Source organism: Amycolatopsis sp. NPDC104819, assembly GCF_055583145.1.
Genome location: NZ_JBVJON010000006.1, coordinates 11055 through 65927 on the forward strand (window position 1 = coordinate 11055; position 54873 = coordinate 65927).

Below are 54873 nucleotides of genomic sequence, written 5' to 3' on the forward strand. Positions count from 1 at the left end.
GCCTCTTTTCGGATCTGGTTCGAGTGTTTCGTGGGCCGGTTCGTCGGCGTGGGGGCCGAAACGGGCGGGGGAGGGCGCCGCACCGTTCCACCACGGGGGGGGGGGGGGTTTCCCCCCCCCCCCCCCCGCGCCCCCGCGGCCGGCCGCGGTGAAGGCTTCGAGCGCGGCCCGCGCGTCTCCCTTGGCCAGGTGCGTGAAACCGCGTTGCACCAACAGGTATCCGGCCGCCGAGCCGTCGTCGGCGCCGGCCGGGAGCACCGCGCCCACCGCGCGTTCGGCTTCGTCGACGCGCATCGCGGCCAGCGCCACCTCCGCGCGCACGGCCAGCAGGCCCGGCAGCGCCCGCGGGTGCCAGGCCCGCTCCGGCAGCCGCGCCACGGCGGCGTCGAGGTCGGCTTCGGCCTGGCCGAGGTTGCCGCGCCGCACCTCGCAGCGCGCCCGCAGCAGCAGTGCGTTCGCCGCGGCCGCGCGCGCCCCGGCGTGGGTCGCGTCCTGGTGGACGTCGGTGAGGCTGAGCACGGCTTCGGAAAGCTCGTCGGCGCAGAGCAGCACCCACGCGGCCTGCAGGCGCAGCGTGTACGGGAGGCTCGCGCCCGGTTCGAGCGCCAGCCGGGCGAGCTCCCGCGCGCGGCCGGGCCGCCGCCCGCTGCGGGCGAGCCGCACCGCGTACGTCGCCGCGCGCACGGGATCGGTGTCGCCGGGTGCGGACTCCGGCGCGTCGAACCCGGGGACCGGGACGACCGGGCCCGCCGAGCAGTCGTCCTGCGCCAGCCGGCCGAGCGCGGCCAGCGCGGCCGTCCCGGCGGCGAACGCGCTGCGCCGGCGGCAGGTCGCGGCGATCACCCGGTGCGCGGTGCGGGTGTCCCCGCGGGCGAGCAGGTGGTCGGCGGCTTCGAGCAGGACCGCGCCGGAGACCTCGGGACCGGTGTCGAGCAGGACGCGCTGCAGGCGCTGGTCGCTCAGCTCCGGCTGGTCGGCGATCTCGGCCAGGGCCAGGCCCAGCATCAGCTTCCGGCGTTCGGCCGGGCTGACCGGCTCCCGCAGGGCCCGCCCGAGCAGCCGGGCCGCGCCGGCGTCGTCACCGAGGGCCCGGCGCTGCTCCGCGGCCCGGCGCAGGGTCGCGACGGCCCACGACGCGCCGACCGGGCGCACGGTGGCCAGCAGCTCGGCGAGCTGGTCGTCCGGCACGGCGGCGCGGTAGGCGAGCTCGACGCACCGGGTGGCGAGCTCACCGCGGTCGGCGGCGCTCAGCGAGCCGAGCGCCGCGTCGGCGGTGGCGTCGTCGGCGATGCGCGTCGGCGCGTCTTCACGCACCAGGCCGAAGCCGACCAGCTGGCGCAGGGCGTCGCCGACGCGGCCGGCGAGCGGGCCGGCCAGCGTCGTCACGAGGTCGAAGTCGAGCAGGCCGCGGCACACCGCGATGGCCCGGAGCAGGTTCAGGGCGTCGGCGGGCAGGGCCGCGATCGACACGGCGAGCTCCCCGGCGCGGACGTCGGCCAGGTGCGCGGTGACGGCGGGCAGGTGCGCGGCGACCGGGTCCTGCCCGGCCGCGGCGAGCCGTTCGAGCACCGGCGCGACCAGCGCGGGCCGGCCGCCGGTGGCCTCGTGCAGCCCGGCGGTGAACCGCGGGTCGGCGTGGCTGCCGGGGAAGCGGCCGGCGACCAGCTCCCGCAGGCCGTCTTCGGTGAGCAGCCGGACGACGGCGGTCTCGCCGCCGGGCGCGGCCGGGGGCTCACCGGTGGCCAGCACCGAGCGGACCAGCAGCATCGGCGCCTGCTGCAGCCGGTGTTCCATCGCTTCGAGCCAGGCCGTCGAGCCGGGGTCGGCCCACTGGACGTCGTCGACGGCGATCAGCAGCGGGCCCTGGCTCGCGACGCCCACGAAGTCGCCGCACAGGGTCGGGATCGAGCGGTCGGCCGAGGCGCGGCCGCAGGAGCGGGCCCCGCCGTCGAGGCGGCAGTCGGCGTCGGCGAGGTCGGCGAAGAGCCGGTTGATCACCCCGCGGTGCACGGCGGACTCCCCGGGCGAGCAGGACGCGAAGGCGGTGGTCACCCCCGCTGTCCTGGCCTCGCGCACGACGGCGTCGAGCAGCGCGCTGCGCCCGGTGCCACGCGGCCCGGCGACGGTCACCTGACCGGACCGCCCGGCCAGCAGCCCGCGGATGCCGCGGCGCAGCACACCGAGCTCGTCTTCCCGCTCGACGAGCTCGGTGTGCCGAGCAGCGGTGCGGCGCGAGCGGTCGTCCCGCTCCCCGAGCCACGGCACGGTCAGCACCGGCGCGGCGACCGGGAGGGCGGGCCGTCCGGAAGTGCGCAGGACAGGCGCGACCGGCAACGCCGATCCGGCTCTACCTGGTCCGGGCACCACCATCACCCTCCGCCCGCAGCGGTTTCTGGCCCGTCACCCGGAGTTCACGAACGAGTGACGTGGCTATGCAGCCTAAGACGATGAATGTTGGTTTAACAAGTCCGGCGCCTTCGTTTTGTCTGTACTTGACCCCCAGCGTCAACGCACTACCCACGTAGACCCAGAAACCCCTACATTCCGGACCGCGAGCTTGACACCCAGGCAGGGCGGTCGGTGAAGGTGACTCACCAGCCCTGTCGGATCCGTTTCGAGGCCGCGAACATGAAAAAGTCCCACGATCGCCGCGTCGCAACCAGCCCGGCGACGTCCCTGTCCTTCGGCGGCTGGGGCGACTACACGGTGTGGGCCGAACATGGATTCACACCCAAACCCAAGTCCAGCCCCACGCCGCAGGCGGATGGTGACGGTGCGCGACCGGAGGGTGACGGCCCGGCTCGGCCGGCCGAGCGGCGTGGTCGCGGCGAGGAAGCCGAGGCCGGGGTCACCGAGGGTGAGCCGGCCGCCCGAGGCGGGCACCGGCGGCCGCGCGGCGACGAACCGGCCCGGGCTCGCCGGCCCGGCGAGAGCGCCGGCTCCCGCGACGGTGACCGCACCCGGGGCCGGGGCAAAGCCGCCCTGCGCGCGGACGATGCCGCCGGTCCCCGAGTCGCGGCAAGGGCGGGCAAGGCCGCCGACGGCACTCCCCGAGGCAAGACGGCATCCGGCGAGATCGCCGGCCACACCCCAAGCCGCGGCACTCCAGCGCACGGAAACACCAGACCCGGCGATGCGGCCGACCGCGCCACCACTCCCCAAGGCAGAACAACGCCCGGCGAGACCGCAGACCGCACCGCCGCTCCCCGGAGCAAGACAGCACCCGGCCAAACCGCCGCCCACACCCCAAGCCGCGGCACCCCCACCCACCGCACCCCGGAACCCGCCGCCCCCAGCACCCCCACGCGCCGCATCCCCGGCCGCGCCGCATCCCCCGCCGAAACCCGCCCGCTCCCGCCCTACATCCGCGGCAGCATCCCCCCGCCTCCGCCGGCCCGGGACCTCCTCCCGCCCGAAGTCATCGTCAGCGCCACCGGGCGGCACCGGCGGGCCGGGGTGCTCGCGCCCGATCTCGCCGCCGTCTGCCGGATGTGCCAAATCCCGACCTCGATCGCCGAGGTCTCCGCCTACCTGCTGCGGTCGCTGGACGACACCCGCGCGCTCGTGCGGGAAGGCGTCGACGCCGGGCTGCTCGTCGCCGCGGCCGCCGAGCTCGGGGTTGCCGGGCGGCCGCCGCTCGCGCTGCTGCACCGCGTTCACCAGGGACTGCTCCGGCTGTGAACTAGACACTTCCAGGAACGGGCGAACCTACGCTTCGGAGCATGGCGACCCAACTACTGGCGTCCTCCGACGTACTGAGCTACGTCAGCGAGCATTCGCAAGCCGAGGACGAGATCCTGCGCGAACTGCGCGACGAGACGGCGGCGCTGCCCATGGGGGCGGCGATGCAGGTGTCCGCGGAAGAAGGCCGGCTGCTCGCGATGCTGGTCAAGCTCACCCGGGCGCAGCTGGTGGTGGAGGTCGGCACCTTCACCGGGTACAGCTCCCTCTGCCTGGCCCGGGCCCTGCCCGACAACGGCCTGCTCATCACCTGCGACGTCACCGACCGCTGGCCCGCCTTCGGCCGGCCCTACTGGCAGCGGGCCGGGGTCGAAGACAAGATCGACCTGCGGATCGCGCCCGCCATCACGGTGCTCGACACGCTCTTCTACGAGTACAGCCCGGGCACCGTCGACCTGGTCTTCATCGACGCCGACAAGGTCGGGTACGCCGCCTACTACGAGGCCGCGCTCGGCCTGCTCGCGCCGGACGGCCTCATCGTCGTCGACAACACGCTCTTCTTCGGCCGCGTCACCGATCCCGAAGCGCAGGACCCCGACACGGTCGCCATCCGCGAGTTCAACCGCTTCGTCCGCGACGACCCGCGCGTGGAGATCTCGCTGCTGCCGATGGCCGACGGCATCACGCTCATCCGCCGGGCGAACTGAACCCCCGCAAGCGAAAGAGGCCGCCACGCCCGACCCGTGGCGGTCTTTTTCCCTGCCCGCACAACGGAAACGCAGAAGCCCGCCTCGCGGGTCGCGAGACGGGCCTCTGCGGTGAAACGGCTCAACGCACCCCGGCGGGCTCGGTGAGGTCGGGCGCCACCAGGGTCACCGTCGTGGGCTCCTCCTGCGGCGCCGGCTCCAGGTGCAGGCGCTGCAGGCCGGGCGCCTCGCCGTCGGGCAGCACGGCCGCGCACGCGCACGCGTCGTCGGCGAACCCGGCGAAGCGGTAGGCGATCTCCATCATCCGGTTGCGGTCGGTCGGCCGGAAGTCGGCGACCAGGTGCGCGTCGGCGGTCGTGGCCTGGTTGGCCAGCCAGCGCAGGATGATCGAGCCCGCGCCGAACGACACGACCCGGCACGACGTCGCCAGCAGCTTCAGGTGCCAGAACTCGTCGAACGTCTCGAGCAGGATCACCCCGACCGCGCCGTGCGGGCCGAAGCGGTCCTGCATGCTGACCACCAGCACGCGGTGCGACGGGTCGTCGAGCAGGCTGCGCAGCTTCTCGTCGGAGTAGTGGATGCCGGTGGCGTTCATCTGGCTCGTGCGGCGCGTCAGCTCCTCGACGCGGGACAGCTCGGAGTCGGTCGCCGGCAGGATCGTCATGCGCAGGTCCAGCGAGCGCAGGAAGTCCTCGTCCGGGCCGGCGAACCCGGCCTGGGCCTCCTGCCGCCGGAAGGACGCCTGGTACATCTGGCGCCGCCGCCGCGAGTCGACGGTGACCGTGGCCGGGCTGAACTCCGGCAGGCCCGCCAGCTCCAGCACGTCTTCGGCGCGGTAGGTGCGCACCTGCGGGTGGTGATAGGTCACCTCGGCCCGCTCGCTGTCGCGGTCGTCGACGAACGCGATCGTCTCGAGGGCGAACTTGAGGTCGTCGGCGATTGCCTTGACCGACTGCGACTTCGGGTGCCAGCCGATCTGCGGGAGCACGAAGTACTCCGCCAGACCCAGCTCCTCCAGCCGCGCCCAGGCGTGCTCGTGGTCGTTCTTGCTCGCGACGGACTGGAGGATGCCGCGCGCGTCGAGGGTCTTCACCAGCTCGCGGACCGCGGGGGCCACCTCGACCGAGCCGTCCTCCAGCAGCGTGCCGTTCCACAGGGTGTCGTCGAGGTCCCACACCAGGCACTTGACCATGGTCGTGCTAGCCACCGGACTCCTCCTCAGTCGCCGGAATTCACGAGGACACGGGTGTGCCCCGCCAGGATGAGCTGGCAGATCTCGTTGCTGCCTTCGATGAGCTCCATCAGCTTCGCGTCGCGGTGCGCGCGGGCGACCACGTGGCCGTCCTGCGCCGCCGCCGAAGCCAGCACCTGCACCGCCGCGCCCGAGCCGCGGGCCGCCGCGGTCGAGCTGACGTACTTGGCCAGCACGGTCGCGACCACCATCTCGGGTGAGCGCTCGTCCCACGCGCGGCTGGCGTGCTCGCAGACGCGCGTCGCGGCCTGCTCGTCGGCGTACAGGTCGGCCAGGTGCCGGGCGACGAGCTGGCGGTCGGCCAGCGGCAGGCCGCCCTGGCGCCGCCGCGTGGCGTGCCCGCCGGCGGCGGCCAGGCAGGCCCGCAGGATGCCGACGCAGCCCCACGCCACCGAGATCCGGCCGTAGGCCAGCGCGGTCGTGACCAGCATGGACAGCTCGACCCCGCCGCCGCCGAGCACCGCCGAGCGGGGCAGCCGGACGTCGTGGAGCCGGACGGTCGAGTGGCCGGCGGCGCGGCACCCGCTGGGGTACGGGACGCGCTCGACGGTGACGCCCTCGGCGTCCGCCGGGACGACGACCGCCGTGCCGAGGCCGTCGAGCTCGCCGACGACCACGATCAGGTCCGCGTAGGCCGCGGCGGTGATCCAGACCTTCTCGCCGTTGACCACGACGTCGTCGCCGTCGGCGCGGACCGTCGTGGCCACTGTGGACAGATCACTGCCCGCGGCGGGTTCGCTGAACGCCACCGCGGCGAGGTCGCCCGAGGTGAGCCGGCCGAGGTAGCGGGCGCGCTGGGCCCGGTCGCCGAAGCGCTGGATCGTCCACGCCGCCATGCCCTGGGAGGTCATGACGCTGCGCAGCGAGCTGCACAGCGAGCCGGCGTGCGCGGTAAACTGTCCATTGTGGATACTGCTGGCGCCGACGCCGCCGAACATGGCGGGCACCTCGGCGCACAGCAGGCCACGGGCGCCCAGCGCGCGCAGCAGGTCCTCGGGCAGCAGGCCGTCGACGTCCCAGGCCGCCGCCCGGTCGCCGACCCGCGCAGTCAGCTCGGCGGCGGCCGCCTCGAGGGGGTTGTCACTCATCGAGCAGACGCCCCACGAGCGAGGTCATGCCCTCGACGGTGCGGAAGTTGTCCAGTTTCAGGTCCGGGCCGACGATCGCGATGCCGTAGGTCTGCTCGAGGAACACGACCAGCTCCATGGCGAACATCGACGAGACCAGCCCGGTGCGGAAGAGGTCCTGGTCGACCGGCACGTCCTGCTTGACGCGCCCGGTCAGGAACTCCCGGATCTCCCGCGTCACGGCCTCCGGCGTGCGTGCCGGGGTTGCGGTGGTGGAGACGTCGTTCACTCAGAACACCTTCCCGTACTCGTAAAAGCCCCGTCCGGTCTTCCGGCCGAGGTGGCCGTCGGCCACTTTGGACTGCAGCAGCGCGCACGGGGCGTGCCGCGGGTCGCCGGTGCGTTCGGCCAGCGCCCGCAGCGCGTCCGCGAGGTTGTCCAGGCCGATCAGGTCGGCGGTGCGCAGCGGGCCGGTCGGGTGACCGAGGCAGCCCTGCATGAGCTCGTCGACCGCCTCCACCGACGCGGTGCCCTCTTCGACCAGCCGCGCGGCGTCGTTGATCATGGGGTGCAGCAGCCTGCTGGTGACGAACCCGGGCGAGTCGCGCACGACGATCGGGCGGCGGCTCAGCCGTTCCAGCAGGCCCAGCACCGAGTCCAGAGTGGACTGCCCGGTGCGCGGGCCACGGACCACCTCGACGTTCGGGATGAGGTAGGCCGGGTTCATGAAGTGCGTCGCCAGCAGGTCCGCGGGCCGCTCGAGAGCGTCGGCCAGCTCGTCCACCGGGATGCCGGAAGTGTTGGTGATCAAGGGTGTCCCCGGGGCGACCAGCGCCGCCAGCTCGCCGAGCACGCTCGCCTTGACCTTGTCGTCTTCGATGACCGCTTCGATGACCGCCGTCGCGTCCTTCGCCGCGCCCAAGCCGGTCGTCGCGGTCAGCTCGCCTTCGGCGACGTCGGGGAACGCGCCCATCAGGCGGCCGTGCCGCAGTTGCTGCGCCACCCGCCGTTTCGCGGATTCCACCGCCTCGCCGTCGGTTTCGACGAGCGTGACCGGAACCCCGTGTCCCAGTGCCATCGCCGTGATGGCCGAGCCCATCACCCCGCCGCCGATCACGGCCGGCCGATCCTGCGCCTGCCCGCCCACCGCGCCTCCTGAGTCTCCGGGATTCTTCCCTGGTGCCAAGGAAGCGTCGGGCACGGCGGTGCCAGTGGTCAACGAACCGGCGGCAACTCTAGGGTTTTCCGTCCGGCCCGGCCGCGCCCGGATCGGCGCGCAGCACGCCCAGCGCCGCGAGGTCGCCCATCCACGCGCGCAGCGATCCCGTCAGCTCCGCCGGTTCGACGTCGCAGGTGGGCGCGAGGGCGCGCGCGGCGGCCGCGGGATCCCAGTCGTGCTGGGCCAGCGCGATCCACATCGCCGCGCCGAGCCCGCTGGCGAGCACGCGGTGCTCCCCGGTGGGCAGCACCATTTCGAGCACGCCGGTGTCGTCGACGACCACCGCTAGCCCGGGCACCGGACGCATGGCGCTCCCCCGGGTTCTCCGTGCGCCACCGGGCGCGTGCGGCCCCCGTGCGGCCGCATCCTCGTCACAGCGCCGGTTCCGGCGCGAGCAGGCCACCGGGGAACCGCTCCTGCAGCTGGGCGCGGCCGGTGACCCCCAGCTTGCGGTAGACGCTCGTCAGGTGGATCTCGACGGTCCGCACGGCCAGCTGCAGCGCGTCCGCGATGGTCCGGTTGGTGGCGCCGGTCGCGGCGAGCTCCCCGACCCGCCGTTCGCCCAGGGTCAGCACGTCGGTGACGCTGCCGGTGACCGCGTAGTTGCGCCCGCCGGCCGCCGTGACGCCCGCGCGGGCCTCCTCGGCCCGGCCCCAGAACCCGGACCGCACCGAACGGTCCACAGCGGACCGGAACCGCCGGCGCGCGCCCTGGTGGTCACCGGCGCGCAGGAGGGCCCGGCCCAGCGCCGTCTCCGCCTCGGCCAGGTGCCAGGACGCCGCGGTGCCGGCGAGCACCTCGGCCGCCGCGGTCAGCCCGTCGACGGCGGCGCCGCCTTCGGCCACCAGCCCGCGGCCCAGCAGCGCGAGGCCACGCGCGGACGCGGTTCCCCACGCCCGGGCCAGTTCTTCCCCGTGCGCCACGAGCCCGGCGGCCTCCTCGCGCCGGCCGAGCCGGACGAGCACGCGGGCGCCGTCGAGCCACCACGGGACGAACAGCGGGTTGGCCCCGCCTTCCGCCCGCAGCGCGTCGCCGCAGCGGCGGGCGTGGCCCAGCGCGCCTTCGAGGTCGCCGCGCGCCTCGGCCAGCCGCGCGCGGGCCAGCAGGTGGGCGGGAAAGCGCAGGACGGACCCGTCGAGGCCGAAGTGGTCGGCGCGGGCCAGCGCCGCGGCCGCGCCTTCGGTGTCGCCCTGCTGCAGCAGGGCGAGCGCCTGGGCGACCAGGGGCGCGGTCGCGAGCTCGGCGCGGTCGTCGCGCTCGGCCGCCCGCACGGCCGCCGAAGCGTCCGACAGGGCACGGGAAAGGTCGCCCGCGCCGCACGTCAGCCACGAATGCGCGGTCAGCGTCACGACTTCCGTCCAGCCGGTGTCGCCGCGCACGGGCCCGGGCGAGAGCCCGCCGAGGGCGGCCAGTGCCTCGTCGACTTCGTCCGCGGCGAACAGCACGAAGGCGGCCAGCGAGCAGGCCCACCGCACCGAGGGTTCCGGCCGTTCCAGGGCCCGGCGCGCGCAGGAGACCGCGAGGTCGCGGTCGGCGCCGCGGATCATGTGCGCCAGCGACGCCAGGGCCAGCACGCTCACCTCGGCCGACGTCTGGCCGGTCAGCCCGGACATCGACGGCAGGCGCGCGCCGACGAGCTCGAGGGTGCCGGGCTGTTCGAACGCGACCGCCAGCAGCGCGGCTTCCAGCTCCGTGCGCAGGACCCGGCCGGCGTCCCCGGCGGGGTCGGCGTCGAGCTGCTCGAGCGCGCCGGTCAGCAGGCTGGTCGCTTCGGCCGCTTCGCCGGCCGAAAGCGCGGCGATGGCCAGCTGCAGCGAGATGCGCGCGCGGCTGCCCGTGTCTTCGGCCAGCCCGGACATCCCGGCGAGCGTCGCGTAGGCGGCCAGCGGGTCGCGCACGCCGACGAGCCGGGCGAACTCGATGCGCACCGGCATGTCCTGCGGCCGGTCGGCGACGAGGACCCCGAGGTAGCGCGCGGCGTCGTGCGGCCGGCCCGCACGCTCGGCGGTGCGCGCGGCTTCGGCGAGCACGTCCCGCATCCAGCGCTCCGGCAGCCGGCGGCGCCCGACCAGGTGCCCGGCGACGTCTTCGGGGGCGCGGCCGCGGTCGTTGAGCAGCCGGGCCGCGGTCAGCCGCAGCGGGTCCAGCCGCCGCTCGGGTACGCCGGCCAGCACGGCGTCGCGGACCGCGGCGGAGGCGAGCTCGCGCCCGTCCGCGCGCAGCACGTGTTCGGCGGCCAGGACGCCGAGGGCGTCCGCGGCGAGTGGTTCGGGCACCCCGCCGAGCAGGCCGGCGAGCTCCACGTCGGGCCGGCCGAACACCGCCACGGCTTCGGCCACCCGCCGCACGTGCTCCGGACGGCCGGCCAGCACGCGCTCGACCAGCCGGGCGCGGGCGGCCGGCGCCAGCGCCCGGGCTCGCGCCAGAGCCGCTTCCCCCGGGGCGAAGCCGTCGAGGTGCAGCGCGGCGCAGATCTCCCCGAGCAGAGCCGGGTTGCCGCCGGTCAGCTCGGCCAGCTCGGCGGTGAAACCGGGCCCCGGCCGCTCGGGCCACCACGCGGCGACCGCCTCGGCGACGTCGGGCTCGCCGAAGGCGCCCAGGTCGACGGTCTCGACGTCACCGGGCGGCAGGGTCATCGGCGGCCACAGCGGCCGGTCGGCGGGCCGCTGCGCGACGACGACCAGCAGCGGCTGCTCGGCCCCCCGGTGCGCCTGGTGGGCCAGCACCCGCACGGAGGCCTCGTCGCAGTGGTGGAAGTCGTCGAGCAGGACGACGACCGGGCCGGTCGCGGTCAGCTCGGCCAGGCGGCGGCCGAGCCGCCGCGAAAGCACCGCCACCGGCATCCCGTAGCGGCCCCCGGCGTCCGGGAGCAGCCCTTCGACGGCGTTCCCGGCGCTGCCGCCGGGACGACGGCAGGTTTCCGACAGCACGGTCGCGCGGTCACCCGCGACCCGCGCGAACTCGGCCAGCAGCGCCGTCTTGCCGGTGCCGGTCGCCCCGCGCACCCGCACCAGGGTCGCCGAACCGGCCCGCGCGTTGGCGAACGCCGAACCGAGGACCTCCAGCTCCCGCCGCCGGCCCACCACGCGGCCGGCGACAGCCGTCACCTCCGCCATCCTCACCCCACTTTCACGGAAGGCGGCGGCCGCCCAGTCCTTCGTCGTCGGCGCCGTGCCACATTTCCCGCGCGTACGGCGCGTCGGGCACGGGAATCCGGTCGGTGGCCACGCCGAGCGGGACCACGGGCAGCTCCCCCAGCCCGGTTTCGATCCAGCCGAGGTCGCTCATCAGGCGCCGCATCGGCGGGGTGTCACCGTGGATCCGGTGCAGCGACTGGATGGCTCGGCGCAGTTCGGTCGCCTTGCGCCGGGCGGCGGTGAGCGCGTCGGCAGTCATCGGGGCTCCTCTCGGGCAGGGCAGAGCGGGTGGCCGTGGCCCGGCCGGACCGCGTGCCCCGCCGACGTTAGGGGCCTTCGCACCCGGAAAACCCCGGACCTCGCGGCGGTCCGGCGGGTGTGAGCGGCAACACTAGGGAATCCATGGCCGGGAGCGGCGTTGACTGGCTGATCTGAACCCGCGTCGAAGGGAAGAGCTCTCGTGAACATCGCGGACAACGCCACCACGTCGTGGATCCGCCGGTACCACCCCGCCCCCGGCGCGGGGACCCGGCTGGTCTGCTTCCCGCACGCCGGTGGCTCGGCGAGCTACTTCCACCCGGTCTCGGCCCGGTTCGCCCCGGCCGTCGACGTCGTCTCCCTGCAGTACCCGGGGCGCCAGGACCGGCGGCGGGAGCCGAACCTCGACTCCATCGCCGCGCTCGCGGACCTGGTCGCCGACGAACTGGCGGCCCTGTCGGACAAACCGGCTGTCTTCTTCGGACACAGCATGGGCGCGGTCCTCGCCTTCGAAACCGCGTGGCGGCTCGAACGGCGCGGGGTCCGGGCGCCCGGCGCGGTGATCGCGTCCGGCCGGCGCGGGCCGTCGACCTTCCGCGACGAGCGGGTCCACGAACGGGACGACGACGGGATCCTCGACGAGGTCCGCGAGCTCAACCGGCTGGACAAAACGGTCATCGGCGACGACGAGATCCTGCGGATGGCGCTGCCCGCCATCCGCGCCGACTATCGGGCGATCGAAACCTACAGCTGCCCGGCGGACCGGCGCGTCCGCTGCCCGGTCACCGTCCTCATCGGCGAGCGCGACCCGAAGGTGACCGCCGAGGAGGCCGGGAACTGGGGCGAGCACACCGAAGGCGGCTTCCGGCTGGAAGCGTTTCCCGGCGGGCACTTCTTCCTGGCCCGTCAGCAGAGCGCGGTGAACGCCGAGATCGAACGCGAGCTGCACGCCCTCACCGCTCCCGCCGCGGCATTGCACTCCGGGCGTGATTCAACATAAAGTAACATCACCAACCACACAGAACGACATGGCGGGGGTCGCGGGTGTACGCGGAAGAGCGTCAGCAGCTGATCCTCGAGCGAGCGCGCTCCAACGGCCGGGTCGACGTGGCCGAGCTGGCCGGCGAGTTCGCGGTGACGACGGAAACGATCCGCCGCGACCTCACCACCCTCGAGCGCCACGGGTCGCTGCGCCGCGTCCACGGCGGGGCGATCCCCATCGAGCGGCTCGGCTTCGAACCCGCGTTGAACACCCGCGAAAGCGTGATGACGGGGGAAAAGAAGCGGATCGGCAAGGCCGCGCTCGCCGAGCTCCCGGCGGAGGGCGCGATCCTGCTCGACGCGGGCACGACCACCGCGCACCTGGCCGAGGCGCTGCCGATCGACTGCAACCTCACCGTGGTCACCAACTCCGTGAACATCGCGCTGACGCTGTCCAAACGGCCCAACCTGACGGTGATGCTGGTCGGCGGCCGCCTGCGGGCGCGCACGCTGGCGTCGGTCGACTCGTGGGCCCTGCACTCGCTGAGCGAGACGTTCGTCGAAGTCGCCTTCATGGCCACCAACGGGTTGTCCGTCGAGCGCGGCCTGACCACCCCGGACCCGGCGGAAGCCATGGTGAAGCGCGCGTCGATCGCCGGCGCCCGCCGCGTGGTGCTGCTGGCCGACCACACCAAGGTCGGCAACGACCACTTCGCCCGCTTCGCCGAGCTGTCCGAAGTGGACACGTTCATCACCGACGGCGGCATCGACTCGACGGTGGCCGCCGAGATCGAGCGCGAAGGCGTGAACGTCCGGACCGCCTGAGCTACCAGCGCACCGGTAGTTCGTAGAGTCCGAAGAGGACTCCGTCGTGCTTGAACTCGAGCTCGTCGGACGGCACGGCCAGGCGCAGGCGCGGCACCCGCGCGAACAGCGTGTCCAGGGCGACCTCCATCTCCAGCCGCGCCAGGTTCTGCCCGATGCACTGGTGGATCCCGTACCCGAACGCCACGTGGTGGCGCGCCGAGCGGGCCGGGCAGAACTCACCGGCGTCTTCGAACACGGTGCCGTCGTGCCCGGCGGCCAGCCCGAGCGGCGCGACCCCTTCGCCGCGGCGGATGAGCTGGCCGGAGATCTCGAGGTCTTCGGTGGCGACGCGCAGGCTGACGACGTCGGAGATGGAGTAGAACCGCAGCAGCTCTTCGACGACGCCGTCATGACCGATCCACTGTGGATTGTTCAGCAGCGTGACCACGCCGAGGGAAAGCATGTTGGCGGTCGTCTCGTGCCCGGCGACCAGCAGCAGCATGGCGACCCCGAGCAGCTCGGCGTCGTCCAGCGCGCCGCCGGCGAGCAGCCGGCTGATGAGGTCGTCGGCGGGCTGCTCGCGCTTGGTCGCGATGAGCTCGGTGAGGTAGGTGTTGATCTCACCCAGCGCCACTTCCCGTTGCCGCGCGGTCGAAGCCAGGTTGACCAGGACCCGCGTGCGCGACTCGAAGTGCTCGTGGTCTTCGTAGGGCACGCCGAGCAGCTGGCAGATGACGAGCGAGGGCAGCACCAGGCAGAAGGCGGACACGAGGTCGGCGGAGTTCCCGGCGGCGAGCATGGCGTCGATCCGCTCGTCGACGACCCGCTGGATGCCCGGGCGCAGGTCCCGCACCTTCCGCACGGTGAACTCGGGGATGAGCAGCTTCCGGAACCGCGTGTGCTCGGGCGCGTCCATCGCGACGAACCACCCGGGCAGCGCCTCGGGAGCCCCGCCGGTGGCGGGAAAACCGGGCTTCGCCGGATCCGAGCTGAGCCGCGGATCGGTCAGCGCGGCCCGCACGTCCTCGTGCCGCGCGACCAGCCAGACGGGAGTTCCACCGGGCAGCATCGTGCGGCAGAGCCCGGGCCGGGCCCGCAGATCCGCGTAGCCATCGGGCGGCGTGACCTGGCCGGGCGCCCGCCGCGGGAAGTCGACGACGCCGGGTTCCGTACTCACCATGCACCGGTTCTACCGCGCCGCCCGCCCGGATCCCGCTTCGGCGGCGGAAGTCTGCAAAAACCCCTAGCCGGCCCACCCGGCCGGCGCAGCGTACCCCGGTCACGTTTCGCGCGCAGTCCGGCGGCAGTGTCCTCAGGGGAATGGGGCAGACCCGGAAGGTCCGGCGGGCAATGGTCGCGACGCTTCGTCCGCCTCGACGTACTTTCGAGGACGAAGATTCTTTTCCGATTCCGGAGAAAGGAACCACAATGGCGAACACCTGGGCCAGAAAAGCCATGACGGCCGCGGCGGCGGCATCGGCCGTTTCCCTGCTCGGCGCCGTTCCCGCCGCGGCCGCGGACGTCACCCGGCACTGCGTGCTGAACTCGGAAACCGGTGTGCAGCACTGTTCCACGGGAACGCAGCGCTCGGTGGCCGACGCGGAGGCGGACGGGCAGGTCGTGCAGGGCACCTTCTTCGACGGTCCCGACTACAGCGGGAACTCGCTCACCATCACCGGACCCGAACTGTGCAAGAAGGACGGCTGGGTCAACTGGCAGTTCGACCTGGGTGACGACTGGAAGAACAAGATTTCGTCCGTGCAGCCGTGGGGCGACTGCTGGATCTGGCTCTACCCGGAGCCCAATCTCGGCGGCGACCGCGACGGCCCGTTCAAGGAGAACACCGGCAACGTCGGGTCCTTCATGGACGACCGCACCCAGTCCATCGGTTTCAGCTGAGCGAAGGAGTGACCACCATGACCAGCAAGCGCACCGCATGGACGGCGGCGGGCCTCGGCCTGCTCACCGCGGCCGGGCTCGTGCTCACCGCACCCGGCGCGTCGGCCGACGGCCAGCCCACCGCGCGGGAACTGCTCGACAAGTGCGACAACGGCACGGACTCGTGCGTGTTCCACCCGGCGGGCCCGCCGGAGGAACACACCGGGGCCGGGCACCAGGTCGGCGAGGCGGCCTACAACTGCACCGGAGATCTGCAGCGCAGCACGGTGAACTGGTCCGACACCACCGGCGAGTCGAACAGCTTCGGCGTCTCCCTTTCGGCCGAATACGGGTTCTCGGAAGTGTTCAAGGTGTCCATCGAGACGTCTTACCAGCACACATGGGAGTCTTCGCACACCGAAGGACAGGCGACCAACGTCGACGTCCGGCCCGGGGAAAAGGGCTGGGTGGAGCGCGCGCCGAAGATGCAGAAGGTGCACGGCACCTACGAGATGCACTTCCCGGACCGGTTCTACGACCACTACATCTGGTACCAGGACTTCGACGCGGACGGCCCGGTCCCCGGCTCGACCGGCGACATCACCCAGCACACCGCCCCGATGACCGACCAGGAGCGCACGGAGCACTGCGGCTGAGCCGACGGCCGCCGCCGGCCGGGGTCCGGCGGCGGCCGCCGGGGAGGCGCCGGTCGCGCGGGCTTCCTCAGCGCGCGGCTACTACTCAGAGTGACGAACACCCGAAGGATCTTCATGATCACCAACCGGTGAAACCGAGTTGACTTCGGCAAATCCGATCGCGTAGCAGTCGGTGCGATCACTCTGTGTATCGGGGTGGCCCCAAGCGTCGCATGATCATCACGGTAGGTTTCTCGCCGTTCACCGGGGCCCGACGACGCGTCCCCGCCATCCCCCCGGCCAGCGCGCGCCCCGTGGTGCGGGCTGTTTTGCCGTGCCGAAAGGAAGTTGCTTGACCGCCACGACGTTGACACAGGTGCTCAGCGAGCCCGCCACCACCGGGTCCGCCCGGCTGGTCGTGCGGTGGGACCGGGAAACCGGCTGGGCGCACCTGGCCATCGCCGTTCCGGGCGCCGGTCCGGCCCGCTTCGCGGGTTTCCACCGGTTCGCCGCGGGAAGCCCCGGAGCCGTCGCCGCCGAGCTCGCCGCCGCCGGGTGCGTCTCCGCTCCCCCGCTCCACCTCGACGACACCCTGTCGGAGATCGAAGCCGCGCTGCCGGAGGTGGCCGCCGATGCGCGTTGACGACCTGCACCTCGCCGGGATCGGCGTCGAGGTCGGCGCGCTGACCCCGGTCGCCGTCTCCCTGGCGGCCGGCGAGTTCACCGCCGCCGACGCCGGCCGGACCGGCCAGCTCTCCACCGCCGTCGCCGGGCTGCCCGGCCCCGAGCTCGCCGTGCGCGCGGGGCGGGAAGCGTTGCGCCAGGCGGAAACCACGAGCGGCGAGCCGGTGTGGCCGACCCTGTGCCTGCACGCCGGGATCTACCACCCCGGCATCGACTTCTGGCACGCCGCGTCCTACGTGCGCGACCAGCTCGGCGTCGGCGCCGGTCCGGGCCTCACGCTCGAGCTCGGCGCGATGAGCAACAGCCTGGTCGCCGGTCTGGACGTCGCGGCGAGCGTGCTGCGCGGCCGCCCGGACCACGAGGCCGCGCTCATCACCGCGGGCGACCGGTTCGGCGGCCCCGGCTTCCCGCACTGGACCACCGACACGGGCATCGTCTACGGCGACGCCGGCAGCGCGGTCGTGCTGTCCCGCCGACCGGGCCTGGCACGAATCCGCGCGGTCGCCTCCTACACCGACCCGTCCCTGGAAGGCCTGCAACGCGGCGACGAACCGTTCCGCTCCGCCAGCATCACCGCCCACCGGTCCCTCGACATCCGCAGCCGCAAGCGCCAGTGGCTCGGCCGCCACGGCGGGCCGGCCCACGTCGACAGCCGCAACGCCGACGGCGTCACGGCGGTCGTGAAGACGGCCCTGGCCGACGCGGGTGTCGACCTGCCCGACATCACCCGGATCTGCGCCCCGCACTACGGCCGCCGCCTGGTGCACACGCAGATCCTGCGCCCGCTCGGCATCCCCGAGCACCGCACGATGACCGAGCTGGGCCTGCGGGTCGGCCACCTGGGCGCCAGCGACCAGATCGTGGCGCTCGAGCACCTGCTCCGCACGGGTGAGGCCGGTCCGGGTGACCACGTGCTGCTGCTGGGCATCGGCGTGGGCATGACGTGGACGGCGGTCGTGCTGCAGCTCGGCCCGGCGTCCGCGCGCCCGGCGGCGTGACCGTGATCGCCTGAATCCGTTCTGCCGGTTCGGCGGCGGGATGCCAGAGTGCAGGAGTGGCTCTGTCTCGTCCGGAGCAGGCTCCGGACCGGAAGCTTGCCGCACTCGACCTGAAGCAGGCCGGAACCGCCGCTTCGCTGCGCCGTCGTGTCCGCGACGCGTGCGGCGAAGCGGGGGTTCCGGTCGAAGACCGCGCCCGGCTGGTCCTGGCGGTCACCCTCGTCACCGAGCCGGCGCTCGGTGACGACGGCGTGGTCACCCTCACGACCGCCGTCACCGAGGACGTCCTCACCGTCGCCGTCCGGCTGCCGGAGACCGCGTCCCGGCCGGTCCTCGACGACCTGCCGTTGCCGGCGGTCGCCGGCGCCGACGGCACCGTCGGCTGGCAGGTCGCGACCGGACGACGACCGGTCCCCGCGCCCGCCGACGACGAACAGGCGACCCGGCAGGAGATGCTCGCGCTCGTCGCCGCCGCGGACGCGCAGGCCCGGGAGCAGCAGGACCTGCGCACCGAGCTGGCGGAAACCAACAGCGGCGTGCTGGCCATGTACGTCGAGCTCGAGCAACGCGACGAGCAGCTCCGCAACGCCCACGCCCGGATCTTCCAGGAGCTGGAAGACGCCCTGCGCCCGCCGCCGCCGGAGGTCCCGGGGCTGGAGCTCGGCGTCTGCTACTCCCCGACCGAACCGGACTCCCCCACCGGCGGCGACCTCTACGACTGGTTCGTCCTCCCCGACGGCCACCTGCACGTGACCCTGGTCGACGCGGTCGGCCACGGCGTCACCTCGACGAGGGACGCTCTCACCGTCACCCACGCGATCCGCACGCTGGCCCTGGAGGGCCGCCCCTTCGCCGACCTGATCGCGCACGCGTCCCGCGCCCTCGCCACGATCGCCCCCACGCTGATGGCGACGGTGCTGCTGGCCCGCATCGACCCCACGACCGGCCACACCCGGCTCGCCAACGGCGGCCACCCGGAGCCCGTCCTGGCCGACAGCGCGGGAACGACGAGGCTCCTCCGCCCGGCCCGTGTCGGCCGCGGCGTCGGCTTCCCGGACCCCGGCAGCCCCTGCCTGGTCGACGTCGACCTGGAGCCGGGCGCCACCCTGCTGCTGTACACCGACGGGCTGGTCGAATCCCGCAAGGACGTCGACGAAGGCCAGGCCCGCTTGCTGGAGGTGGCCGGCACGCACACGAGCTATCCGGCGACGCTGCTGCCCGGCGAGGTGGTCGCCCGGATGCACGACGTCGTCGTGTACGCGGACGACACGGTGCTGCTGGCGATCCGCCGGAACTCGTAGGCTGCCGCGCGCAACGGTCAGGAGCGGCGGCGGACGCAAGCGATCGTCACCGCCACGATGACGGCGAACACCGGGCCGGTCGCGATGTGCACCACCCCCAGGACCAGGGGCTGGTTGCCGCGGTAGTAGACCACCTGGAGCGCGCCGTTGACGACGTTGACCGCCGCGCAGGTGAGCGTCGAAACCGTATGGATCCGCCGCAGCCGGGGCACCGAGCGCCAGTTAGCGGGGCCGCCGGCCACCCGGTTGAGGAGGAGCCCGGTCAGCGGACGTCCGATGAGGACGGTCGTCACGCAGACGGCGATGACCGCGAACGGGATGAGCGCCGGGATGAGGAAGAACCCGCGCGCCTCACCGGTGACGGCGGCCACCACCGCGCACGCCGCGACCAGCAACAGGCCCAGCGCGGCCTGGCGCACCGGCTGACGCCGGCCCAGCCGCCAGCCGAACGCGGCGATCGCGGTCACCGCGGCGGCCACCAGGCCCGCGGTGAGGTCACCGGCGGCGTTGGCGGCCACGAAGGCCACCGTCGGCGCGGCGGTCACCGCGATGCCTTCCCAGCGGTTCTTCCGCGGCGAGGCCGCGTGTTCGGGCGGGGCGAGGACTTCCTGGTTCGTGTTCACACCGGAAACGTCTCACATGAAACGTTCTTGCGCAAGGTTGTATCGACTGATACGTTCTCGGTCATGACGATGCGGCTGGAGACAGCGAGAGCGACGGACCGGCCGGGCGACGAGTCCCCGTTCGCCCTCGGCCTGCTGCTGCGGCGCGCCCACGACCGCGTCGCGGCGGAGCTGCTGGCCGTCCTGCGGCCGCTGGGGCTGGAGTTCCGGCACTTCATCGTGCTCGTCGCGCTCCACACCGGCGGGCCGATGAGCCAGCAGGCGCTCGTCGGCGCCGTCGGCAGCGACAAGGCCACGATGGTCCGCGTCGTCGACGACCTCGAACGTGCCGGGCTCGTCACCCGCGATCCGCGGCCCGGCGACCGCCGCGTGCACACGATCACCCCGACCTCCGCCGGGACGGCCGTGTTCGACACCGCCCACCGGAACGCCGAGCCCGTCGCCGCGCGCCTGGGCGAAGGCCTCGGCGACGTCCGGCTCCTGCTGCACCTGCTGACTCAGCTCGCCTTTCCCGGCGAAGCCTGACACTGACAAGGGAGAACCTTCATGCGAGTCGTCATCGCCGGCGCCGGGCTCGGCGGCCTGTGCCTGGCTCACGGGCTGCGCCGGGCCGGCGTGGACGTCGTCGTCCTCGAACGCCACCCGTCCCCGCACGCCCGGCCCGCCAGCTACGGCATCCACCTCAACGCCGACGGCCTGCGCGCCCTGCACGCGTGCCTGCCCGAGGAGAACTGGGCGCGGCTGGTCGAGACGTCCACGCCCGCGCCGGACATCGTCCGCTTCCACGACCAGGACCTGCGGGTGCTCGCCGAACGCGACCACACCGGCACCCCGGCCAACACCGATCCCGTCACGCGCCGGCGGGCGGTGAGCCGCGACGCGCTGCGTGACGCCCTGCTCCTCGGCTGCGACGAGCTCATCCGATGGGGCACCGCCTTCGAGCGTTTCGAATACCTCGGCGACGGCGTCCGCGTGCACAGCGCCGACGGCCACTCGATCGACGCGGACCTGCTCGTCGGCGCCGACGGCGCGAACTCCCGCGTCCGCGAGCAGCGGCTGCCCGATCTCCGGCGTCAGGACCTCGGCATCGTCAACGTCGCCGGTCGCGTCCGGCTCACCCCCGAGCTCGCGAGCGCGCTACCGGCGACGCTCGTCGACGGCGCCGTCAACAACGTCGTGCCCGCCCGGCCCGGCTGGCTGTTCCTGTCTACATGGGACACCGGCGCCGAGGCACGGTACCTGGTGTGGGCGTGGGCCGCGGACCGCTCGACCTACCCGGACGACCTCGGCGCCACCGACCTGCTCGACCTGGTCCGTGACCGGACCGCCGCCTGGGCGTCCCCGCTCCGGCGGATCATCGCCGAGACCGATCCCGCGACCGTCGCGGCGATCCGGCTCAAGACGATGCCGCAGCTCCCGGACTGGGCGCCGACGGCCGTCACCCTGCTCGGCGACGCGATCCACACCATGACTCCGATGGCCGGGATCGGTGCCAACACGGCCCTGCGGGACGCCGACACGCTGTGCCGCCACCTGGCCGGCGACGGCGGCGTGCCGGGCTACGAAGCCGAAATGCGGGGCTACGCCAACGCGGCGCTGGCGCTGTCCACCCGCAACGCCCGCGGCGCGGCGACGACCTCCCGCCTGCCGCGGCACGCCTTCCGGACGGTCCTGCGCCTCGCCGAAGCCCTGCCGCCGGTCAAACAGCGCATGTTCCCGGTCCCCTGAGGAGGTGCTGCCCGACCGGCTTAAGCCTCGCCGCCGGGCGGATAGGTGAACCTGGTCAGCAGGTCCATCAGCTTCGCCGGTTCACCGGCGCGCAGGTGCGAAACCAGCTCTTCGGCCGGGGCGAGCGCGTCGTCGTGCGCGGCGTCGAAGACCTTCAGGCCGGCCGGCGTGATCTCGACCTCGCGCACCCGCCGGTCCCCCGGCACGGCGTTGCGGACCGCGAACCCCTTCGCCTCGAGGTCATCGACGACCCGCATGACCCCGGCCTTGTCCGAACCGGTCGCCTCGACCAGGTCCCGCTGCATCGTCGGCCCGCGGTCCACGAGGATGAGCAGCACGGCGAAGTGCCGCAGCTCCAGCCCGTGCGGCCGCATCGCGGCGGCCATCGCCCCGGCGGCGCGGGCGTGCGCCCGGCGCAGCAGCAACCCCAACGCGAACGGGGACGCGTCTCCCGGGCGGTCGGTGGCGCGGGTCCTGGGCTTGGCGGTCATGCGAGCACCCTACCCCCAGGGGCGTCGAGTGATACGGTTTCATTCGACACGGAACAGGGATGTCGCCGCCAGGAGCCGGCCGCTGGCGACCAGGGAACCCGCCTGCTTCACCGGCCGCACCCGGACACTGACCTCGTAGCCGTCGATCGCCCGGATCTTCGCGATGCGGGTCGTCAGGTAGCGGTAGAGCGCCTCGGGGTCCCGGCAGGCCACCACCGCCATCAGGTTGTCCGGCCCGCTGACCGCGAGCGTCACGGCGACCTCGTCGTGCCGTGCCAGCTCTTCGCCGACCTCTTCCAGGTGCCGTGGGGCGACCCGGATCCAGATGGTCGCGTGGGAGTGGTAGCCGAGCCGCTCGGGCAGCAGGTCGACGTCGTAGTAGAGCGCGCCGGACGTCTCCAGCGCGGCCAGCCGACGCGCCACCCGCGCCTTGGTCGAACCGGTCTCGCGGGCGAGCCGGGCGTGGGTCGCGCGGCCGTCCGACGCCAGCACGGCCAGCAGCCCGGCGTCCTCGGCGGAAGGTTCGACGGGCGGTCCGGCGACCGGGGGCAGCTCGTCCCGGAGCTCCCGTTCCTGGGCGGGACTCAGCCGGCCGTCGTACCCGGTCCAGTCCGACGCGCCGCGCGGCCCGAACCGGTGCAGCAGCAGGTCGATGCGCACGCCCAGCACGGAAACGGACTTCGGCAGCTGCCGCAGCAGCACGTCGTTGCCGTCCGAACCGCTGCCGGCACGCAGCAGGCACATGACCTCCGCGCCGCCCGAGGTGATGTGGGCGAACGAAACCTCCGGACGCCGGGCGAGCGCGTCGGCGACGGTGTCGACCCGGTCGGGCCGGCAGCGGATCCGCGCCACCCACTCGTCGTGCCGGCCCGCGGCGGGCGCGCTCCGCCCCAGCACCCGCAGCACTCCCTCGCTGCGGAGCGCCGCGTACCGGCGGGCGACCGTCTGCTCGGACACCCCGATCAGCTGCCCGATCCGCCGGAACGGCGCCCGGGGAGAGCATTGCAACGCGTGGAGGATTTGCAGGTCAACTGCGTCGAACATGCCGGAAGTGTCGCACGAAGGCCGATCAAACAGCATTAAGTGACGTCTTCCGGGTACTGAATGGTCCCGCATCGCGCCGGTCGGACATGCTCGGAGAAGAAGCCGAACAAGGAGGAAAACCGTGACGACGCTGGTGATCGGGGCCCGGGGCGGAGTCGGCCGCCATGTCCTGGCCGGGCTGACGGCCGCGGGCGAGGCCGTGCGCGCCTCGGTGCGCGACCCGGCGAAAGCCGGGCTGCCGCCGGACGTTCCGGTGGTCGCCGCCGACCTCGAGGCCCCGGAAACGCTGAAGGCCGCGTTGGCCGGCGTGCGCCGGGTGTTCCTGTACGCCACCGCGACGGGTACCGAGACCTTCGCCCGGGCGGCGCGTGACGCCTGGGTCGAGCACGTCGTGCTCATGTCCTCGGGCAGCGTGCTGCTCCCGGGTACCCGCGGGAACGTGATCACCGAGCACCACCGGGAGGTGGAGCGGATCCTCGCGGACTCCGGCGTGCCGTGGACGCCGGTCCGGCCTCTGGTGCTGGCGAACAACGCGCTCAACTGGGCGCACTCCGTTCGCGCGGAGGGAGTGGTCCGGCTGCTCCACCCGGAAGCCGCGACCGCGCCGATCCACGAACGCGACATCGCGGCCGTCGCGGTCGCGGCGCTGCGCGATCCCGGAAAGGAAGGCGTCTCGGAGCTGCTGACCGGCGGCGAGCTGCTGTCCCAACGACGTCAGGTCGAACTGCTCGCCGACGCCACCGGGCGGCCCATCCGGGTCGAAGAACTCTCGGTTTCCCAGGCACAGCAGCACTTCGAGCGGTTCGAAACACCCGAGGTCGCACAATCGATCATCGACTTCATCACCGGCTCGGCCGCCGGCGAGTCCCCGGCCACCACCACCGCCCGACGGGTGCTGGGCCGCGAACCGCTGCCGTTCGCCCGGTGGGCGGCCGAGCACGCGGCTTCGTTCGCCTGATTCCCTTGACGGAGGAAAAGACCATGGACGTCAGTGTCGGCAAGGTCCTGCTCACGCTCAGCTCGGTCTGGTCGGCGTGCGGGTCGTACCGCTTCGACTGGAACGAAACCCACATCCACAACCCGGATTGGCCGCCCCACGCGAAGTTCCACAATGCACAGACGATGAGCACGGGCGCCGTCCTGGGCGCCACGGCGACGTACCTGCTGTGGGGCCGGCGCGGCGCCTGGACGAAGGAACGCCTGCAGGTCACCACGGCGGCCGCGTCGGTCTACTGGGTGACGCAGCTTTCCGCCACGCTGTACCCGGGCACGGCGCTGTTCGACCGGGCCCGGCCGGGCACCGGACGCACGGCGCTGCCGCGGTGGCGCGGTCCCCAGACGGTCGTGGCCGGCACCGCGTTGCTGGTCAACGCGCTGTCCTATGCCCTTGAACGCCGCCGGCTCGGCTCGTGACGGCCCGGCGCGTATGGCAGGTCTCCGAGCAGCTCACCGGCACCGCCTTCGGCACCACCTGACCGGCGCCGTGCCCGCCCCGTGGGATGCGGCGAACGAGGCCACCGGTTTCCCTTGCCGGCACGGTTCACGACCGTCCGCAGAACTTTCGCTCCGCTTCGAAGGGATCCGGCGGGACGGTGACCCCGGTCCGGTGCCACGCGCCGGTCAGGTTGGTCCAGAACCGGGCGAACGTCAGCGGTTCCCGCGTCGACCGCTGGATCTCCGCGAGGTCACCGCAGGCGAGTGCGTGCCGGGCGGCCGCCACCTGCTCCGGCGTGACCTCCCCTTGGACGGCGAAGTTGCCCGCGGGTGAGACCGGTGCCTCCGGCTCCGCGTAGTCCGCGAGGAGCCAGGCGTTGCCCAGCGGTTTCGCATGCCCGGGCTTGCCGTCCGGGAAGGCGAACCGGGCGCCGATCGGGTTGCTCAGCCCCCAGAAGTCGACGATCCCGACGTCGACGGGCGCCAGGACGCCGACCGTGCCGAGGTACACGCCGACCACCGCCGCCCGGCCCGGCGCGTCCGCGCGCAACGGGGCCGTGACGATCTCGCCGCGCGGTCCCTGGTAGACCAGCACCCGGCCGCCGGAGTCCACCGCGTCCCGCAGGTTCCGCTGTCCCGGCGTGAAGTCCGCCGACTCCGTCGGGTGCTCGCGGCCGGTCCACGCCTGGTAGTAGGCGCGCTCGTCGTCGATCGAGTGCACCGCCGCCGGCGCCTCCCGGTAGCGGGCCGCCCCGGCGCACAGCGGCGCCCACACCGCGACGACCAGCGCGAGCACGCCCGTGGTCCGCGACCGCGGGAGCACCAGTACCGGCAGCAGCACGAGGAACAGCGACGGCAGCAGCATGCGCGCGTGCATGTAGTCGCCGCCGACCTTCAGCACGTACCCCAGCAGCAGCAGGCCCGCCGCCACCGGGGTCAGCGTCACCAGCAGGCCGGTCCGGTCCGCGCGCGACCGCCGCAGGAGCCACGCGAGCCCCACCGTCACCGGCACCAGCGGGATCCACAGCAGGTACGGGCCGGCGAAGTCGGTGACGTAGGCGAACCCGGCGGCCCACCTCGACGCGTCGGCGTTCTTCGTGATCGCGGGCATCGGGACGAGGACGCCGTAGTAGCCCACGCGGAAGATCTCGTAGCCCAGCGGCAGCGCGGCCGCCGCCGAGGCCGCCGCGAGCGTCACCCGGGGTCCCGGTCGCACCAGCAGCCACAGCGCGATCAGGAAGACCGCGGCGACCAGCGCCTGTTCCGGCCGGACGAGCGGGCCGAGCCCGATGACCGCCGCCGCGCCGGCGGTCGCCCGGGCCGACGTGGTTCCCCGCAGCCGCACCAGAAGCCACCAGCACGCCGCCATCCAGAAGGTGTTGAGCCCGGTCTCCAGGCCCGAAGTCGCGTACTGCCAGACCGGGTTCACCGCGAGCAGGACGAGCACGCCGGCGGGCAGCAGCCAGGTTCCGGGCCGGTCGTGCAGCCGCCGGGTCGCGGCCACCGCGAGAGCGAAGCCGGCCGCCGTCAGCGTCAGCCCGAGCACCCAGGAGATCGCCGACGTGTCGGTGTGCCCGGAGACGAAACCCGCGAGGGCGAGCAGCCATTGCCAGAGCGCACTCGTGGACGGTTCCGCGCGTTCTCCCGCGGAATAGACCGGGCCGTTCCCGGCCAGGATCTGCTCGACGATCCGGGTGAAGATCAGCGCGTCGTCGCAGATCCAGCGAGTCAGGTAGCCCAGCACCGCGATGAGCACCGCGGCGGCCGGTGCGAGCAGGCCGTTCCAGCGGGTTCTCGCCCGCGACGACGGCGCGTCGAGCGAGGGCAAAAGGGCGCGCGAGGGCGCGACGGGAATGGTGTCCATGAGAAAGAAAACCCTTTTCTTGACGGAGAAGAATCAGCGAGGCGCGACGGTGCGGCGGTAGTCGAGGATTCCGGCGACGGTCAGGGCCGCCACCACCAGCGCGGCCAGGCCGATCTGGACGACCACGAGCACGTCGAAAACGACGATCCCGCGCTTCACCACCAGCAGCTGCGCCACGGCCAGCGCGATGCACAGGGCCAGCGCCACCGCCCACGGCGCGGCGCGGCGCCCGATGCGGCGCCGCAGCAGCAGGAATCCGGCACCCGCGATCGTGCACAGCCAGACGAGCGGCGACAGCCCGGCGAGGCCGCTGAGGTCGCTCGCGAAGACGTACCCGGCCGTCACGGCGAAGACCAGGCTTCCGCCGACGGCCCACCACCACGGCCGCGCGGACGGCAGCGGGGCGGCGGCGTGGAAGGCCAGTGGCAGCAGCACCAGCGGAAGCCACTGCGGGGCGTAGTGCACGACCAGGTCCGGGAAGAGGTCGAGGGAGTACCTGGTCACCCCCCAGAGCGCCCCGGCGGCCAGCACCGCCCCCGCGGCGACCCGCGCCGCGCGGCGCCAGCCGTCCACCAGCAGCACGAGCGGGACCAGGGCCGCCGCCAGCAGGACGAGGTCCCTGACCAGCGCGGACCTCAGTGCGGTGTAGACGAACGGAGGCAGGTCTCCGCCCCGCCACGCGATCATCATCCAGAGTTTGTCGCCGGCGTGGGACGCGGATCTGAGCACGCCCCAGAGCAGGCCGAGCAGCACACCCATCCGCGCCAGGTCGCCGAGCGCGAGCGTGCGGGCGGGTGCCGCCCGGCCCGCGAGCCGCGTGTGCACACCCAGCGCCAGCAGGGCCCACAGTTCGGTCCGCAGTGCCGCCCGGGCGCGCGCACCGTGCAGGTCGAGCAGGATGCCGACGATCTCGTCGCCGCGTTCGGCGCGGTACCACGCCGGGAGCACCCGGACCAGCGCGCGGTAGTGCGTCCCGGGGTCGCTCACGCGCGCACCTCCGCCGCGCCGGGCCACTGGCCGCGGGCCCGCAGCACGGTGCTCGCGATGTCGACGTTCGCGGCCAGCCGCCGGGTCTGCTCGGCCAGTGCCGTGCTGCCCGCGCCGGTCAGCCGGTAGTAGCGCCGGAGCCTGCCCTGGTGGACCTCTTCCCGGTCGTGCTCGGCCCAGCCGTCGGCGACCAGCCGGTCCAGCACGCCGTAGAGGGTGCCGACCCGCAGCCGCACCCGTCCTTGGGACAGCTCTTCCACCCGCTGGACGACCCCGTAGCCGTGCCGCGGCTCGTCCGCGAGCGCGATCAGCACCAGGAACGTCTGCTCGGACATGCTTCGCTCCGCGATGGTCCACATATATCAGAAGACGATATATAGCGGGCGACGTTGCTTCGATCTTCGGAAATTTCCGACGGTGGGCACGGGCGCTTCGGCGAGGTCATACTGGAGATCGCCGGAACCGGGGGCAGGGTCCCGGCAAAGTCGGGCGAGCGTGACCGGCGAGCCGCTGCGATGTCATGAATGACTCATTCACCTCGTCAGAGGTCATGAATGAGTCATTCATGACCTTCTCAGGCCGCTACCGCGACCTCCGGTGTGGTGTACCTGGCCGTCCGCGCTGCGAGCCGACCGGCGAATCCGACTTGGCCGGAACCCTGGGGAGACGGATGCGAGCAGTGATCCTCATGATCGTGCCGACCGCCGTGGCATCGGCGGGCACGGCCACCCTCGCCGACTGGGGCCACCAGGTGTGCGCTGTGCACCTCGCGCTGACTCAGCGGTACCTCCACCACGCGGTCGCCGCCGGGCAGGCGCTGGAGGTGGACTACTCCCCCGTGGTGAAGAACCTGACCGGTGCCCGCGACGGCGCGGACCGGCTCCCACGCACCGGCGTGCCCGCCGCGGACGACATCAGCACCGCCTTGCGCACCTCGCTCGACACGCTGGTCCCGCAGGCCCTCGGCAAGCTCCACGGCACGCAGCGCTTCGGTCACGATCCGCTGGACGACGTCGAAGCGATAGTGGACGAAGGCCGCGTTCACGGCCGCCCACTGCCGGGACCTGCTCGACGGCTGATCACGCGAACCAGTCACAACGCGCGGTAGAAGTCTCGATGCGCCTCGGCCGCCGCAACCCACGTGAAGCGGCGGGCCAGCGCGCGCCCGGGCGCGGGGTCGGTGTCGTCGAGGGCGGCTCGCAGCTCCCGGGCGAAGCCGGGCGGGTCGGCCGCGAACCGGGCGGCGCCGCCGAAGACCTCGCGCAGCACGGGCAGGTCGCGGGTCACCACCGGCACCCCGGCGGCCAGGGCCTCCATCGCGGCCAGCCCGAAGCCCTCCTTGGCCGAGGGGAAGGCGAACACCGCCGCCGAAGCCATCAGCGACGGCAACTCGTCGTGGGCGACCGGGCCCAGCACGACCGGCGCGACGCCCAGCTCGGCCGCGCGTTTCTCCCAGCGCGTCCGGTAGTCGCGGTAGTCGAACAGCGTCTCGCCCCCCGCGATCAGCAGGCGGAGATCCGGCTCGGCCAGCAGCGCGTACGCCTCCAGCAGGTCCAGCGACCCCTTGCGCGGCTCGATGCCGCCCACCGCCAGCACGTACCGCCCGCGTTCCGGTGACCGGGCCGCGGTGGCGAAGCGGTCGTAGTCGACGCCGTTGGGGATCACCGTCGCCTCGATGCCCCAGCCGTCGCGGACCTCCGCCGCGACCGAGGCCGAAACGCAGACGTGCGCGTACGGCCGGACGATGGCGCGTTCGTGGCAGGCCGCCAGCTCCAGGGTCGTGAACGTGTCGAGGTGGTGGATCGTCCGGACGCACGCGTCGACGGCGTTGGCGCTGATGCAGTCCTGCGCGTGGACGACGTCGTAGTCGGCCGGGGTGAACGCGGACCGCAGCACCGCGATCGAGCGCAGGATCCGCGCGCCGACGGACTCGCCCGCGACGTCCGGGAACGGGACGATCGCCAGCCGCACCCGCGGGTCGACCGGCCGGAAGAACCCGGCGTCGCCGCCGCGGCCGAGCGTCCACACGGTGACGTCTTCGCCGAGCTCCGCCAGCGCCTCGGCCAGCGCGAGCGTGTGCACCACTCCCCCGCGCGGCTTGGTGGAGTAGCTCAGCAGGGCGATGCGCATCAAGCCTCCCGGTACACCGACGGTTTGCGTTCCCCCAGGTGGTGCAGCACGCGCCGGGCGTTCGCGATCTCCTGGCCGACGTCCAGTTCGGCGACCGCGATGCCGGCCTTGGACCAGGTGCGGGCGAGGATGTCACCGCCGGGCCCGACCACCTTGGCCTGGCCGAGGAACCGCATCCCGCCCATCGCGCCGGTCTGGTTGGACGAGACGAGCACCACCTGGTTCTCCGCCGCGCGCGCCTGGTCGTAGAGGTCGAACAGGCGCGACTGGCGGTCCTGTGCCATCCGCGGCGCGCGGTTGGTGATGCTGGTCGGCCACGCGCTGAGGCAGGCGAGCACCTCCGCGCCGTCGACCGCCAGCGTGCGCGCCGACTCGGGGAACGTCTTGTCGTAGTCGATCAGCATGCCCAGCCGCCCGACCGGGGTGTCGAACGCGGCGAAGGCGTCACCCGGCTCGTAGGCGACGCTCTCCCCCGGCGGCTGGTGCACCTTGCGGTGCCGGCCGAGCACACCGTCGCCGGTGACGCAGACCGCGGAGTTGTAGCGACGCGGCCCGTCCGCCTCGCAGTAGCCCACGCAGACGACCATCTCCGCGGCGAGCGCGGCGATCGTCTTCAGCTCCGCGCAGCCGGGGTCGAGTGCCGGGGGCAGGGCGTCCGGGTCCGGGTGGCGCAGGTCGGCGAGGTACCCGCCGAGGGCCGCGTCCGGCAGCACCAGCAGCGCGGCGCCCGACGAGCGCGCGTGGTCGATCAGCGTCGCGATGCGCTGCAGGTCGAAGTCGAGGTCGCGGCCGAAGTGCGCGGCCACGGCGGCGATGCGGATCTGCCCCATTCACGGGACACTAACCGGGTAGGCGTCGGGCCGTCTGTCCGCCAGGTGCCCCATCGACCGCCGCGCGGTCGCGAGCGCCGCCTGGACGTCGAGCTCGGCGACGGCCAGTCCTTCCGTGACGCCGGTGTCGGCGACGATCTCGCCGCCGGGGTCGACGACCTTGGCGCTCGCGACGAACCGGAGGTCACCGAAGGCGCCGGACTGGTTGGCCGAGAGCCAGACGATCTGGTTCTCCAGCGCCCGCGCCCGGTCGAAGAGGTCGAACCGCCGCTTCCAGCGGTCCTGCGCCAGGTCGGGAGCCGCGTTGGTCCGGCTGCCCGGCCACGCGCTCAGGCAGACGACGATCTCGGCGCCGTCGAGGGCCAGTGCCCGCGCCGACTCGGGGAAGGCCTTGTCGTAGCAGATCATCATGCCGAGGCGCCCGACCGGCGTGTCGAAGGCGGCGAACCCGCGCCCGGCCCCGTAGCTGGCGTTTTCGGCCAGCGGCTGGTGGACCTTGCGGTGGTTGCCGAGGACACCGTCGCCGGTGACGCAGACCGCGGAGTTGTAGCGGCGGCCACCGGCGAGTTCGCAGTACCCCGCCGTGAGGACGAGGTCACCGGCCAGGGCCGCCAGCCGCTTGATCTCCGGGCCGTCCACAGCCAGCGCGGGCGGGCCCTCGGCACCGCCGTCGAGGTTGGCGAGGTAACCGCCGAGCGCCGCCTCGGGCAGGGCCAGCAGCCGCACACCCTCGGCCCTCGCCTCGCCGACGAGCTTCTCGATGCGCGCGAAGTCGCCTTCGAGGTCGCGGTCGAACGGCGCAGCGGCCGCGGCCATCCTGAGTGTGGTCATGAGTTCCCCAATCCGGTGACGCCGCCGTCGATGGCGGGCGTCCGTTCGCCGTCGGGCCAGCGCAGCGTGACGCCGGCGCCCGCGACCAGCTCGCCGCAGTCCGCGGTCACCGCCGGGCCTGCGGGTGCGGGCGCTCCGGCGGTGAGCATCGCGAACCCCGGGAAGGAGGTCAGCCAGTCCCCTGTGGACGCTTCGCGCGGCCGTGGCACTTTGTCGACGTCCAAGACCGCGCCGCAGCCGGACGCCTCGGCGAGCATGCCGAGAGTGCCCGCGATCCCGGCCATCGAGACGTCCTTGGCCGCGCTCGGTCTCGCTTTCGCGACCGAACCGAGCAGTTCACGCAGCTCGGGGGTGCGGCGGAAGCTCGTCGAGTCCCATTGGCGTCCGGTGTAGCCGGGCCGCCAGCCGCCGCCGAGGTCGGCGGTGAGCCAGACGCGCTCACCCGGCTGGCCACCGCCGCCGGGCACCGGGTCTTCGGTGCGTCCCAACGCCGTCACCGACAGGGATGCCGGGACGCCGAACTGCGTGTGGCCGCCGAGTACCGGGACGCCGTAGGCCTCGCTCGCCTTCCGCAGTCCACTGAGGACTCGGGCGGCGAAGGACGCGTCCCGCGCGCCCAGTGCGTCGAGCAGGCCGGTCGGGGTGGCGCCCATCGCGGCCAGGTCGTTGAGGTTGACCAGGACCGAGCACCAGCCCGCCCATTCGGGGTCGCGCTCGACCATGGACGGGATGATCGCGTCGCAGGCCGCGACGACGTCGGTGCCGGGTAGCGGGACGCCGTCGTCGCCGACAAAGCCGGGCACGCCGGTCATGCCGCGCAGCAGCGGGCCGAGCGCGGCCTTGGTCGAGCGGGCCAGTGCGGCGATCCGGCCGATCGGCCACCGCATGAGCACGTGGTCGTGTCCGGCGACGGTCACCGGCCGGACGCGCTGCCAGCCGAGCCGGGTGAACAGCTTTTCGGTGCGGGTCTGCACGGTCGCTTCGAACCGCAGCGCGCCTTCGGCCTCGGCTCGTGCGCAGGCCGCGCGGACCAGGGCCGAGCCGATCCCGGGTGGCGAGCCGGGCGCGACGACCAACCGTCCGCCCTTCCACCAGCCGAGGTCCGGGCCGTCGGTCGCCGGGCCGAGGCGAACGCCGCCGAGCACTTCGCCTGCCGTGTCCCTGGCTACCAGGACCAGGGTGCGCGGGTCGGTGTCGTGGTCGTCGAGATCGTGCCCGGCGAAGAGTCCTTGCCGGGCCACAAAAGCTTCATGGCGCAAGGTGCGATAGGCGGTCAGTCCACTGTGGTCGGCTTCGCCGATGCCGAACGCCGGGCGCGCCGCGACGCTGCGGACGTCACCCAGCAACGCGAGGATGTCGTGGTCCACGTCAGCCTCCCGCCGCGCTGAGCAGGCCGCAGGCGCCGCACGCGGCACAGCCCGCGCCCTGGTCGGCCCCGGTCATCCCGGCCGCCCGCAGCAGCGCGGCGATCCGGCCGGTGACGTCGGCGACCAGCGCGGGTGACGGCGCGGTCGCCCCGTCCCGCCGGGCCAGCGTGCCGGCCATCGGCCGCATCGGCACGGCGAACGGGTAGACACCCAGGTCGATCAGCCGACCGGCACCGTCCACAAGGGAGTCCGGGTCCTCGCCGAGGCCGATCAGCAGGTACGTCGAGACGCGGTTACGGCCGAACACCCGGACCGCCTCCGCCCACGCGGCTTCGTACTCCGCCATCGGCACGGTCGACTTGCCGGGCATCCAGCGCCGCCGGACTTCGTCGTCCAGGGACTCGACGTGGATGCCGATCGACGTCGCCCCGGCGTCCCGCAGCTCCTGAAGGACGCCGAGGTCGCCCGGCGGCTCGATCTGCACCTGGATCGGCAGGCCCGGCACGGCGTCGAGCACCGCGCGGACGCAGCGCACGAGGTGCCGGGCGCCGCGGTCGGGCCCGGACGTCGTGCCGGTCGTCATCACCATCTGCCGGACGCCGTCGAGCCGCACCGCCGCTTCGGCGACCTCGGCGAGCTGCGCGGGTGTCTTCGCGGCCACAGTGGACCCCGCCCGCAGCGACTCCTCGATGGTGCAGAACCGGCAGCGCTGGTCCTCGGTGTACCGGATGCACGTCTGGACGACCGTTGTCGCGAGGACGTCCTGTCCGTGCAGCAGCGCGATCTTCCGGTACGGCACACCATCCGAAGTGGACAGGTCGTAGAACCGCGGCCGGCTGACCGGCGCGACGCTCAGGCCGAGGTCGACCCGGCCGCGGTGGATCCGGCCGTCGCGGACCTCGTAGGGGCTGTCGGGGTTCAGCGGCAGCGTGGCGTTGGCACCGTCGACCACCAGGTGGCCGTCGTCGCTCGGCCCGGCGCCCTTGCTGCGCTGCACAGGGGCGTCCACGCGCACCCCGCGGACGGCGATGTCGGCGCGGGTCTCCAAATCCTCTTCGATGCCAACGCGCACGGACCGCTCCTAGAACATGTAGGTGGAGTTGATGATCGCGCCCTTGCGCGCGTAGTGGATCAGCGCGTCCTGGACGTCCAGCGGGTGCGTCGGGATGACGCCCTCGATGAGGTCCTCCTCACGCGCGCCGTGCAGCGAGAGGCCGAAGCGGCAGCAGTAGGCCTTGCCGCCCTCGCTGATGAACGTCTTGAGCTGGTCGTTGATGTTCAGCTCACCCGGGAACGCGGCGTTGCCGGTGGTCGGGAAGCCGCGGGTGGCCAGGCAGTTCAGCGAACCCGGGCCGTAGAAGTAGATCGCGGCCTCGAAGCCCTTCCGCAGCGCGCGCGTCGCCTGCAGGATCGCGACGAAGCTCACCGATGACTCGTGCGCGATGCCGTGCACGAGCGTGAAGTAGCTCTGGCCGGGTTCGGCCTGGTAGTCGGGGAAGACCTTGGTCCCGCCGTACAGGTTGGACCCCTGCGGCAGCGACGGGTGCGGGATCTCGTCGAGGCTGGTCTTTTCGGTGTCGGTCAGCTCTGCCATCGGTCTATTTCCCTTTCTTCGGTCCGTACAGCACGTCGAACGTGCCGCGGAAAACCAGGTCGGCGAGCTCGCCGTCGCCGGCCGCGGCGGCCAGCTTGGCGAGCTCACCCTCGTGATCGCCCCACGGCTCGTCGGAGGCGAACAGCACGCGGTCGTGGCCGATACCACGGCGCGATATCTCCTCGACGAGCCAGCGGGGCGTGAAGCCGATCGCCCAGGACAGGTCCGTGTAGACCTGTTTCCCGGCGGCGATCCAGTCGAAGAAGCGGCCGCCGACGAGCTTGATGTGCCCGCTCATGCCGCCGCCGAAGTGGACGAGGTGCAGCTTGACGTCGTCGGCGTAGGTGTCGACGAGCTTGCCGACCTCGTCGACGTCCGACGCCGCGCCGGGCGAGGTGTGGACGTGCACGACGAGGTCGTGTTCCCTTGCCGTGGCGAAGATCTTGTCGAGCTGCGGCCGGCACGCGGGGTCGGAGGCCCTGCCGCCCAGCAGGAAGCTGAGCTTGAGCGCCCGGACGCCTGACTCGCCCGCCAGCTTCAGCGCGTCGTCGGTGCGGTCGGCGTCTTCGGCTCGTGGAGACACCCAGAGCGCGGAGCTGATCCGGTCGTCCTTCCCCGCCGCCTCGACACAGAGCTCGTTGAAGGAGAACGCGATCGCCGGGTCCGGGACGCCGTAGTTCGGGATCACCAAAGCACGTTCGGTGCCTTCGCGGTCCAAATCGGACAGGAGCTCGCCGATCGTCGCGCGGCTGCCGATCGCGGGCGCGACCAGCGGGCCGCCGTAGAACGGGAACGCCGGGAGGATGCCCAGGTGACGGTGGGCGTCGTTCGTCCACTTCATGCGACCGTCCTCGGTGCGACCCAGTCGTCGTCGGCCGGGTACGTGCTCACCGGCGTGCCGGAGAGCCATCGGACGTCACCCCGGCCGCCGCCGGTGATCCGCCGGGCCAGGTACTCGGCGTCCGCGGCGACCCCGCAGAACCGGCCCGAGCCCCAGGTGTGCTGCCACGGCAGGCCGAGGAAGTACAGGCCGGCACAGCTCGTGACCCCGCGGTGGTGCGTCGGGTACCCCTTGCCGTCGAAGACCGGGACGTCGATCCAGCGGTGGTCGCGGCCGAAGCCGGTGCTCCAGACGACCGAGGAAAGCGCTTCCGCGTCGAGGCCGCGCGGGCCGTCGACGGGCTCCCAGACCGGCTTGTACCGCTCCTCCCGGGGCGCGGGGATCCCCCGCTGGGTGATGAACCCGTCGATCGAGTCCTTGATGCCTTCGGAGACGGCGTCCGCGGCGTCGAGGTTGCGGCGCAGGTCGTCGGCGAACCCCAGCCGTCCGTTCCCGATGCCGGACAACCGGCCGTAGAGCTGCATGCCCTGGGCTGCGAACGCGCGCAGGTCGATGTCGTGGCCGCCGTCGCGGCCGGTGACGTAGTGGTTGGCCCGGAACCGCACGGCATCCGCGTCGGCGAACTCGTCGATTCCCCGGCCGTAGTACCCCATGTCGTCCAGCCACGCCACGACGTCCCGCCCGCGGTAGCGCCGGGCGACCCGCGGCGCCGACCCGACGGCGAGGTGCACCCGCCGTCCGGCGAGGTGCAGGTCCTCGGCGATCTGGCAGCCGGACTGCCCGGTGCCGACGACCAGGACGTCCCCGTCCGGAAGCTGCGCGGGGTTGCGGTACTCGGCCGAGTGCAGCTGGACGACGTGCTCGGGCAGCCGTTCGGCCAGCCGCGGCTTGAGCGGCACCTGGTACGGGCCGGTGGCCAGCACGACGTGGTCGGCGGTCAGCTCCCCGGCCGACGTCGTGAGCCGGAACCCGCCGCCGGGCAGCTGCCGCAGCCGCGTGGCTTCGACACCCTCGTGCAGCGGGACGTCGAAGTCCTTCACGTACGACTCGAGGTAGGCGACGATCTCGTCCCGGACCATGAACCCGTCCGGATCGTCACCCGCGTAGGGAAAACCGGGCAGCCGGCATTGCCAGTTCGGGGTGACCAGGCAGAAACTGTCCCAGCGGCGGGTCCGCCATTCGTGCCCCGCGCGCTCGCGTTCGAGCACTAGGTGCCCGACCCCGGCAGTGGTCAGGCAGTGGGACATCGAGAGTCCCGCCTGGCCGCCGCCGACCACGATCACCGGCCGGTGCAGGCCGTCGAGCTGGAGGTTCATGCCGATCAGTGCACCGGCAAACCATTTCCGGACGGTTTCCTCCGGAACATCGGCGTGTTACCGGAGCGCCGCCGCGTGACAACTTTCCCCGGCGCCGCTTAACATCCGCGTTCGGCGCTCCCGCGGACGAGGCGCACGATCGTTGCGCCGATCGGGTGAATGCCAGGAGGACCGTCAACCCGCGGCCGCAGCCGGCCGTTTCGCCTGTGCACTGTGACGGTGAGAGCCGAAAAGAGGAGCGACCATGACGATACGACCTGGCAAACGCGCCGCAACGCTGATCGGGATCATCGTCGCGGCGACCTCGGCTCTCGTCGGCCCGGCTGCCGCCGGCACCACGGACACGGAGGTCGTCTGCTACGCGAACGCATTGTGCAACCGGTCCACCGGCGGCGGCGCCAAGGTCGCGACCGTCTACGCCTGGCGACAGCTCAGCGAGACCGGGGCGACCGGATTCTTCGAGGTCTTCGGTCCCAACGGCTACAAGCTCACCGGTCCCACCGATCAGGAGGTCGACCACACCTTCACGGTGAACCGGAACTTCCCGAACGGCTCGCTGATCTGCGTGTCGTTCTGGCGGAAGAACGCCAACGGCTCCTTCACCAAGTGGAAGGACGTGAACGGCAACGCCTGCACCTCGGTCCCGATCTTCGGGGCCTAGCTGTCGGTGGAGCGAATCGCTCAGCCGGCGGTGACCACGGGCTCGCCCTGGCCGAGGGACTGCCCGGCCTCCTCGGCGATGCGCATGGCCTCTTCGATCAACGTCTCGACGATCGCGTGCTCCGGCACGGTCTTGATGACCTCACCCTTGACGAAGATCTGGCCCTTGCCGTTGCCGGAAGCGACGCCCAGGTCGGCCTCGCGGGCCTCGCCCGGGCCGTTCACAACGCAGCCCATGACAGCCACCCGCAGCGGGATCTCCATCCCCTCCAGCCCCGCGGTGACCTGCTCGGCGAGGGTGTAGACGTCGACCTGCGCGCGCCCGCAGGACGGGCACGACACGATCTCCAGCTTCCGCTGCTTCAAGTTCAACGACTGCAAAATCTGGATACCGACCTTCACCTCTTCGACCGGCGGCGCCGACAACGACACCCGGATCGTGTCCCCAATCCCCTGCCGCAGCAACGCCCCGAACGCCACCGCCGACTTGATCGTGCCCTGGAACGCCGGACCCGCCTCGGTCACCCCGAGGTGCAGCGGATAGTCGCACTGCTCCGCGAGGATCTCGTAGGCACGCACCATGACCACCGGGTCGTTGTGCTTCACCGAGATCTTGATGTCGTGGAAGTCATGCTCGGCGAACAACGACGCCTCCCACAACGCCGACTCCGCCAACGCCTCCGGCGTCGCCTTGCCGTACTTGTCCATGATCCGCTTGTCCAGCGAACCGGCGTTGACGCCGATCCGGATCGGCGTCCCGTGGTCCTTCGCCGCCTGCGCGATCTCCTTGACCTGGTCGTCGAACTTGCGGATGTTGCCCGGGTTCACCCGCACCGCGGCACAACCGGCCTCGATCGCGGCGAACACGTACTTCGGCTGGAAGTGGATGTCGGCGATCACCGGGATCTGCGACTTGCGCGCGATCGCGGGCAACGCCTCGGCGTCGTCGGCCGACGGGCACGCCACCCGCACGATGTCGCAGCCCGCCGCGGTCAGCTCCGCGATCTGCTGCAGCGTCGCGTTGACGTCGGAGGTGAGCGTCGTGGTCATCGACTGGACGGAGATCGGGTGCTCGCTGCCGACACCGACCGGGCCCACCTGGAGCTGGCGGGTCTTGCGGCGTTTGCCCAGCACCGTCGGGGCGAAACCGGGAGTTCCCAAGTCGATCTTCATGATGCGCTGTCGCTCATTTCCCAGCTCGTGCCGCCCCGCCAGGACAGCAGTTCCGACATGCGTTCACCCACGGCGCCGGCCATCTCCGCCGGGGTGAGGCCACACTCCGCCAAGACTTCGGCACGGCTGCCGTGGCCGAGGAACCGGCTCGGCACACCGAAGCGCAGCACGGGAGTGGCCACGTTCTCCTCGCCGAGCCGCGCCGCGACCGCCGAGCCGAAGCCGCCGGCGCGCAGGCCGTCTTCGACCGTCACGACCAGCCGGTACTCCGCCGCCATGGCGACGAGGCCCGAGTTGACCGGCTTGAGCCAGCGGGGGTCGACCACGTCGACACCGAGACCTTGGGCTTCGAGCCGGTCGGCGACGTCCAGGCACAGCCTGGTGAGCGCGCCCGCCGAGACGATCAGCACGTCCGCGGGGGCGCCGGCGCGCAGGACATCCATGCCTTCGTGTACGCCGATCGTCGCGATGTCCTCACCCAGGGCACCCTTCGGGAACCGGATCATGCACGGCGCCTCCGTCTCCGCCATCGCTTCGTCGAGCGCCCGCCGCAGTGTCGCGTGGTCGCGGGGCGCGGCGATCCGCAGGCCGGGTACGAGGTTCAGCAGGGAGAGGTCCCACATTCCGTTGTGCGACGCGCCGTCGTCACCGGTCAGGCCGGCCCGGTCCAGCACGAACACCACCGGGCAGTGGTGCAGCGACACGTCCATCAGCACCTGGTCGAAGGCCCGGTTGAGGAAGGTCGCGTACACCGCGACAACGGGTCGCATGCCCGCCATCGCCAGTCCCGCGGCCGAGGTGACCGCGTGCTGCTCGGCGATGCCGACGTCGAAGACACGCTCCGGGAACCGCTTCGCGAACGCGCTGAGCCCGGTCGGCCGCAGCATCGCCGCGGTGATCGCGACGACGTCCGTCCGCGTCTCCCCCAGCCTCACCAGTTCGGCACCGAACGCCGAGGTCCACGACGGCGGCGCGGCCACGAGCGGCCGGCCGGTCTCCGGATCCATCCCGCACACCGCGTGGAACCGGTCGGCCTCGTCGTTCTCCGCGAGGACGTAACCGTTCCCCTTGCTGGTCACGCAGTGCACGACCACCGGGCCGCCGAGCCGGGCCGCCTGGCGCAGCACCGCCTCGACGGCTTCGAGATCGTGCCCGTCCACCGGGCCGAGGTAGGTCAGCCCGAGCTCCTCGAACATGACCTGCGGCGCCGAGGCGTCCTCGCCACCTTTCGGGAAACAGTCCGGGGAGATCCGCGTGGCCGCGAGCTGCTGGGCCAGTCCTCCGACGGTCGGCGCGTACGACCGGCCGTTGTCGTTGAGCACGATCACCACCGGGGTGTCCCGGGCGGCGGCGATGTTGTTCAGCGCCTCCCAGGCCATCCCGCCGGTCAGCGCGCCGTCGCCGATCACCGCCACGACGGCGCGGTCGTCCCCGCGCAGCCGGTACCCCTTGGCCAGTCCGTCCGCATAGGACAAAGCGGTCGAGGCATGAGAATTCTCGACGACGTCGTGCTCGGACTCGGCCCGCGAAGGGTAGCCGGACAGCCCCCCGCGCTTGCGCATGCCGTCAAACTCGCCCGCGCGGCCGGTCAGGATCTTGTGGACGTAGGCCTGGTGACCGGTGTCCCACACGATGCGGTCCCGCGGTGAGTCGAAGACGCGGTGCAGCGCGATGGTCAGCTCGACCACCCCGAGGTTGGGTCCGAGGTGCCCGCCGGACCGGGTGATCTTGTCGATCAGGAACCGGCGGATCTCCGTGGCGAGCGCGGGCAGGCGCTCCGCGGGCATCGCGCGGACGTCCGCGGGGCAGCGGATGGATTCGAGCACGGACATCTCCTCCTTCGCTGGCTTGGTCTTCATCGCAGCGCCGAGGGCGTGGCGAAGACGACGTCCTCTTCGGCGGTCAAGTCGATCTCCACATCGGAGAAGCCGGCCTCGGCCAAGCGGTCGAGCACCTGCTGGACCAGCACTTCCGGCACGCTGGCGCCGGAGCTGACCCCGACCGTGTCCACGTTCTCGAGCCAGGCTTCGTCCAATTGGGACACTTCGGGCACCAGATGGGCGCGGACGCCCGCCTGGATGGCGACGTCGACCATCCGGACCGAGTTGCTGGAGTTCTCCGCGCCGACGACCAGGATCAGGTCGCTGCGCAGGGCCATCGACTTGACACCGGTCTGCCGGTTCTGGCTGGCGTAGCAGATCGTGGTGTCCGGCGGCCCGGAAAGGTCGGTGAACCGTTCGCGCAGCGCCGCGATGACGTCCACGGTGTCGTCGACGGAAAGTGTCGTCTGGGTCAGGTAGGCGAGCGGGGTGTCGTCGTCGAGGTCGAGCCGCGCGACGTCTTCCACGGTCTCGACGACGAGCGTCTTGTCGGGAGATTCCCCTCGCGTACCTTCTGTTTCCTCGTGTCCGTTGTGCCCGATCAGCACCAGGATCCTGCCGTCGCGGACGTCGCGGCGGGCCTGCTGGTGCACTTTGGACACCAGCGGGCAGGTCGCGTCGATCACCCGCAGCTCGCGCCGGGCAGCGTTTTCCCGCACTGCCGGGGACACGCCGTGCGCGGAGAACACGCACACGCTCCCCGGAGGGACTTCGTTTTCGGATTCGACGAAGACGGCGCCACGCCGGGCGAGCGAGTCGACGACGTGACGGTTGTGCACGATCTGCTTGCGCACGTAGACCGGTGCGCCGTAAAGATCCAGTGCGCGCTCGACCGTGGTGATGGCGCGCCGCACTCCGGCGCAGAAGCCGCGAGGCTCGGCGAGGATGATTTTCCTTCCCACAGCACGACGTTCCGCGGAAAGCCCAGTGGACGATGTGTTCATGCGGTTCGGTCCTCGCCTCGGCGTCAGGAGGATACGAGTCAGTGCGACGCGCGGCAGCTTCACGAAAGACAACACCCCAGATCGCGGCTGTCCGCGTCCACCCACCTTCGCGCATTCGAGTGAGTCGCGTCCACTCCCGTCGTGCCCGAGGCCCTCTCCCCGGTCGTCATTGCGCGGAAAGGTTTCTGTCCTATGCGGATCCTTTCCGGGAAGCACGCTCGGAGTGGACCCGTTCGGCCGACGTCAGCAGAATCGGTCGGCATCGAGCAGGCCCAGTCTGCGTGCTGTCTGAGCATGGGGGTCCACCGTATGACTGCGACATCCACCGTTTCCGGGGTGCAGGAGTTCCATCTTCCTGAGCTGCCAAGACTTCTTCCGTACGCCTACCACCCGAAGGCCGCGCAGATCGAGATCGCGTCGAACGGCTGGGTGCGGAAGTTCCTCGGCGAGTGCTTCGCCGACGAAGAGTCGCTGCTGTACTTTCTCCGGCAGCGCAACGGGATCTACGGCCCGATGACCGTGCCGCACGCCGACGAGGACCGCGCGCGCAACATCGCCGACTGGTACCAGTTCGTCACCGTCATCGACAGTTTCGTCTCCGACCGGACCGCGCTGGGCGCCAGCCACGACAACGCGAGGCAGGTCTTCGCGGCGATCCTGGCCGATGTGGACGACGCGGACGCGCTGGCCAGCAAGCTTCCGTACGGACGTGCGGCGCGCGACCTCTGGCTGCGCATCAGTGCCGGCCTCGGGCCGGACCAGGTGAAGCGGCTGGTCGGGAGCCTCGAAGCGTTCCTGCGCGGCTGCGCGACGGAGATCGAGTCGAAGCTCACCGACGACATCCCCGACTACGAAACGTGCATGGCCGTTCGCCAGGACAGTTTCGGCTGCGACTTCCTGGAGCTGTTCACCGAGTACGCCGCCGGCGTCGACATGACCGAGCTGCGGGAAACGCCCGAATTCGTCGAAATCCACACACACTCCATGCGGCAGATGATCCTGGTCAACGACCTCCTTTCCTGGCGCAAGGAACACGCCGACGGTGACACCATGACCGCGGTGCGCGTGCTGTGGCAGAAGGAGGGCCGCGGACTGCAGGCCGCGGTCGACCGCCTCTGCGAGCTCGTCGAGCACCACGAGCGTGGTTACATCGCCGCGCGTGACCGTGTCCTGGCCGGCCCGCTCGGGCAGCGGGCGGACGTCCACGCGTACCTCATCGGCATGGACCTGCTCATCGGCGGCAGCCAGGAGTTCGAGTACCTCACGCCCCGGTACTTCGGCGACGGCTCGGTGTGGGACGGCACGACGTCGGGCTGGCTCGACCTCACCGCACCGGTGGCCCGGTTCCGTCCGGCCCCCGCGAACGACCGGACCTGGGAGTAGAAGTGACCATCGTCAAAGAGAACTCGCCCACCTACACCGTCGGCGAGGCGCCGGGCCGCGTCCCGCTTCTCGGCCACGTGCCGCTGTTGTGGCGCAAGCCACTGGACTTTCTCACCTCACTGCCGGCCCAGGGCGACCTGGTGGCGTTCCGGCTCGGACCGCGGCTCGCCTACATCGCCTGCCACCACGACCTGGTCACTCGCCTGCTGAACGACTCGCGGACGTTCGACAAGGGCGGTCCCCTCTTCGAGAAGGCCCGGTTGCTGGTCGGCGACGGCCTGGTCAGTTCTGGGTTCGAGAGCCACCGGCGGCAGCGGCGGCTGGTGCAGCCGGCCTTCCACCGCGCGCGGATGGCGCACTACACCGAGCTCATGACCGAGGAGATCGACGCCGAGCTGTCGTCGTGGCGCCCCGGGACCGCGTTCAACGTCAGCGACATCACGCACGGCCTGACACTGCGCATCACCGCGCGCACCATGTTCGCCACCCGGATCGGCGACGACGCCGTGCGGGCGGTGACCGAGTGCATGCCGGTGATCATGCGGGGCGTCTACCACCGGATGATCTCGCCGACGTCGCTGATCGAGAAGATCCCCAGCAAGGGCAACCGCGCCTTCGCGCAGGCCCAGACGCGGATGCGAGAGGTCATCGCGCACACCGTGGCCGAGTACCGGCGGGCCGGCGTCGACCAGGGCGACGTGCTGTCGATCCTGGTCAACCAGCGGGACGAGGACACCGGCCTGGGGTTGAGCGACCAGGAGATCCACGACCAGGTGATGACGGTGCTCATCGGGGGCACCGAGACCACCGGGAACACGCTGGCCTGGACGTTCCACCTGCTGGCCACCCATCCCGAAATCGAGGACCGGCTGCAGGAGGAAGTCCGCACCGTCCTCGGCGGGCGGCTGCCCACCATCGCCGACCTGCCGGCACTGCAGTACACCGACCGGGTGCTCACCGAAACGCTGCGCATGTACCCGCCGGCGTGGCTGCTGTCCCGCACGACGACCCGCGACGTCGAGATCGCCGGAAAGTGGCTTCCCGCCGGCACGCCCGTCTTCTACAGCTCCTACCTCCTCGGCCGCAACCCGGAGATGTTCCCGGACCCGGACCGCTACGACCCCGACCGCTGGCTGCCGGAGCGGGCGAAACACCTGCCGCGCAACGCCGTCCTCCCGTTCGGGCACGGCAACCGCAAGTGCATCGGGGACAACTTCGGCATCGCCGAGACGACCTTGACGCTGGCGGCGACCGTCGCGCGGTGGCGGCTGCGGCCGGTGCCGGGTCACCGGATCAGCACCGCGCCCAAGGCGTCGCTGGGCACCGGCCCGCTGCCGATGGTGCCGGAACCCGTCGCCCGCGTCGCCGACCGGTCCGCGCCGCCGGCCGCGCCCACCGGATGTCCGGTGGCGCACGAGACGAAAGAAGCGTCATGAGCACTGCGCTGAACACAGGTTCCCCCGGCGCGAACGTCGCCGGGGTGATGACGTCCGCGCCGCATCGGATCGTGGCGAAGCTGGCGGGCCCGAACGTCCTCGCCGCCGACCTCGCCGGCTGCCTCGGCCGGATCGGCGAGGTCGCGGCGGCCGAGCCGCTGATCGTCTCCGACGTGGTCACCCGCATGCTCGGGGGTGGGAAGCGGCTGCGCCCGCTGCTCACGCTGGCGACCGCCTACGCGGCGGCGACACCGTTGGCACCGCGGGCGCGAGACCGGGCGGTCGAGGCCGGCGCGGTGGTCGAGCTGCTGCACCTGGCGAGCCTGGTCCACGACGACGTGATGGACGAGTCCGCGACCCGCCACGGCGTCGACAGCGTCAACATCCGCGAGGGCAACATCCGCGCGGTGCTGGCCGGGGACTACCTGCTGGCCCAGGGGTTGCTGGCGGGCGCCCGCCTCGGCGCGGAGGAGGGCGCGATCGCGGCGCGCACGTTCAGCCGGCTCTGCGAAGGCCAGGCCCGCGAGTCCGCCGCGCTGTTCGACGTGGACCGGACCGAAGAGTCCTACCTCGAAGCGATCTCCGGCAAGACGGCAGCGCTGCTGGCGGCAGCCTGCCGCCTCGGAGCGATGGCGGCGGGCCTGCCCGCGGCCGCCGCCGACGCCCTGGCCGATTACGGTCATCACCTGGGCCTGGCGTTCCAGCTGGTGGACGACCTGCTCGACGTCACGTCGTCGGCCGAGGCACTGGGAAAGCCGGCCGGGCACGACATCGTCGAGGGTGTCTACACGCTGCCGGTGGTGCACGCGCTCCGCGAGCGTCCTGAGCTTGGCACGCTGCTTCGGCGGGGAGACCGCGCCGCCGCGGCCATGGCGGTCCGCGTCGTCCGGGAAACGGGCGGCCTCGAAGTGACGCGCCAGGCTGCGGCGGCTCACTCGGCTCAGGCGATCGACGCGCTGTCGAGCATCTCGGACCACCTGAGCCCGGCGGGCACCGCCATGCTCACCGAGCTGGCGAACGTCCTCATCGAACGCCGGCACTGACCTCGGCGGCGACCACGCAGCTCCGATCACTCCCGTGATCGGAGCTGCGCGACGGTCAGCTCTTGTTCCAGTACGTGTAGCAGGTTGCCGTCGTGTACTCGTGGAGCGAAGCGGCCGCGAGCCCGCCCGGCGCGACCCCGTTGTCCGCGTCCGTCTTGCCGTTCATCTTCACCGACGCGCCGTGCTTGACCTGCAGGTGCTCGTACTGCGAGTAGCAGACCTTCTGCCCGATCGCGTTGACCGACGCCCCGTACGACCAGGTGCCCCCGCCGACCTCCTTCACGCCCCGCGGTTGCGCGCCGCCGGTGGCCCCGCCGACCTTGACCTCACCGACGCCGGTGAACGCCACCCAGCCACCATCCGCGGTCTCTCCCCGCGCCACGACGTGGATGCCGGAGTCCGGAGTGCTCGCCGTCGCCGTCGATGCCGCACCCAGCACCCCGCCGGCCGCGATCACCGCGACCCCGACAGCGGTGGCCCACCGTGCGCGACCCCGCTCGTCCGGCCGAGTGCGGTCCGGGTTCGAATACTCCTCGGGCATGCGTCTCCTCCCTGAAGACACGGCGCCCTGCGACGCCGCGTCAGCTGACTGCCTACGAGGCGAACACGCGTAGATCCACTTCGTGGTTTAGCCCGCGAGGTCCGACGGATGTTTCGCCAGCGGAACGACCTCGATCCGCATGAACGGGTAAAGCGGCAAACTCGACAACAGCGCGTGCAGCTCGTCGTTCGACTCGACGTCGAAGACGCTGAAGTTGCTGTACCGCCCGACGATCCGCCACAGGTGCACCCACACCCCCGCCCGCTGCAGCTCCAGCGCGCGAGCCTTCTCCTCGGCGACCCGGTGGGCGACGTCGAGGCCCGGCGGGATCGTCACGTCCATCCGCACGTGGAACAACATCTCAGCTCCTCGTGAACCGGCGGACGGCCGCCGGGTCCAGGTCGACGCCCAGGCCCGGGCCGTCCGGCAGGTGCAGCTCGCCGTCGGCGTAGCGCAACGGCTCGGTCAGCAGCTCCTCTCTCATCAGCAACGGCCCGAACAGCTCGCTCCCCCACGTCACCGCCGGGGCGGTGCACGCGAGCTGCAGGGTCGCCGCGGTCCCGACCGGGCTCTCGATCGACGTCCCCGCGTGGCAGGGGATGCCCGCCGCCGCCGCGACCTCCGCGATCGCGCGGGTCGCCCGCAGGCCGCCGGACTTCGTCGTCTTCAGGGAGAAGACGTCGGCCGCGCGGGTCCGGGCCAGGCGCAACGCGTCGCCCGGGGTACGCAGGCTCTCGTCGGCCATGACCGGGATCGGCAGGGCCCGGTTGATCTCGGCCAGCGCTTCGAACTCCGCGCCCGGCACCGGCTGCTCGACCAGCTCGACCCCGGCGTCCGCCAGCCGCGGCAGGTAGGTCAGCGACGTCAGCAGGTCCCAGCGCGCGTTGAGGTCGACCCGCACGCTCGCCACCCCCACGAGTTTCTCCGCCACCGCGCACACCCGGGCGACGTCGTCGGCCGGTTCGAGAGCGCCCATCTTGAGCTTGAAACTGCGGTGCTGCCCCGAATCCAGCTTGGCGAGGGCCTCGTCGACCACGACCGGCGCCGGTTCGGTGCCCAGCGCCCACGTCACCGGCACCGACCGCCGGGCGAGGCCGCCCAGCAGCGTGTGCACCGGGACGCCGAGCGCGCGGGCCCACGCGTCGTGCAGCGCCACCTCGACCGCCGCCTTGGCGTAGAGGTTGGCCGCGACGACGTCGCCGAGATCACGCAGGATCCCGGCGACGTCGTCCACCCGGCGACCGAGCAGGACCGGCGTGAAGTACCGCTCCACGACGAGCCGCATGGTCTCCACGGACTCGCCGCCCCACCACGGCCCGCCCGGCACCACGCCCTCGCCGACGCCGACGGCGCCACCGCGGGTGTGCACGAAGACCAGCAGCACGGGCTGGGCTGACATGCCGGCGCGGGCGAAGCGGTGCGGGCGGCGCAGCGGCACGTCCAGCAGGACCGTCTCGACGCGCTCGATCCCCAGGTCGGTCATGAATCCTCGTTTCGGGTGAAGGGCAGGCGGGACGTCAGGCGCGCTCGAGCACGAAGTCGTACGTCACGCCGAGCCGGCCGTCCTCGCGCGGCTCCGGGTCCAGCACCAGCTCCGGCTTGGTCGCCTCGGCGACGTCGCTGTCGAGCCACTCGCCGCCCTGGAAGTACAGCTGCGTGGTGATCGTGCGGTGTCCCGGCGCCCGCACGATCAGGTGCAGGTGGGCCGGGCGCCACGCGTGCCAGCCGGCCGCGGCGATGAGCTTGCCGGTCGGGCCGTCCGTCGGGATCTGGTACGGCGCGGGCTGCACGGTCGTGATCTCGAACCGCCCCTGCCCGTCGGTCACCACAACCCCGCGCAGGTTGCCGGCCGGGATGTCCGGGGCGAAGCCGGAGTAGTAGCCGTCGTCGTCGGCGTGCCAGACGTCGAGCTCGGCCGCGGCCACCGGGTTTCCGTCCAGGTCGCGGACCTGCCCGGCGAACACCAGCGGGGCGCCCTTCTCGTCGCCGCGCATCGGCAGGGTGCTCTGCCACGCCAGGGTTTCCTGGCCGGGCAGGTAGTACGGGCCCTGGATGCTGCCCTTGGTCCCGTCCTGCGTCCGGGCGGCGACCTCCTCGACGACGTGCTCCACGAAGACGTCGAGGAACAGCGGCCACTCGCCGCCTTCGCCGAGGTCCATCAGCCACTGCTTCGCGGCCTGGAACTCCGGGTAGGTGACGTCGTGTTCGCGGATCGCCTGGTGCACGCCGCGCAGCACGGCGCGGGCGACCTCGTCGACGCGCTCGGGTGGCACCTCGCCGGTCTCCCGGGCGGCGGCGCGGAAGGCCTCGCTGGCGGAGCTGCCCGAACCGGCGGCCGTGGGCGTGTGGTGTTCGGTGGTGGTGGTCATCGCGGAAGTCCTTCGAGTCACCGGGAAAGGGAGGTGGCGCCGGGGTTGTAGAGGTCGGGGACGGTCCAGCCGCCGAGGTCGTACTCGGCCATGCACTGCTCGGCGAAGCCCTTCATCGCCGCGGCCGAGCCGGACTGCTGGGACGCGAACAGCAGCTCGGCGCGCACGCCCTCGTGGTTGCCGGAGTAGTTGCGTTCGTAGAGCTCGTGGCGGCCACCGAACTCGCTGCCGATCGAGTCCCAGATCAGCTTCATCAGCTTCACCCGCTCGACGGAGTCGTAGCCGTTGGAGCCGCGGACGTACTGGTCGAGGTAGGGCCGGATCTCGGGCGACTGGAAGTCCTTCGCCGACGACGGCAGGTAGATCAGCGCGGAGCCGAGGTCCTGCATGATGATCTCGCGCACCCGCGGGTAGCCGAGCGTCATGAACCAGCGGTACGCGAGCCCGTAGTCCAGGTGCGGGAGCACCGCGCCGTTCTTCCATTCGTCGGGGTTCGCGGCCATCGCGTCCGACAGCGCCCAGAACAGGTTGCGCCAGGCGATGACCTCGCCGACGCGGATCTGGATGCCGCGGAAGTCCTTGGTGCCGGTGACTTCCACGCCCTTCATCAGCAGCCCGGCGATGAAGTCGAGCTTGACGGCCAGCCGCGCGACGCCGTGGAAGGTGAACCGGTGCAGGAACCCGGACCCGGGGAAGAAGGTGCTCGCCTGCTCGGCGTCGCCGTAGATGAAGACGTTCTCCCAGGGGATCTTCACCTTGTCGAGGATGAAGATCGTGTCGTTCTCGTCGAACCGGCTCGAGAGCGGGTAGTCGAACGGGCCCGACGTCGCGTCCGCGACCTTCGCGTAGGAGTTGCGGCAGATCAGCTTCATGCCCGGCGCGCCCATCGGGACCGTGCAGACCAGCGCGAACTCGCGCTTCTTGATCGGCAGGCCGTAGTGGGCGATGAAGTTGTAGTTGGTGATCGCCGAGCCGGTCGCGACGACCTTGGCGCCGGAGACGATCAGGCCGTCGTCGCGCTCCTCCTCGACGTGGATGAACAGGTCCTTGACGTCGTCGGGGTTGCGGTCGCGGTCCACCGGCGGGTTGATGATCGCGTGGTTCCAGTAGAGGACCTTCTCCTGCGACTCGGCGTACCAGCGCCGGGCGTTGTCGGCGAAGGGCTCGTAGAAGTCGGAGTTCGCGCCGAGCGTGCCGAGGAACGCGGCCTTGTAGTCCGGGCTGCGGCCCATCCAGCCGTAGGTCATCCGGGCCCAGGCGACGATCGCGTCGCGGTCGGCGAACAGGTCCTCTTTGGACCGCGGCGTGCGGAAGAACGGGTGGGTGAAGCCACTGCTGCCGGTGTCGGTCGGCGCGGTGAGCACGGACTGCCGGTCGGGGTCGTGCAGCGCGTCGTAGAGCCGCGCGGTCATCCGCACCGAGTTGCGGAACGCGGGGTGCGTGGTGACGTCACCGACCTTGTCGCCGTCGATGAACACCTCCCGGCCGTCGCGGATGGACTCGACGTACTCGTCGCCGGTCATCGGCCGGGTCGTGCGCACCTTCGCCGGCGCGTCCTCTTGGATGGTCATCGGCAAACCCTTCGTCGGTGAATGGTCGTCAGGAAGCGGTGGTCAGCGGGGCGAACTCCGTGGCGGAGCCGAACCAGCCGAGGTCGGGGCAGTCGACCGAGGCCGACCAGTGGTCGTGGCCGCGCGGGCCGAGCTCGCGGAACCCGCCGGCGAAGAACAGCAACGGGTCGGCGTCACTGGTTTCGAGGTGCTCGACCTCGCCGACGACGATGAGGTGGTCACCGCCGTCGTAGGTGCGCCACGGGCGGCAGGAGATGGTGGCCGCCGTGCCGGTCAGCACCGGCGCCAGCACGCCCTCGGCCCAGGCCGGGGCCCGGTCCTGGGGGCGGCCGGCGAAGTGCCACGCCGTGTCGAGCTGGTCCGCCGCGAGCACGTTCACCGCGAACGGCGCGCCGTCGAGATAGGCGCAGGCCTTGGCCTGGCGGGTGAGCGTGACCTGGCACAACGCCGGTTCCAGCGAAACGGCCGTGAAGGCGTTGACGGTCGCGCCGTGGGGCTCGCCCCGGTCGTTGCGGCAGGTCACGACGGTGACGCCGGTGGCGAACCGGCCGAAAGCGGTGCGGACTGCACGTTGGTCGAGCGTCATCGCTCTCACCTCCTGTACGCTGTGCGTACACTTTGCACGCTATGCGGACACGTTGATGAGACTCCCCCGCGTGCCCGGCGTTGTCAAGACGGCCGATGCGGAAGGATGAGGTGATGGAGCAGGAACCAGGCGGCGACCGCGACTTCGTCCAGAGCATCGAGCGCGGTTTCGCCGTGCTGATGGCCTTCGACGCCGACCGCACGAACCCGACGCTCGCCGAGCTGGCGGGCGCGACCGGGCTGTCCCGCCCGGCCGTGCGCCGGATTCTGCTTACGCTGCAACGGCTCGGGTACGTCGACGGCAGCGGCGGCCGGTGGTCGCTGACCCCGCGGGTGCTGAGCATCGGCCAGCACTACTCGGCGTCCCACGCGATGATCGAGATCGCCCAGCCGCGGCTGCTGAGCCTCGCCGAGGAGACCGGCGAGTCGGCGTCCCTCGCCGCGCTCGACGGCCCGGAGGTCGTCTACATCGCGCGGGTGCCGGTGCGGCGGATCATGAGCATCAACGTCTCGATCGGCACCCGGGTGCCCGCGCACGCGACGTCGATGGGCCGCGCGCTGCTGGCGTGGGCCCCGCCGGCCCTGGTGGACGAGGTGGTGGCGGCCGGGCTGCCCCGGCTGACCGCGCGGACGATCACCGGCGAGGCCGAGTTCCGCCAGGCCCTGCGCACGGTCGCCGACCAGGGCTGGGCCCTGGTCGCCGAGGAACTGGAGGAGGGCCTGCTGTCGGTGTCGGCGCCGGTGCGCGACCAGACCGGGGCCGTGGTGGCGGCGCTGGCGTCGTCGACGTCGAGCGGCCGGTTCGACGTCGGGAAGCTGCGTCAGGAGGTCGTGCCGCTGGTCGTCCGCACCGCCGCGCGGATCAGCGCCGACCTCGGGCACCAGGTCCCGCCGGGAGCCGGGCGCGACGGGTTTTTCTGAGTCAGTCCTCCGTGACCGCGGGGTTCCCCCGGAGCGCCAGCCGGTCAGCGGCGGGTGCCCGGGTGGTGGACGCTGAGATCTCCGTAAGCCGGCAACACGCCGGCCAGGTCGGTGGAAGCACCTCGGAGAACGGTGTCCAGGAAGGCGAGCGTGGCCGCGGCCACGACCCGCGGGCTCTCGGTGCGGCCCAGGGAACCGACGATCGAAGGCACCGGTGGCAGGTACAGCGGCCCGTCCGTGAACGTGAGGTGGGCCGCACCGGGAACGGTGAGCCGGTAGCTCGTCGCGGTGCTGCTCTCGAGCACCTCGGTGAGGCGGGGCAGGTAGCGCGGATCGGTTGCCGGGGTGATGGCCTGGGTCAGGGCGAGCGCGGGCCGGGCCAAGGCCGGCGTCACCGGGCCGTGCGGGTAGCCGTCCAGGTCGATGACGGCGGCGAACCGGCGGTCCTCCCGGACGGCCTGCAGCGCGGCGGCGCCGCCCAGGGAGTGACCGGTCGCGGCGACCCGGCCGGTGTCCAGGCGCCCGGCCAGCGGGTCGGCGCCGTCACCCCGGTTCAGACCCGTCAGCCGGGTGAGGACGAAGCCGAGGTCGGCGGCCCGGACCGCGGTCCAGCCGGCCGCCAGTACTTCGTCGGTGTCGCGGTCGCCGCTGGAGACGGTTGCGGTGGTGATCGTCCGGCCGTCGGCCAGGACGACGGCGGCGGAGTCGTACGGGTGGTCGAGCGCGGCGACCACGTAACCGTGGCTCGCCAGCTCCTCCGCCCACGCGGTGTTCTGGGTGCGCACCCCGCCGGACCCGGGCGAGAACAGCACGACCGGGAACCGTCCTCCGTCGCGCGCCACCGGGGCGTCGAAGACCGAATGGCTGCGGGCGCGCGGGACGTCGTCCAGCAGGAACCCCGGCAGGCCGGTTCCGGTGGCGAGGGCGCCGGAGACGATGCGCGCTTCGTCCTCCGTGCGTCCGAGGTAGGGGGCCCGCGGTACGTCGGCGGTGCTGTTCTGCGCGGGGTACCAGAGCTGGACGACGACCGTGCGCCGGTCGCCCGGATCGGCGGTGAAGGTCTCGGGCCGGAGCGGGTCGGTCCACTGCAGCACGCGGGTGCCGACCGCGAACGGCCCCGAGGGGCCGGGGAACACGGGGACGGGAAAGGCCCAGGCGGCCACTACGCCCGCGGCGATCAGCGCAACGCAGGCCGCCGTGCCCGGCAGCGCGAGCCACCAGCGGGCCCGTCGTGCCGGCCGGCCGGTACGACGTCGCAGTACCGGGGAGAAGGCGAACGGCGCCACGAAAACGGCGCCGGCCAGCACCGGCAGCAGCTGCCAGCGGACCCCCGTCACGCCCAGCGCGACCACGGACGCCAGGAGAACCGCCCCCGCCGCGATCGTGGCGCGCGAGCGGACGGCGGCCGGAAGCCAGCGCGCCACCACCACTGCGACGGCGCCCATCACCACAAAGAGTTCCAGGAGGGACAGGTTCAGTCCCGTGATGATCTCGGTCACCCGGCCATCCTCGACGCCGGGGAGGCGCGGCCACATCGCTCTCCGGTCGCCATCCCGAGCACGTCGCATGCGACGGGAGTGGCACTCGGCCCGGCCGGATCGGGGGCTGGCTTGCGACCGCAGGAGGTGGTGGGACTCCTCCTCAGGTCGGATCCCGGCCGGGTGGGATCCGACGCCGGGCTCATGTGCGGAGCGGTGCCCTCGGCCTAGCATGACGGGACGCGCCCTGTACCGGGGCTGGATCGACAGGAACGTGCGATGACCGAGGCGGCTGCCGGACCCGGCGACCACCGGACAGGACGAGCGGCTCGGCTCGGAAGAGCCGTCGCACGCCGGGCTTTCCGGCTGCCGCCGGTGGTGCGGGGTGGTTTGCTGCCGGCACTTCTCCTGCTCAACGTCGTCACCACCCGGCCGCCTCGAGAGCTGCCCGTGGCCGTGACCCTCACCGTCGTCCTCACGCTGCCTCTGGTGTGGCGGCACCGGGCGCCGCGCACGGTGTTCGCCGCCGTGGTGGCCGTAGCCGCGCTGCAGTGGCTGCTGGACGTCCAGCTGCCGGCGGACATCGCCTTGCTGGTGGCGCTGTACGCGGTGGCCGTGCACTCGGGCCTGCGCGGCACGCTGGTCGCCGGGGCCGTCCTGGCGACCGGGGGCCTGCTGGCCTGCCTGCGCTGGGCCACCGACGGCGCGTTCCTGACCCCGTTCGTCGCGGTCACCGCGATCATCGTCGCCGTCGGCGTCCTCGGCGTGCACGTGCGGACCCACCGCGCCTACCTCGCGGCCGTCGAGGAACGGGCCGGGCGCCTGGAGCGGGAACACGACCAGCAGGCGCGGGTGGCCGTCGCCGAAGAGCGGACCCGGATCACCCGGGAGATGCACGACATCGTCACCCACAACCTGTCCGTGATGGTCGCGCTCACCGACGCCGCCGTCTACGCGCAGCACCGCTCGCCCGGCAAGGCCACCACCGCGATGCTGCAGATCTCCGAAACGGGCCGGCAGGCCCTGACCGACATGCGGCGGTCCCTGGGCATCCTGCGCACCGGCGAACCGGAGGCGCTGCGCCACCCGCTGCCCGGGATCAGCCAGCTGAAGACCCTCGCCGACCAGATGTGCGCGGCCGGGCTGCCCACCCGGATCGAAGTCGACGGCGGCCACGCGCACATCCCGGCCACCGCGCAGCTGACCGTCTACCGCCTGGTCCAGGAAGCCTTGACCAACACGCTCAAGCACACCCCCACCGGCACCGAGGCGAAGGTCCGGATCGAGTGCTCGACCGAAACCGTCACCGTGGACGTCACCGACAGCGGCGCCCGCACGCCGTCCCCCACCGAAGTCCGGCCCGGCCACGGCATCACCGGTATGCGAGAGCGCGCGGCCTCCTACGGGGGAACGTTGCGAGCCGGCCCGCTCCCGGGCGGCGGCTGGGGTGTCCACACGCGCCTCGTCCTCGCCGGCAGCGCGGTGGCGTCCGCGTGACGATCCGCATCCTGGTCGCCGACGACGAAGCGTTGCTGCGCATGGCCTTCAGCACGGTCCTGGAGGCCCAGCCCGACATGGCCCCGGTCGGCGAAGCCGAAGACGGCGCCCAGGCCGTCCGCCTCGCCCGGGAGCTGCGCCCCGACGTCGTCCTCATGGACGTCCGAATGCCCGGCACCGACGGCATCGAGGCGACCCGGCAGGTCGTCGCGACCTGTCCGCAGACCCGGGTGCTGATCCTCACCACGTTCGACCTGGACGACTACGCCTTCGCCGGGCTCGAGGCCGGAGCGTCGGGGTTCCTCTTGAAGAACACGAGGCCCGAGGAACTGCTCACGGCGATCCGTCACGTGGCCGCGGGCGACGCGGTGGTCTCCCCGCGGATCACCCGCCGTCTGCTGGAGAAGTTCCGCCCGCACCTGCCCGGCGCCGGCACCGAACACCACGAGCGGCTGAGCCGGCTCAGCGCCCGCGAACACGAGGTGCTCGTCCAGGTGGGAGCCGGCCTGTCCAACTCCGAGATCGCCGCCAGGCTGCACCTCGCGGAGGCGACCGTGAAGTCACACCTGGGACGGATCCTGCTGAAGCTCGAGCTCCGCGACCGGATCCAGGCCGTGGTCTTCGCCTACGAGAGCCGTCTCATCCACCCGTCGTGACCTCCGCACGGGCCAGGCATCACCAGGCGCCGACCGTGTGCTCGTCTTTCAGCGCATCTTGGAGGCTGGTGCGATCGTCATGGTGGGCGTCTCCGAGATCGGCGCCCCTCAGATCCGACGCAGTCAGGTCAGCGTCGCCGAGATCGGCCAGAACGACGGAGGCACTGTTAAGGTCGGCGGCCCTCAGGGACGCTCTTCGAAGATCTGCACCGCCGAGATCCGCCCCAGTGAGATCCGCCCGGTCGAGCTTGGCACCACGAAGGATTGCGTCGCGTAGTCTCGCGTGATCGAGACCGGCCAACACAAAGGCAGCCTCCGTAAAGTCCGAGCCATCGAGTTTTGCTTCTTCCAAATGGAAAGCAGAAAAGTTCACGCCGGGAAAACAAACTCCGCTGAGATCGATACCGGTGTGTTCGTCGCGGCCGCGGTCACGTCGGTTCAGGACGGACAGGGCCGCTTTGGCGTCGACGGGGAGCTCTTGCTTCTGACACGCGACGCCTTGGACGACCGGCGCACGGGTGCTGCGGATGAACGCCGACAGGATCTCGATGATGGTGGGCTGGTCACGCGGGGAGTCGCGGGCGAGCCGTTCGAGTGCGTAGATCCCGCCGAGCCGGATCTGAACGCGGTCGGCGCCTTGCTGGCCGAGCTGGTCGACGGCCTTGGTGTAGCGGTCCGTGTACTGGCTCTGCGCTGCCAGCTCGTTCTGCGCGGCGTTCTGGTTACTGGTCACATACACGGACAGCCCGGTGAAGATCAGCGCGCCGATGGCCGCGAGCGCCGTGGCGGTCTGGGTGAAGACACCGACCCGGCCGCCCCAACCACGACCGCGCGGCGAGCGAAGCGGGAACATTCGTGACCGCGAGCGGCCGACGGCATCGCGAGGAGAACGAGAAGAAGGCACACCAGAGAGTCGCCGCCGGAGCCCTGACTGTCACAACGCGCGCCTCCACTACCCGCGCTTACCCACTACGGGCCGGCTCAAACCGTTTGGCGGGAACCCCACCTTGGGAAATCAGGCTACAACCGACGACCGAACACGGCGCCGAGC

At 72.2% G+C, this 54873-nt stretch carries 55 protein-coding genes; 21 read left to right on the top strand and 34 right to left on the bottom strand.

Annotation, left to right across the window (positions count from 1 at the left end):
- Positions 1 to 2334 (bottom strand): AAA family ATPase (locus tag ACZ63E_RS19415; RefSeq protein WP_465337504.1); only part of this gene is annotated, 2334 nt, incomplete at its 3' end.
- Positions 2335 to 2628: 294 nt separating this feature from the next.
- Between ACZ63E_RS19415 and ACZ63E_RS19420 the strand changes: the two genes are divergently transcribed.
- Positions 2629 to 3681: a DUF742 domain-containing protein gene (locus ACZ63E_RS19420; RefSeq protein WP_465337505.1), complete on the top strand. Its 1053-nt coding sequence runs from the start codon at positions 2629 to 2631 to the stop codon at positions 3679 to 3681.
- Positions 3682 to 3722: 41 nt separating this feature from the next.
- Positions 3723 to 4388, top strand: coding sequence for an O-methyltransferase (locus ACZ63E_RS19425; protein WP_465337507.1), 666 nt, complete (start codon positions 3723 to 3725; stop codon positions 4386 to 4388).
- 121 nt (positions 4389 to 4509) lie between these two features.
- Here the strand turns inward: ACZ63E_RS19425 and ACZ63E_RS19430 are convergent, their stop codons facing one another.
- From ACZ63E_RS19430 to ACZ63E_RS19460, 7 genes are all read right to left on the bottom strand, one after another.
- Complete coding sequence (locus ACZ63E_RS19430; protein ID WP_465338084.1) at positions 4510 to 5580, bottom strand: HAD-IIIC family phosphatase; 1071 nt, start codon at positions 5578 to 5580, stop codon at positions 4510 to 4512.
- Between the two features lie 26 nt (positions 5581 to 5606).
- Complete coding sequence (locus ACZ63E_RS19435; protein WP_465337509.1) at positions 5607 to 6728, bottom strand: acyl-CoA dehydrogenase family protein; 1122 nt, start codon at positions 6726 to 6728, stop codon at positions 5607 to 5609.
- Positions 6721 to 6996 (bottom strand): acyl carrier protein, encoded by a 276-nt coding sequence (locus tag ACZ63E_RS19440; protein ID WP_465311386.1) that lies wholly within the window; start codon positions 6994 to 6996, stop codon positions 6721 to 6723. Before ACZ63E_RS19440 ends, ACZ63E_RS19435 begins: the two co-directional genes overlap by 8 nt.
- Positions 6997 to 7854 carry a 3-hydroxyacyl-CoA dehydrogenase family protein gene (locus ACZ63E_RS19445; protein ID WP_465337510.1) on the bottom strand — a complete coding sequence of 286 codons (858 nt, stop codon included), beginning with the start codon at positions 7852 to 7854 and terminating at the stop codon, positions 6997 to 6999.
- A gap of 88 nt (positions 7855 to 7942) precedes the next feature.
- On the bottom strand, positions 7943 to 8233 hold the full coding sequence (locus tag ACZ63E_RS19450; protein WP_465337511.1) for a hypothetical protein: 291 nt from the start codon (positions 8231 to 8233) through the stop codon (positions 7943 to 7945).
- A 64-nt stretch (positions 8234 to 8297) separates the two neighbouring features.
- On the bottom strand, positions 8298 to 11033 hold the full coding sequence (locus tag ACZ63E_RS19455) for an AAA family ATPase (RefSeq protein WP_465337513.1): 2736 nt from the start codon (positions 11031 to 11033) through the stop codon (positions 8298 to 8300).
- A 22-nt stretch (positions 11034 to 11055) separates the two neighbouring features.
- The gene (locus tag ACZ63E_RS19460) at positions 11056 to 11322 is read right to left on the bottom strand and encodes a hypothetical protein (RefSeq protein WP_465311382.1); all 267 of its coding nucleotides are present in this window, start codon (positions 11320 to 11322) and stop codon (positions 11056 to 11058) included.
- Positions 11323 to 11523: 201 nt separating this feature from the next.
- On the opposite strand from ACZ63E_RS19460, the gene ACZ63E_RS19465 reads away from it, so the two are divergent.
- Positions 11524 to 12321: a thioesterase II family protein gene (locus ACZ63E_RS19465; protein WP_465337515.1), complete on the top strand. Its 798-nt coding sequence runs from the start codon at positions 11524 to 11526 to the stop codon at positions 12319 to 12321.
- A gap of 44 nt (positions 12322 to 12365) precedes the next feature.
- Entirely contained in the window at positions 12366 to 13127 is a 762-nt protein-coding gene (locus tag ACZ63E_RS19470; protein ID WP_465311380.1) for a DeoR/GlpR family DNA-binding transcription regulator, read from the top strand.
- A gap of 1 nt (position 13128) precedes the next feature.
- On the opposite strand, the gene ACZ63E_RS19475 is transcribed toward ACZ63E_RS19470, so the two are convergent.
- Entirely contained in the window at positions 13129 to 14289 is a 1161-nt protein-coding gene (locus ACZ63E_RS19475) for a cytochrome P450 (RefSeq protein WP_465337517.1), read from the bottom strand.
- A gap of 248 nt (positions 14290 to 14537) precedes the next feature.
- Here ACZ63E_RS19475 and ACZ63E_RS19480 point away from each other — a divergent pair, with 248 nt between their 5' ends.
- The 5 genes from ACZ63E_RS19480 to ACZ63E_RS19500 all read left to right on the top strand — a co-directional run bounded on the left by ACZ63E_RS19480 (position 14538) and on the right by ACZ63E_RS19500 (position 18605).
- Positions 14538 to 15008, top strand: a complete 471-nt coding sequence (locus ACZ63E_RS19480; RefSeq protein ID WP_465337519.1) for a hypothetical protein — start codon at positions 14538 to 14540, stop codon at positions 15006 to 15008.
- 17 nt (positions 15009 to 15025) lie between these two features.
- Entirely contained in the window at positions 15026 to 15643 is a 618-nt protein-coding gene (locus ACZ63E_RS19485) for a hypothetical protein (RefSeq protein WP_465311377.1), read from the top strand.
- A gap of 331 nt (positions 15644 to 15974) precedes the next feature.
- Positions 15975 to 16265: a hypothetical protein gene (locus tag ACZ63E_RS19490; RefSeq protein ID WP_465337520.1), complete on the top strand. Its 291-nt coding sequence runs from the start codon at positions 15975 to 15977 to the stop codon at positions 16263 to 16265.
- Positions 16255 to 17304 carry a ketoacyl-ACP synthase III family protein gene (locus tag ACZ63E_RS19495; protein WP_465337522.1) on the top strand — a complete coding sequence of 350 codons (1050 nt, stop codon included), beginning with the start codon at positions 16255 to 16257 and terminating at the stop codon, positions 17302 to 17304. The genes ACZ63E_RS19490 and ACZ63E_RS19495 overlap by 11 nt, the downstream gene beginning before the upstream one ends.
- A 56-nt stretch (positions 17305 to 17360) precedes the next feature.
- On the top strand, positions 17361 to 18605 hold the full coding sequence (locus tag ACZ63E_RS19500) for a PP2C family protein-serine/threonine phosphatase (protein WP_465337523.1): 1245 nt from the start codon (positions 17361 to 17363) through the stop codon (positions 18603 to 18605).
- A 17-nt stretch (positions 18606 to 18622) separates the two neighbouring features.
- Here ACZ63E_RS19500 and ACZ63E_RS19505 read toward each other — a convergent pair whose 3' ends face one another.
- A complete protein-coding gene (locus ACZ63E_RS19505; RefSeq protein WP_465337524.1) occupies positions 18623 to 19228 on the bottom strand; it encodes a DUF3159 domain-containing protein in 606 nt (201 codons plus the stop codon).
- 63 nt (positions 19229 to 19291) lie between these two features.
- Between ACZ63E_RS19505 and ACZ63E_RS19510 the strand changes: the two genes are divergently transcribed.
- The gene (locus ACZ63E_RS19510; protein WP_465337525.1) at positions 19292 to 19753 is read left to right on the top strand and encodes a MarR family winged helix-turn-helix transcriptional regulator; all 462 of its coding nucleotides are present in this window, start codon (positions 19292 to 19294) and stop codon (positions 19751 to 19753) included.
- Between the two features lie 21 nt (positions 19754 to 19774).
- Positions 19775 to 20956: an FAD-dependent oxidoreductase gene (locus ACZ63E_RS19515; protein WP_465337526.1), complete on the top strand. Its 1182-nt coding sequence runs from the start codon at positions 19775 to 19777 to the stop codon at positions 20954 to 20956.
- Positions 20957 to 20976: 20 nt separating this feature from the next.
- Here ACZ63E_RS19515 and ACZ63E_RS19520 read toward each other — a convergent pair whose 3' ends face one another.
- Both ACZ63E_RS19520 and ACZ63E_RS19525 read right to left on the bottom strand, forming a co-directional pair.
- Positions 20977 to 21447 (bottom strand): MarR family winged helix-turn-helix transcriptional regulator, encoded by a 471-nt coding sequence (locus ACZ63E_RS19520; protein WP_465337528.1) that lies wholly within the window; start codon positions 21445 to 21447, stop codon positions 20977 to 20979.
- Between the two features lie 39 nt (positions 21448 to 21486).
- Positions 21487 to 22491, bottom strand: a complete 1005-nt coding sequence (locus tag ACZ63E_RS19525) for an Lrp/AsnC family transcriptional regulator (protein ID WP_465337529.1) — start codon at positions 22489 to 22491, stop codon at positions 21487 to 21489.
- A gap of 121 nt (positions 22492 to 22612) precedes the next feature.
- Here ACZ63E_RS19525 and ACZ63E_RS19530 point away from each other — a divergent pair, with 121 nt between their 5' ends.
- Together ACZ63E_RS19530 and ACZ63E_RS19535 are read left to right on the top strand one after the other, a co-directional pair.
- A complete protein-coding gene (locus tag ACZ63E_RS19530; protein ID WP_465337530.1) occupies positions 22613 to 23449 on the top strand; it encodes an NAD(P)H-binding protein in 837 nt (278 codons plus the stop codon).
- Positions 23450 to 23472: 23 nt separating this feature from the next.
- On the top strand, positions 23473 to 23904 hold the full coding sequence (locus tag ACZ63E_RS19535; protein WP_465337532.1) for a DUF6640 family protein: 432 nt from the start codon (positions 23473 to 23475) through the stop codon (positions 23902 to 23904).
- A 127-nt stretch (positions 23905 to 24031) separates the two neighbouring features.
- Here ACZ63E_RS19535 and ACZ63E_RS19540 read toward each other — a convergent pair whose 3' ends face one another.
- Genes ACZ63E_RS19540 through ACZ63E_RS19550 form a run of 3 tightly spaced genes read right to left on the bottom strand, consistent with a single transcriptional unit; the run spans position 24032 to position 27111 of the window.
- A complete protein-coding gene (locus ACZ63E_RS19540; protein WP_465337533.1) occupies positions 24032 to 25789 on the bottom strand; it encodes an arabinofuranosyltransferase AftB family protein in 1758 nt (585 codons plus the stop codon).
- A 33-nt stretch (positions 25790 to 25822) separates the two neighbouring features.
- On the bottom strand, positions 25823 to 26776 hold the full coding sequence (locus ACZ63E_RS19545; RefSeq protein WP_465337534.1) for a hypothetical protein: 954 nt from the start codon (positions 26774 to 26776) through the stop codon (positions 25823 to 25825).
- Positions 26773 to 27111 (bottom strand): PadR family transcriptional regulator, encoded by a 339-nt coding sequence (locus ACZ63E_RS19550; RefSeq protein WP_465337535.1) that lies wholly within the window; start codon positions 27109 to 27111, stop codon positions 26773 to 26775. The genes ACZ63E_RS19545 and ACZ63E_RS19550 overlap by 4 nt, the downstream gene beginning before the upstream one ends.
- Positions 27112 to 27446: 335 nt before the next feature.
- Between ACZ63E_RS19550 and ACZ63E_RS19555 the strand changes: the two genes are divergently transcribed.
- A complete protein-coding gene (locus tag ACZ63E_RS19555) occupies positions 27447 to 27884 on the top strand; it encodes a hypothetical protein (RefSeq protein WP_465337536.1) in 438 nt (145 codons plus the stop codon).
- Here the strand turns inward: ACZ63E_RS19555 and ACZ63E_RS19560 are convergent.
- The 8 genes from ACZ63E_RS19560 to ACZ63E_RS19595 are packed head-to-tail and all read right to left on the bottom strand — an operon-like array spanning position 27869 to position 35685.
- Positions 27869 to 28906: an MSMEG_0565 family glycosyltransferase gene (locus tag ACZ63E_RS19560; RefSeq protein ID WP_465337537.1), complete on the bottom strand. Its 1038-nt coding sequence runs from the start codon at positions 28904 to 28906 to the stop codon at positions 27869 to 27871. The two genes, ACZ63E_RS19555 and ACZ63E_RS19560, sit on opposite strands and share 16 nt — an antisense overlap.
- The gene (locus tag ACZ63E_RS19565) at positions 28906 to 29736 is read right to left on the bottom strand and encodes a carbon-nitrogen hydrolase family protein (RefSeq protein WP_465311359.1); all 831 of its coding nucleotides are present in this window, start codon (positions 29734 to 29736) and stop codon (positions 28906 to 28908) included. Before ACZ63E_RS19565 ends, ACZ63E_RS19560 begins: the two co-directional genes overlap by 1 nt.
- On the bottom strand, positions 29737 to 30567 hold the full coding sequence (locus ACZ63E_RS19570) for a carbon-nitrogen hydrolase family protein (protein ID WP_465337538.1): 831 nt from the start codon (positions 30565 to 30567) through the stop codon (positions 29737 to 29739).
- Positions 30564 to 31934 (bottom strand): MSMEG_0567/sll0787 family protein, encoded by a 1371-nt coding sequence (locus ACZ63E_RS19575; RefSeq protein ID WP_465337539.1) that lies wholly within the window; start codon positions 31932 to 31934, stop codon positions 30564 to 30566. The genes ACZ63E_RS19570 and ACZ63E_RS19575 overlap by 4 nt, the downstream gene beginning before the upstream one ends.
- Position 31935: 1 nt before the next feature.
- Positions 31936 to 33006 carry an MSMEG_0568 family radical SAM protein gene (locus tag ACZ63E_RS19580; RefSeq protein ID WP_465337541.1) on the bottom strand — a complete coding sequence of 357 codons (1071 nt, stop codon included), beginning with the start codon at positions 33004 to 33006 and terminating at the stop codon, positions 31936 to 31938.
- A gap of 9 nt (positions 33007 to 33015) precedes the next feature.
- Positions 33016 to 33528 carry an MSMEG_0572/Sll0783 family nitrogen starvation response protein gene (locus tag ACZ63E_RS19585; protein WP_285484086.1) on the bottom strand — a complete coding sequence of 171 codons (513 nt, stop codon included), beginning with the start codon at positions 33526 to 33528 and terminating at the stop codon, positions 33016 to 33018.
- A gap of 4 nt (positions 33529 to 33532) precedes the next feature.
- A complete protein-coding gene (locus tag ACZ63E_RS19590; protein ID WP_465337543.1) occupies positions 33533 to 34369 on the bottom strand; it encodes an amidohydrolase family protein in 837 nt (278 codons plus the stop codon).
- Complete coding sequence (locus ACZ63E_RS19595; RefSeq protein WP_465337544.1) at positions 34366 to 35685, bottom strand: MSMEG_0569 family flavin-dependent oxidoreductase; 1320 nt, start codon at positions 35683 to 35685, stop codon at positions 34366 to 34368. Before ACZ63E_RS19595 ends, ACZ63E_RS19590 begins: the two co-directional genes overlap by 4 nt.
- Before the next feature lie 244 nt (positions 35686 to 35929).
- Between ACZ63E_RS19595 and ACZ63E_RS19600 the strand changes: the two genes are divergently transcribed.
- A complete protein-coding gene (locus tag ACZ63E_RS19600; protein WP_465337545.1) occupies positions 35930 to 36346 on the top strand; it encodes a hypothetical protein in 417 nt (138 codons plus the stop codon).
- 20 nt (positions 36347 to 36366) lie between these two features.
- On the opposite strand, the gene ispG is transcribed toward ACZ63E_RS19600, so the two are convergent.
- Genes ispG through ACZ63E_RS19615 form a run of 3 tightly spaced genes read right to left on the bottom strand, consistent with a single transcriptional unit; the run spans position 36367 to position 40300 of the window.
- Positions 36367 to 37518 carry a flavodoxin-dependent (E)-4-hydroxy-3-methylbut-2-enyl-diphosphate synthase gene (gene ispG, locus ACZ63E_RS19605; protein ID WP_465337546.1) on the bottom strand — a complete coding sequence of 384 codons (1152 nt, stop codon included), beginning with the start codon at positions 37516 to 37518 and terminating at the stop codon, positions 36367 to 36369.
- Positions 37515 to 39350: a 1-deoxy-D-xylulose-5-phosphate synthase gene (locus tag ACZ63E_RS19610; protein WP_465338085.1), complete on the bottom strand. Its 1836-nt coding sequence runs from the start codon at positions 39348 to 39350 to the stop codon at positions 37515 to 37517. Before ACZ63E_RS19610 ends, ispG begins: the two co-directional genes overlap by 4 nt.
- Positions 39351 to 39373: 23 nt before the next feature.
- The gene (locus tag ACZ63E_RS19615) at positions 39374 to 40300 is read right to left on the bottom strand and encodes a 4-hydroxy-3-methylbut-2-enyl diphosphate reductase (protein WP_465337548.1); all 927 of its coding nucleotides are present in this window, start codon (positions 40298 to 40300) and stop codon (positions 39374 to 39376) included.
- A gap of 351 nt (positions 40301 to 40651) precedes the next feature.
- Between ACZ63E_RS19615 and ACZ63E_RS19620 the strand changes: the two genes are divergently transcribed.
- Genes ACZ63E_RS19620 through ACZ63E_RS19630 form a run of 3 tightly spaced genes read left to right on the top strand, consistent with a single transcriptional unit; the run spans position 40652 to position 44204 of the window.
- Complete coding sequence (locus ACZ63E_RS19620) at positions 40652 to 41725, top strand: terpene synthase family protein (protein ID WP_465337549.1); 1074 nt, start codon at positions 40652 to 40654, stop codon at positions 41723 to 41725.
- A gap of 2 nt (positions 41726 to 41727) precedes the next feature.
- On the top strand, positions 41728 to 43161 hold the full coding sequence (locus ACZ63E_RS19625; RefSeq protein ID WP_465337551.1) for a cytochrome P450: 1434 nt from the start codon (positions 41728 to 41730) through the stop codon (positions 43159 to 43161).
- Entirely contained in the window at positions 43158 to 44204 is a 1047-nt protein-coding gene (locus ACZ63E_RS19630; protein WP_465337553.1) for a polyprenyl synthetase family protein, read from the top strand. Before ACZ63E_RS19625 ends, ACZ63E_RS19630 begins: the two co-directional genes overlap by 4 nt.
- A 55-nt stretch (positions 44205 to 44259) precedes the next feature.
- Here ACZ63E_RS19630 and ACZ63E_RS19635 read toward each other — a convergent pair whose 3' ends face one another.
- The 6 genes from ACZ63E_RS19635 to ACZ63E_RS19660 all read right to left on the bottom strand — a co-directional run bounded on the left by ACZ63E_RS19635 (position 44260) and on the right by ACZ63E_RS19660 (position 49271).
- Complete coding sequence (locus ACZ63E_RS19635) at positions 44260 to 44745, bottom strand: lactococcin 972 family bacteriocin (RefSeq protein WP_465337554.1); 486 nt, start codon at positions 44743 to 44745, stop codon at positions 44260 to 44262.
- 87 nt (positions 44746 to 44832) lie between these two features.
- Entirely contained in the window at positions 44833 to 45105 is a 273-nt protein-coding gene (locus ACZ63E_RS19640; protein ID WP_465337556.1) for a muconolactone Delta-isomerase, read from the bottom strand.
- Position 45106: 1 nt separating this feature from the next.
- The gene (locus tag ACZ63E_RS19645) at positions 45107 to 46228 is read right to left on the bottom strand and encodes a muconate/chloromuconate family cycloisomerase (RefSeq protein WP_465337558.1); all 1122 of its coding nucleotides are present in this window, start codon (positions 46226 to 46228) and stop codon (positions 45107 to 45109) included.
- A 34-nt stretch (positions 46229 to 46262) separates the two neighbouring features.
- Positions 46263 to 47114: a catechol 1,2-dioxygenase gene (gene catA, locus ACZ63E_RS19650; RefSeq protein WP_465337560.1), complete on the bottom strand. Its 852-nt coding sequence runs from the start codon at positions 47112 to 47114 to the stop codon at positions 46263 to 46265.
- Between the two features lie 17 nt (positions 47115 to 47131).
- Positions 47132 to 48685, bottom strand: a complete 1554-nt coding sequence (locus tag ACZ63E_RS19655) for a 4-hydroxyphenylacetate 3-hydroxylase family protein (RefSeq protein WP_465337562.1) — start codon at positions 48683 to 48685, stop codon at positions 47132 to 47134.
- Positions 48686 to 48713: 28 nt separating this feature from the next.
- Positions 48714 to 49271, bottom strand: coding sequence for a flavin reductase family protein (locus ACZ63E_RS19660; RefSeq protein WP_465337564.1), 558 nt, complete (start codon positions 49269 to 49271; stop codon positions 48714 to 48716).
- A gap of 113 nt (positions 49272 to 49384) precedes the next feature.
- Here ACZ63E_RS19660 and ACZ63E_RS19665 point away from each other — a divergent pair, with 113 nt between their 5' ends.
- Complete coding sequence (locus ACZ63E_RS19665; protein ID WP_465337566.1) at positions 49385 to 50191, top strand: IclR family transcriptional regulator domain-containing protein; 807 nt, start codon at positions 49385 to 49387, stop codon at positions 50189 to 50191.
- Between the two features lie 44 nt (positions 50192 to 50235).
- Here the strand turns inward: ACZ63E_RS19665 and ACZ63E_RS19670 are convergent, their stop codons facing one another.
- Positions 50236 to 51690 (bottom strand): alpha/beta hydrolase family protein, encoded by a 1455-nt coding sequence (locus ACZ63E_RS19670; protein WP_465337568.1) that lies wholly within the window; start codon positions 51688 to 51690, stop codon positions 50236 to 50238.
- Positions 51691 to 51948: 258 nt separating this feature from the next.
- Between ACZ63E_RS19670 and ACZ63E_RS19675 the strand changes: the two genes are divergently transcribed.
- Positions 51949 to 53166 (top strand): sensor histidine kinase, encoded by a 1218-nt coding sequence (locus ACZ63E_RS19675; protein ID WP_465337570.1) that lies wholly within the window; start codon positions 51949 to 51951, stop codon positions 53164 to 53166.
- Positions 53163 to 53822, top strand: a complete 660-nt coding sequence (locus tag ACZ63E_RS19680; protein WP_465337572.1) for a response regulator transcription factor — start codon at positions 53163 to 53165, stop codon at positions 53820 to 53822. Before ACZ63E_RS19675 ends, ACZ63E_RS19680 begins: the two co-directional genes overlap by 4 nt.
- Before the next feature lie 19 nt (positions 53823 to 53841).
- On the opposite strand, the gene ACZ63E_RS19685 is transcribed toward ACZ63E_RS19680, so the two are convergent.
- Positions 53842 to 54675 carry a pentapeptide repeat-containing protein gene (locus tag ACZ63E_RS19685; RefSeq protein ID WP_465337573.1) on the bottom strand — a complete coding sequence of 278 codons (834 nt, stop codon included), beginning with the start codon at positions 54673 to 54675 and terminating at the stop codon, positions 53842 to 53844.
- Between the last annotated feature and the right edge of the window lie 198 nt (positions 54676 to 54873).

Excerpts from the sequence above, each read along its gene's own strand:
- ACZ63E_RS19420 (WP_465337505.1), top strand. The coding sequence starts at position 2,629 with ATGAAAAAGTCCCACGATCGCCGCGTCGCAACCAGCCCGGCGACGTCC.
- ACZ63E_RS19425 (WP_465337507.1), top strand. The coding sequence starts at position 3,723 with ATGGCGACCCAACTACTGGCGTCCTCCGACGTACTGAGCTACGTCAGC.
- ACZ63E_RS19430 (WP_465338084.1), bottom strand. The coding sequence starts at position 5,580 with ATGGTCAAGTGCCTGGTGTGGGACCTCGACGACACCCTGTGGAACGGC.
- ACZ63E_RS19435 (WP_465337509.1), bottom strand. The coding sequence starts at position 6,728 with ATGAGTGACAACCCCCTCGAGGCGGCCGCCGCCGAGCTGACTGCGCGG.
- ACZ63E_RS19450 (WP_465337511.1), bottom strand. The coding sequence starts at position 8,233 with ATGCGTCCGGTGCCCGGGCTAGCGGTGGTCGTCGACGACACCGGCGTG.
- ACZ63E_RS19460 (WP_465311382.1), bottom strand. The coding sequence starts at position 11,322 with ATGACTGCCGACGCGCTCACCGCCGCCCGGCGCAAGGCGACCGAACTG.
- ACZ63E_RS19475 (WP_465337517.1), bottom strand. The coding sequence starts at position 14,289 with ATGGTGAGTACGGAACCCGGCGTCGTCGACTTCCCGCGGCGGGCGCCC.
- ACZ63E_RS19480 (WP_465337519.1), top strand. The coding sequence starts at position 14,538 with ATGGCGAACACCTGGGCCAGAAAAGCCATGACGGCCGCGGCGGCGGCA.
- ACZ63E_RS19485 (WP_465311377.1), top strand. The coding sequence starts at position 15,026 with ATGACCAGCAAGCGCACCGCATGGACGGCGGCGGGCCTCGGCCTGCTC.
- ACZ63E_RS19495 (WP_465337522.1), top strand. The coding sequence starts at position 16,255 with ATGCGCGTTGACGACCTGCACCTCGCCGGGATCGGCGTCGAGGTCGGC.
- ACZ63E_RS19510 (WP_465337525.1), top strand. The coding sequence starts at position 19,292 with ATGACGATGCGGCTGGAGACAGCGAGAGCGACGGACCGGCCGGGCGAC.
- ACZ63E_RS19515 (WP_465337526.1), top strand. The coding sequence starts at position 19,775 with ATGCGAGTCGTCATCGCCGGCGCCGGGCTCGGCGGCCTGTGCCTGGCT.
- ACZ63E_RS19520 (WP_465337528.1), bottom strand. The coding sequence starts at position 21,447 with ATGACCGCCAAGCCCAGGACCCGCGCCACCGACCGCCCGGGAGACGCG.
- ACZ63E_RS19525 (WP_465337529.1), bottom strand. The coding sequence starts at position 22,491 with ATGTTCGACGCAGTTGACCTGCAAATCCTCCACGCGTTGCAATGCTCT.
- ACZ63E_RS19535 (WP_465337532.1), top strand. The coding sequence starts at position 23,473 with ATGGACGTCAGTGTCGGCAAGGTCCTGCTCACGCTCAGCTCGGTCTGG.
- ACZ63E_RS19540 (WP_465337533.1), bottom strand. The coding sequence starts at position 25,789 with ATGGACACCATTCCCGTCGCGCCCTCGCGCGCCCTTTTGCCCTCGCTC.
- ACZ63E_RS19550 (WP_465337535.1), bottom strand. The coding sequence starts at position 27,111 with ATGTCCGAGCAGACGTTCCTGGTGCTGATCGCGCTCGCGGACGAGCCG.
- ACZ63E_RS19555 (WP_465337536.1), top strand. The coding sequence starts at position 27,447 with ATGCGAGCAGTGATCCTCATGATCGTGCCGACCGCCGTGGCATCGGCG.
- ACZ63E_RS19560 (WP_465337537.1), bottom strand. The coding sequence starts at position 28,906 with ATGCGCATCGCCCTGCTGAGCTACTCCACCAAGCCGCGCGGGGGAGTG.
- ACZ63E_RS19565 (WP_465311359.1), bottom strand. The coding sequence starts at position 29,736 with ATGGGGCAGATCCGCATCGCCGCCGTGGCCGCGCACTTCGGCCGCGAC.
- ACZ63E_RS19570 (WP_465337538.1), bottom strand. The coding sequence starts at position 30,567 with ATGACCACACTCAGGATGGCCGCGGCCGCTGCGCCGTTCGACCGCGAC.
- ACZ63E_RS19585 (WP_285484086.1), bottom strand. The coding sequence starts at position 33,528 with ATGGCAGAGCTGACCGACACCGAAAAGACCAGCCTCGACGAGATCCCG.
- ACZ63E_RS19590 (WP_465337543.1), bottom strand. The coding sequence starts at position 34,369 with ATGAAGTGGACGAACGACGCCCACCGTCACCTGGGCATCCTCCCGGCG.
- ACZ63E_RS19595 (WP_465337544.1), bottom strand. The coding sequence starts at position 35,685 with ATGAACCTCCAGCTCGACGGCCTGCACCGGCCGGTGATCGTGGTCGGC.
- ACZ63E_RS19600 (WP_465337545.1), top strand. The coding sequence starts at position 35,930 with ATGACGATACGACCTGGCAAACGCGCCGCAACGCTGATCGGGATCATC.
- ispG (WP_465337546.1), bottom strand. The coding sequence starts at position 37,518 with ATGAAGATCGACTTGGGAACTCCCGGTTTCGCCCCGACGGTGCTGGGC.
- ACZ63E_RS19610 (WP_465338085.1), bottom strand. The coding sequence starts at position 39,350 with ATGTCCGTGCTCGAATCCATCCGCTGCCCCGCGGACGTCCGCGCGATG.
- ACZ63E_RS19620 (WP_465337549.1), top strand. The coding sequence starts at position 40,652 with ATGACTGCGACATCCACCGTTTCCGGGGTGCAGGAGTTCCATCTTCCT.
- ACZ63E_RS19630 (WP_465337553.1), top strand. The coding sequence starts at position 43,158 with ATGAGCACTGCGCTGAACACAGGTTCCCCCGGCGCGAACGTCGCCGGG.
- ACZ63E_RS19635 (WP_465337554.1), bottom strand. The coding sequence starts at position 44,745 with ATGCCCGAGGAGTATTCGAACCCGGACCGCACTCGGCCGGACGAGCGG.
- ACZ63E_RS19640 (WP_465337556.1), bottom strand. The coding sequence starts at position 45,105 with ATGTTGTTCCACGTGCGGATGGACGTGACGATCCCGCCGGGCCTCGAC.
- ACZ63E_RS19645 (WP_465337558.1), bottom strand. The coding sequence starts at position 46,228 with ATGACCGACCTGGGGATCGAGCGCGTCGAGACGGTCCTGCTGGACGTG.
- catA (WP_465337560.1), bottom strand. The coding sequence starts at position 47,114 with ATGACCACCACCACCGAACACCACACGCCCACGGCCGCCGGTTCGGGC.
- ACZ63E_RS19655 (WP_465337562.1), bottom strand. The coding sequence starts at position 48,685 with ATGACCATCCAAGAGGACGCGCCGGCGAAGGTGCGCACGACCCGGCCG.
- ACZ63E_RS19660 (WP_465337564.1), bottom strand. The coding sequence starts at position 49,271 with ATGACGCTCGACCAACGTGCAGTCCGCACCGCTTTCGGCCGGTTCGCC.
- ACZ63E_RS19665 (WP_465337566.1), top strand. The coding sequence starts at position 49,385 with ATGGAGCAGGAACCAGGCGGCGACCGCGACTTCGTCCAGAGCATCGAG.
- ACZ63E_RS19675 (WP_465337570.1), top strand. The coding sequence starts at position 51,949 with ATGACCGAGGCGGCTGCCGGACCCGGCGACCACCGGACAGGACGAGCG.
- ACZ63E_RS19685 (WP_465337573.1), bottom strand. The coding sequence starts at position 54,675 with ATGTTCCCGCTTCGCTCGCCGCGCGGTCGTGGTTGGGGCGGCCGGGTC.